Raw genomic sequence first — 56,979 nt, 5'->3', positions numbered from 1 at the left:
CCATGTCATAAGGCCTTTCCTTAAAATAAGCTGGCCAGGTATCGGGTTTGAGGGCCAGTTTTTTCAAAGCTTCGGCCGAGTAAGGGTCTATTTCAATAACAAGGGCTTTTGGTTTGAAATCGTCGGCTATTTTTCCTGTAAAGTAGGGGATCTCGGCCATTCCGTGTTGTTCTCCGACCATTACAAATTGTACTTTTTTGATTTCATCCCGAAGCATATCCCAGCCCGGGCCGTTAAAATTACCATTGGTCAAAAGAAAAGTTTTCTTTTTGACCAGGCTGTCGAGCAGGGAACTGTCACTGGGAAGGCCCGGTTTTGCGAAAAGATTAAAGGAGCTCAGAAGTAGGGAGATGATCAGGCTAGGTTTTAGCATTTAGATTTGGTTTTTCTTTTTGACGGTAATGGCTCAGGGTAGTTACAGGCCGGTTGGATATTATTTTTAAATGACCTGTATGTCGTTTTTTGGATATAGATTTATTACAGTAAGGATAATAGTTTAATTGGTATTTTAAATGCGACTATTTTTTAGTTGCATTTAGAGTGTTTTGAGTATATTTGTATGACTAAAATAAACAAATTATTAAAGCGCTTTTATTCAAAGCCAAGAGACTTTAGCTGGATGGAATTAACCAGGGTATTAAGTCATTTTGGGTACGAAGAAATAAGCAAGGGTAAAACAGGCGGGTCAAGAAGAAAATTTGCCAACAGGAATAAAAAGGTGATTAGTTTGCATGAGCCTCATCCCGGAAATATTTTGAAAGCATATCAAATTGATTTGGTGATACAACAGCTTAACTGTAAGGATTATGAAGAACTATTTTGAATATAAAGGTTACATCGGCTCGGTAGAATTCAGTGCCGATGACCGGGTATTCTTTGGTAAAATCCATGGAATAAATGATTTGATCACTTTTGAAGGTACATCTGTTACAGCGCTGGAGAACGCTTTTCAGGAAGCGATTACGGATTATCTGATGATGTGTGAAGAACTGGGTAAAGCTCCGGATAAGGCATACAAAGGATCCTTTAATGTAAGGGTCTCTGAGAAACTCCATTCAGATACTGCGTTGTTGGCCAGAAAGATGGGGGTCAATCTTAATGAAATTGTGAAAGCAGCATTAAGTTATGTTGTTCAGCATGAGGACCTTTTAACTAAAGAAGGTTTGCTGTCTCGGCCGTAAACTGAAGGAAAATGAACCAAATGTCTATTAAAATAAAACAATAATTATTGTTAATTTTAATAGACAAAAACAAAACACTATGAAAAAATTCATTTTCGCTATTGCCCTTGCTGCGGCAGTACTTCCGGCAGCAGCGCAAACCACTCCGGCAGCGCCGGCCAAACAGCAACATGCAGCTAAAACTGCTAAAACGACCAAAATGCAGCCGGCGGCCAGCACTGTTCCTGCAGAACAAAGGGCGGTAGCCTATAGTAAAGAATTGCAAAAAAAGCTTTCTCTGGACGATGGTCAGTACACCAAAGTACTGGCAGTGAATACCGAGTGCATTAAGCGTAAGGACGCCTTAAAGGCTGGCGGGCAAAAAGCAGGCTCTTCCAAAGACATTGCGCAGTACCGTATGCAGCAATACCAGACAATCCTTAAGCCAGATCAGATGACAAAACTAAAAGCAATGAACGGACAAAATCATATGAAAAAAGGCGCCGGCAAAACAGCCGCAACAGATGATATGATGAATTAACCTTCTGCTGATATTTTTTAAAGGGCATGGTTTATTTGAACCATGCTTTTTTATTTCTAAAGACTCATGTAAAGATCAAAATTTTATAATATCATTGTGTAAGCCTTGATAGACAATGGGTTTTGCGATTTATGATTAAATGTTTACTTAAGTTTTTGGTTGTTTTTGTTTTGTGCTGTAATGCTTTAAATGGCTTGGCGCAGAGCTCTGTTTCGGAAAATTATGATAAGAAACAGGAAAAAGGATCTTCTTTAAAAATTGGGGTCAACTACCTGAACAATTACGTATTTAAAGGACGTTCAGATAGTGTACGCACCGCAGTGATTAGCCCGAATGCCAAATATACTTTTGAATCGGGTTTTTTTCTTTCCGGAAGCGTAGATTTTGTTCCGGACAACAGATCAAAAAAGGTTTCAGGTGGGGATTTGTCTGTGGGCTATAGTTTCGATCTTACAGAACATTTGGATGGAGAAGCATCGATAACCAAGTTGTTTTACAATTCCAGCAGTCCGCAGGTGGCTTCTTCCCAGAGTGTGAATTTTAATGCCAGTTTGAGTTATGAAATAGAGCAATTGCTGAGCCCCTTTGTGAGTGTTGATTATGCTATCAATAAAAAGGGCTATGGGAGTGATGTGTTTATAACAGCAGGACTTGGGCATGAATTTACGGTGAAAAGTATTTTTGGAACAACGGACCTGTTTACGGTTTCTCCTTCGGTGAGCCTGAATACAGGTACACAAAACTTTTACGATGCTTTTTTACTACGCAGAAAGCAAGGCTTAACGACTTTACAGGCAAAAGAAATTGAAAGTCAAAAGCAGGAATTGAGCAAATTTAAATTGCTTAACTATGAATTTTCGGTGCCCGTTGTTTATAAAATTGATCATTTTATCGTCAGTTTTGTGCCAAGTTATTCCATCGTTCAGAATAAATTGCCGGCCGTTATCCGTTCTAAACTGTCCGATAAAGACGCGCTGTTCTATTTTGAAGCAGGAATTGCCTTTAAATTTTAGAAGACCAGGTTTCTTTTTCCGGATTAAAATTTTTGGGCTGCATTTTGGACGTTAAACTTCTATGTCTTTTTACTGTCCTACAGGAAATTGTTAATCTTTAAGACTATGAAAAGGATATTCAAAAGCATCGTTTTACTGGCAGCCTTCCTGATTCTGACCCCAGAATTATATGCTCAGGTAAGTATAGGTTTGTCAGTGCGTATTGCCCCTCCGGCACTACCTGTTTATGCGCAGCCTGCCTGCCCGGCCGACGGATACATCTGGACACCGGGTTATTGGGCCTATGGTGACAGTGGTTACTACTGGGTACCTGGTGTTTGGGTAAGGCCACCACGTGTAGGGGTACTCTGGACACCGGGCTATTGGGGTTTTGATAGTGGGATATATGTATTTCATGCAGGTTATTGGGGCCCACATGTTGGTTTTTATGGAGGAATTAATTATGGATTTGGTTATTCTGGTGTTGGTTTTGGCGGAGGCATCTGGGCTGGCAATGTATTCCGGTACAACACTGCAGTGACCAATGTAAACAGGACTGTGATCCGTAATACCTATGTAAACAACACTGTGATTAATAATACGACAATTAACAACCGGACCAGTTTTAATGGCAGGGGTGGTGTTGATGCAAGACCTTCAAGAGAAGAGCAGAGGATCATGAATGACAACAATCACCTGCAAGCTACCAGTCAGCAGTTAAGTCATCAAGATAGGGCCAGACAAGACAGAGGACAGCTGGCCTCAGCAAATAACGGAAGACCGGCAAATATGGCCATGGACAGGGTCAATAACCGCAGGTCCGATCAACAGGCACGTATTGCCAACGGGGCATCTTCAGGACAATTGACCGCTGGTGAAAGCAGGAATTTGGAAGGCCGGGAAGCCAACCTGAATAAAGAAGTCCGTGCAGACAGAATGAACAATGGTGGAAGATTAACTGGTCAGGAGCAACAAAAAATTAACCGTCAGCAAAACCGTATGAGCAATGCCATCAATGCCGACCGACATAATGCCAATATGAATCGCAGGATGCAGAATGTAGAAAGACATCCGCAAGGTGGTGGCAGGCCTCCACGTGAAGAGCGGGGACATGAAGGCCGTCAGCGCCGTTAAGTTGTTTTAACCCATACTACACAGGGAGCCTGTATCGTAAGCATTAGGATACAGGCTCCTTTTTTTATATTTGCATGGAAGTTTTTAGCAGCACCCAAAATGTATGATAAATTAAGGAAACATATAGAGCAGATCGTAACGCTTAGCGATGAAGAATTTGCATTCGTATGTACTCATTTTACCCTTAAAAAGTTTAAAAAGCATCAATTTCTGATTCAGGCAGGAGAGCCTGTGAAACATCACTTTTTTGTGCTTTCTGGACTATTGAAACTTGTTTATACCGAGGAAACAGGAAAACAGCATATTGTTTCTTTTGCTATGGAAGACTGGTGGGAAAGTGACTTCTATGCCTATTACACGGAAACTGAAGCAACAATGTCCCTGGAATGCGTTGAAGATACAATGGTATTGTGCTTGTTGCTTGAAGATTATAAAAAGTTGTGCAATGGTCTTCAAAAGATGGAACGGTTTTTTCTTGAAAAAGCAAACTTTGGCTTTATCGGGGCTCAACGGCGCATCATATCCTGGATGACTTCTAATGCAAAGGAACGTTACCTGCAGCTATTGAAAAAATATCCATCACTTATTCAGCGGGTACCAAAAAGTTTGCTTGCCACCTACCTGGGTGTATCCCGTGAAACATTAAGCCGTTTATCCCTTTAATGTGATGTACCTCACTTTATATTCGTGAGGTAGGTCAAGTACTGATTTCAGTTGTTATGCGCAGTTTTGCACTGTGAATTTTAAACTTTAATTATGGAAAAAAGAATCATCAATCCTTGGAAATGGCAGGATCAACGCAGTTATGTACAAGCCGTTGAGGTGAAAAATGTAGAAAGCACCTTGTATATTTCCGGGCAGACAGCAATAAATGCCGATGGGTTATCAAGTGCTGAAGATATGAAATCTCAACTTCTGGACGCATTGAGGAATTTGGAACAGGTAGTGACCCAGGCCGGATATAGGTGCGGGGACATCGTTCGGTTAAATATCTATACGACTTCAACTGCAGAGCTTTGGCCTCATTTTCCTGTTTTTCAGGATTGGATTGCTAAACACGGTATTAAACAAGCGCTTACTTTGCTGGAAGTAAAGAGTTTGTTTGAAACCTTAAAAGTTGAACTGGAAGCCACACTCGTGAAGTAAAGGATCAAAGTCGTTGGAGCTAAATGAATCGGGGAGTGATCCCCGGTTAATTTTTTTATATTGCTGGAGTTTTAATCTGTTTTTATGTGTAGACAAAATTTTAGCTGTGTGCTGCTGCTGTTCAGTACCGTTATATTAATTCTTATTTCCTGTAAACAGGCCAGTCCGGAGCAGGATGAACCGAAAGCGCTTGCGGAGGAAAGTTCTTCGATGAGTATAAAAAGAATGTACGACATAGATTTGACCGAAAATCTGTATGTAGAAATTGCCGAAAAAACACCTGAATTGAAACAACTCGAAGAGCAGATCGAAAAACTTAGAAAAGCTCAGGAGGATTCTACAAAGGTTTTTGCTGCCTATATTAAAAAAAATGAACTTTATTACAGCAGCGCCAGACAGCATATGGAAAGTATACGGGATTCCGTTCTGAAACAGAAAACAAGGAAACTGATTGAGTCGAGTCAGGAAAAATACCGGTTGAACATTTCCAGGCAACAGGAATTGTTAAAAACGGTGATGCAAAAAATGAATGCCTTAAATGACCTGAACGAATCACTAAAAATAAATAAAACGATCCCTTTGATTGAGAAGTACCAGAAGGAGAAAAAACCTTCTGTAAAAGCCATAGAAGGATTTTCAAAACAGCTAGATCAGGTCCTTAAATTACAGGACAGCCTGACTAAAAAACACGAAGCTGCAATGCCCAGGTAGCTGTGACTTAATGGTTGTTGGATCCTCAAAAAAATTACTCCTTACCGTCTTTTAAGAAGACTGTAAAAGAAATTCTCAAAAAAGTGCATTTTATTTTCAGACAATGCTTCTTTTGACCTTATTAAGGTATCAATATATAAGGTTTGATTTTTACCAGGATTAATTTTAGGCCAGCGCGGTAATTTTGCTTCATTGGGATTGCCCGTATTGACAAAATTTACCCAATAGGCCGACATCATTTCTGAAAGCCGTTTGTCTTCAGTTGTCCAGGGGCGGTTGAGCCGATCGAGATTGTGAAATACGTAGGGAATCTCTGAGGAATGAAATGCTCCATACTGCGGAAATTCCGGCCAGGGGATGGGATGACTAAAATAATAAGTATACACGGGGATTTGAGCTGTTTTTGAATAAGAAATGGCCCATAACCAGGTGGATGCCAAACCAAAATCCCTGGCGCTTTCAATTTGAGCTTTAGCAGCCTGGGTAATTGTTTCAGATGGATATAAACGGTTAAAGGCAAAATAAAACGCTTTGTAGCTGAGTTGTGACTGTTGCTGAAAGTCCTGGGCATGTAATTTACCATAACTGGATTTTGCACTGCCTTCATCGGCATTTATTCCAGTGAGTACAGGAACCCGGTTTTGCTTTCCCTGACGATATATTTCACTGACACTTTCCGGAAGAAACCAGCCATCTGCAACAGGGCGTAATATACCCGGCAATTTTTTGGTATAGGATAGCAATTCAGTGGCAGGCAAGGCCCTTAACTGCTGTAATGAATATATGCCTGCCGAAGCAAAGAAATCCTGGCAGGTTTTTTCTGCCTGGGACAGGTTAAGCATAGGCGTTCTTGGGATAAGGTCTGAACCGCTTTGGGCTATGCCAGCACTAATGAGCCCCTTACATAAAGGAGATGCGATCAGATTATGTACACAACCTGCGCCAGCCGATTGACCACACACAGTTACCCGTTTGGAATCCCCTCCAAAGGCAGAAATGTTTTCACGGATCCATTTTAAGGCTGCAAGCTGATCCATTAAACCATAATTTCCCGAAGCATGATGCTGCGATTCTGCAGTGAGTTCCGGGTGGGTAAAAAAACCGAAAATACCCAGACGATAATTTATGGAAACCACAATTATTCCCTTTTTGGCCAGATTTTCTCCATCTGCGATGCTTGTGGATCCGGAGCCTTCCACATAGCCTCCGCCATGAATGTAAACCAGTACTGCATATTTTTTTCCTTTGTGGTGCTTTGGTGCCCAGATGTTTAAGTAAAGACAGTCTTCAGCCACAGGCTGGTCGTTAATAAATTCGGGTGTCCAGGGGTTGCGGGCAGCAGTAAGCTGCATGGCGCTGTTTCCATATTCAAGGGCTAAGCGGACACCTTTCCAGTGTTGGGCCGGCTGGGGCTCTTTCCATCTTAAAATGCCCAGGGGAGGGCTTGCATAGGGAATGCCTTTATAAATACGGGTACGGCCATCAGTTGAAATACTTCCGGCTAGAAACCCTTGTTTTACCATTAGGGTATCCGCTACCCGGGCGGCATGGGATTGATGTACAGAAAAGAGGATAACAAGGTATAGATACGAGTATATTTTTCTTCGCATCAAGGAAGTTAAATATTAAAAAACAACAATCCTTTAGATTTAATTAAATATGCTCAATTCGCTGATGATGATGCTAATATATCATCATTGAAACTTCAGCTGTAAATTACGGCCAGGCCATACCGAAGTACAGAATTAGTGTAAAAAAGTACAGGAAAGCAGCATAAGTATCTGTATAAATTTGTGAGATAGAACACCTACTATGAATCTGTTTCCAATTAAGTTAAGCTTTATCATTTTGTTTTTTACGTGCATCATTTTCTCTGCTTATGCGCAGCAAAAAGGGCAATTGAGGGGCTGGGTAAAAGATGCGGTTACCAGGGATGGTATTCCCTTAACCAGTATCATTTTATCCAATCAGAAGACTGGTCTGCAGGTTAAAGGGCTCCAAACAGATTCGACCGGAAATTTTACAATAGACGAATTGCCCGATGGCACCTTCAAATGTAAAATCAGCTATATAGGCTACCAAACGGTCGTTAAAGACAGTGTATCTATTTACGAGGGCAACCGTAGCATCAATTTGGGAGAAATTTATTTGACAACAGGAAAGGGAAGCCTGCTGTCAGAAGTGGTAATTACGGCCCAACAAGTCAATACAAAGATAGGGCTGAGTAAAAAGAAATTTTCGGTCGACCAGAGCCTGGTGAGTAAAGGCGGCTCTGCTGCTGATTTGCTGCAAAATATTCCAACAGTATTGGTTGACGGAGCAGGAAATGTCAGTTTAAGAGGATCCTCAAATGTGAATGTTTTGATTGATGGCAAGCCCTCGTTGATTGGCGGGGGTAACATCACGCAGCTTCTTCAGTCTTTGCCTGCAAGTAGCATCGAAAGCATAGAGCTGGTCACCAATCCCTCAGCAAAGTACGATGCCGAAGGCGAATCGGGTATATTGAACATTGTGCTTAAGAAAAATAAAAAAGCAGGTTTTATTGGAACTGCAGAAGCTACTGCTGGTACACGTAATAATTACAATGCGAATGCAGGTTTAAGCTTTCAAAACAAAAAAGTAAATATTTATGGGAATTATAGCTACCGTTACAGTACAACAAGGAGTAATGGCCATCAAAATATAACCTTTCTGAACCCTACAGATTCCCTTACTTTTTCCAATGAGACCTTTCCTTCCCAAACCATTAATAAAGGACATACCTTAAAGGGCGGTATGGATTATTACCTGGCAGAAAAGACTGTACTGAGCTTTTCGGGCAGTTACAACAATTTAAAAACCAATCGGAACGAAGTTTTAAATATAGATCAGCTAAATGCTTCGGGTTTACCATTGCAGTTGAGCCTGAATAACAATCAAAGCACAGGCCAGGGCAACAATTACGATTTAAATTTAGATTTCAGCAAGACATTTAATCGGCCAGGAGAAGAACTGGTTTTGAGTACCGGCTATGCCCATGGCGTAAATGATAACCAGATGAGTTTAACATCCGGGGTTTACAATATAAACGGACGGGCCATTCAAAGTCCGCCAGAAACCCTTTACAATGAAAGTGATAATGGCAATCGCTATTACAACATCAAAGCCGATTTTACTTTACCCATTGGACCGACTGGAAAAATAGAAACGGGTTATCGGAGTCAGATCCGTTTGGATGACAGAAAACAGCAAGTTTATCATTTCAGTGATGCAAACGGATATAGACCGGATTACCCCTTTAACAACAGGTTTAATAGTAAAAACCAAATCCACGCACTTTATTTTAATTACTTTAATCAGATTAAAAATTTCAGTTATCAGATTGGTTTAAGGGCAGAAGCAGCCAGTCAAACCGCAATTATAGAAGGATACAATGCGGCTAATTTGCCCACTACGATACCTGTAAAAGTTGTAAACAATCGGATTTATCCCAGTATTACCCTGTCCCAGACATTTAAAAAAGAACAGCAATTGCAGTTTAGTTATTCCCGCAGGGTAACACGCCCTACTATGCGTAATTTAAATCCCATAGTAGATATTTCCGATCCGGTGAATTATGATACCGGGAATCCGGAGCTTAAGCCCGAAGATATACACTTGTTTGAACTGGCTTATAACAAACAATGGAAAAGCATTACATTGACTTCGGGATTGTACTACCGTCAAACCAACAATCTGATCAGGCATATAGAAAGCAGTCCGGTAAACGGGGTAATTACAACGATTTCAGAAAATATATCCCATGCCTATACCAGTGGACTGGAGCTTATTGGTCATTTCAGTTTGCTAAAGGGATGGGATTTTACAGCCAATACCAATATCTATCAGAATAAAACAGCAGCAGCCCCGGAATATGGAATAGCCCAAAGCAGCGGATGGAGCTGGAATACAAACATCACCAACAACCTGACCATTGGAAGAGATATTTCTTTGCAGGTTAGAGGAGATTATCATGCGCCGGATAAAATCGGGCCAGACCGCAACCTGGCCATTTATGGAATAGATGCGGGTGCGAAGTTAAATGTATGGCACAATAGTGGGACCATAACCCTCAATGGCAGAGATGTATTCAATACCCGAAAATGGAGTTTTTTAAGGGAAAGTAATGCCCTTTTGCTGGATTTTGAACGCCGAACCATTGGCGCAAGGGCCAGTTTGACTTTCAGTTACCGTTTTGGTACAAATACCTTCCGGTCTAAGAAAATTGAACATTCCACTGAGCTTAAAGAAGGTTAAGGGCTGGCCAGCTTTTCATTCCATTTCAGTAACTTTATTTTATGGTGAAAGAGAATTTGTATCAACCTTTTGAAATTGACTTTAAGGAACTTAAGGAGTTCCCCAAGGCGATGTATAAGAACAACTTTTTTAAACTGATTTACATTGTTGATGGTACCGGGCTCCAGTATATTAATCAGTATAGTTTTAATTATCGTAAAGGAAATCTGTTTTTAATTACCCCACAAGACAGTTATTCCTTTGTGATAGAGGATAAGACCAAATTCTTTTTTTTAAGTTTTAATGACATCTACATCCGGCCAAAAACCAATAAAGACAACGATTGGGTGCAACGGATGGAATATATTTTACAAAATGCCAGTCACCGGCCCGGCTGCATTTTAAAAAACAGGGTAGATAAACCACTGGTGTCGGTGCTGGTAGAAGCCATTTACAATGAAAACAATTTTTTACAGCTGTACCATGCTAAAATAGTGCAGCAAATTGTAAATACGCTTATTTTGGTTGTGGCGCGCAACATTGCCCTGAAATTGCCAAAAAATATAAAAGAAAATACCGGAGAACCTGTACTGGACATATTGCATTATATCCAACAGCATATTTTTGAGCAGGAAAAACTAAAGTCCGAATGTATAGGAGAGGCTTTTGGCATTTCACTGGCTTATCTGGGCCGTTATTTTAAAAAGCAGACCGGTGAAACCCTGCAGCAATACATTTTAAATTATAAGCTCAGGCTAATAGAAACAAGGCTTTTACATAGTGATATGCGAATTAATGAGATTGCCAACGAACTTAACTTTAGCGATGAAAGCCATTTGCATAGAATGTTTAAAAAGCATAAAGGGCTAAGCCCCTCACAGTACAGAAAAAGAAACCTGTAGCTTACTTTATTTAAAGATCTTTTTATACAGATTAAGTGTAAGATTGTACAATTTCTGTGCTTTCCCTACCTGTAATTTTGTTTACGCCAGTTTAGTTGGTGGTATTATAAAACATATTATGGGTATTTTAAAAAAGACAGCAACATTTCTTGTAATCAGTATCGTTTTGGCAAGTGCGTTTTCGGTTTCCGCGCAGAATAGAGCTAAGCAAAATCTGAACCCCACCGGGACCATTAGCGCAAATAACCTGAAAAAGAACCTGTACATACTTGCATCAAAAGATATGGAAGGCCGAGAAACGGCAACAAGGGGCCAGGCAAAAGCGGCCAGTTTTATTGCCGCTTATTACAAACAAATCGGATTGGCCCCTGGAAATAAGGGCCTTTATTTCCAGGATTATCCTTTAATCAAAGATACAGTAGAGCAGAGCAGCATTAAAATCGGTCGGCAGGAGTTTAAGTACCAAAAGGACTTTGCTTTTCCTTTAACCCTAAATAACCAAGAGCAGCTCGTGGCATCGGCGCTTGTCTGGGCTGGATATGGTATCACCGATTCCCTGTTTAACAATTTGGCAACTATACATGCAAAGGATAAGATTTTACTGGTCATGGGTGGAGAACCAGCTGTCAGGAAGCCATCAAGATGGGGTAATTTCAGCGCCGGGGCAAAATTGAGGGCCCAGGCAGCAGCTCAACTGGGGGCAAGGGCCGTGTTTATTATAGATACTACTTTTTCTGCTTCACCAAACAAATTTGCGGGGTCTGTTGCTATCCGGCCTACCGGGGAAGGTGCGGTGGGCGCTAAGGCTTCGGTAAATGTCTATTTTATTTCCAAATCAATGGCAAAGGCCATTATGGGCAATTGGTTTGAAACTTTAATAAAGTCGGCAGATCAGGTTGTTCCACTTCGTTTTGAAAAAACGATTTCTGTAGCTGTAAGGCAACAGATTCATCATGAAAAACTGCAATCGAGTAATGTAATGGCTTATTTGCCAGGGACAGATAAAAAGGATGAATTGTTAATTATATCGGCCCATTATGATCATTTGGGTGTAAGAGCTGACCAGACGTATTTTGGGGCGGATGATAATGCTTCGGGTACAGCCTCGGTAATGGAACTGGCGCGGCTGTTTAGCGAAGCGAAAGCAGCCGGAAAAGGGCCCAGACGTAGTATTCTTTTTTTAAATGTTTCGGGAGAAGAACAAGGACTTTGGGGGTCTGATTATTATACCTTACATCCGGTATACCCTTTAAACAACACCGTTGCAGATCTGAATACCGATATGATTGGCCGGGTGGATACTTTGCATACGCCTCTGGACAGCAATTACATTTATATTATAGGTGACAATAAACTGAGTTCTGCCTTGCGGCCAGTTAATGAAGGAAATAACCAGGCCATTACAAAGCTTACACTGGATTACAAATACAATGATCCGGCGGACCCTGAAAAGATTTATTACCGTTCAGATCATTATAACTTTGCCAAAAATAACATTCCTATTGTGTTCTTTTTTGATGGCATTAACAAAGACTACCATCAGGTGAGCGACACCCCAGACAAAATTAGCTACGGTCTAATGAGCAAAAGATTAACGCTTGTTTTTTATGATGCCTGGGAAATTGCCAACCGGGAAGATCGTTTACCTGTAGACCGGCATGAAAAATGAAGCGGCCATCCATATTTAACTTGAAAGATAAATAAGATAATGGTTGAATGCGCTGTTATTCTGAAGTGATTTTATAGAATATACCTCCTTTAGATGTTGATTATATTAACTTATTTGAGGTATTTGTTTTTTTAATGGAAATAACTCATTTAGATTTTGTTATGTGACCTTACTTATAGGAGGTAAGTTTTAAAAAAAAACAGGAACAACAACGGCCTAATGGAAAGCATGAAACTCGAGAGAATTGCTGCAGGACCACAGAAACGACGGTCGTTATTGATGTTCTGCTATTTTATTGTATTGCCACAATACATTGATAATTTTCCACTCTCCATTGACTTTTACGATGTGCATATAGTCAAACCAATCGTCTGCAAGGAGTTTAACGGATGCAGTCAGTGCGGATACATCCAGTAGTTTAACTTCCTTTTTAGGGCTTTTTGGAAATTTATCGCCATTTGTATTATAGGTCTGGGCCAGGATAACCAGGTTTTCGGCCGAATATTCTGAAACGTAGTCCTTATTGGCTTTTTTGTTTTTAAACACAGACCTTTTGACCACCCTGGGGTGTAAAGCATCCTCCATCTGTTTAGGATTTGGCTTGTGTTGAGACTCAATGTAAGCAAGGGCTACTTTTTTGATGTCGAGCGTGTCCTGGGCATTTTGGGCACAGACTTTTAACGCGCTGGTGAAAAGGAGCAGCATTAAAAAAGAAAAGAGTTTCATACTGGTTGTGGTTTATGGCTTGAATATACGATAATTAGCGAACTACTACCAAAGTGTTAACAGCTTTCCATTACAAAAAGGAGGGTGCTTAAATGTTAGGTGCTCCTCTGGTCACCAAACAAGCCTAAATGAAATATACCGACACAGCACTTGAAAATTACTTCTGGGAATTTGGGAATCATATTGTAACAAAGGAAGGGGTGGAAATTGTACTTCATGAAAGCGCGCTGGTAGAAATGTCCGTTTTGCTTAGAAATGAAGATGATTACCCCCAGCGGATCCAGTTGCAGGCCAATTTTTATTCACTTGCCGCTTTTATGAATTTTTTTGCTTTTGAAAGCTACGATTGTATTGCTAAAATTACGCTTCAGGATATGCTGGCTTTGTACAGAATCGGTTATGCTAAACTCGAAGCCCTGTAAAATAAAGGTCATATTGTTTTTTCTAATCTAATCGTCATTAAATTTTTTTGTTTTTCTGTTTTACAAAATTATTGGTACATTAAATTGAATTTTACGATTCATCATCCCAATATTTATATTACGTTCTATGTATAAACAGAACCAGTTTCCGGCACTGCCCTTCGGTTTGCGTCATCCTGATGATCATCCGGATTTTCTTTTTTTTCCTCATCGGGAAAACCCCCGCAATTTTACGTTCCATTTAAAAAAACTTAAATGGGTCATTAATTTGCCATAAATGCTTAGGGGCCTACCTCCATGACCTGAAAAAATACCGACTTTTAATAGGTATGGAAGACTTTTTAGGAAATAATCAGCTTGTAATTGTTTTTTGGACATTAATTCCCCACATGGGGTACTAATTACAGTTAGCTTTGTAACAAACAGGTGATGAAGGGTTAAAAAGTAGTTGTTAAGGGCGTTTTGAGTGCAAAAAATAACATAGACATAGGAAAACATATACATCTAATGAAAATCAATTTTGACAACGCAAGTTTTAAAGATTTTGAAAACATTCCGGGTTTGGACCCTTACCAGTGGGCCGAACTGTTTAATGATTATTCAGAACAGCTGCGTGAAAAAGGGCACATGAATTACAGGTTTGAAAGCCTGTCCGGTTGCGGACCGGAAATTGAATTAAAAGTTCCGGGTAAATTTGATCAGCGCTATGTGAGCCTGGTATCCAATGACTATCTGGGTTTTACCCAGCATCCCAAAATGAAGGCCGCTGCAATAAGAGGTATTGAACGTTTTGGGTCTGGCGCCGGTGCTTCTCCGGCAATTGGCGGACATTTTTCTTTTCATCAGGAGCTGGAGCAAAAAATTGCCGGCTTTTTTCAAAGAGAAAGTGCCATTATATATACGACCGGTTATACGGCCAATAGTGCAACTTTTCAGTGTCTGTTAAAAAAAGAAGACCTGGCCATACTGGATATGTCGGTGCATGCAAGTGTATATGAGGGTTGTCAGTTAACCAATGTGAAATCTTTTCCGCACAACAATATGGAAGCGCTGGAAAGGATATTGCAAAGCTCTAAAGACCGCTACAGGACCCGAATGGTGATTATTGACGGGGTATATTCACAGGATGGAGATTTGGCGCCCCTGGATAAAATTGTTGAACTGTGCAGACATTATGATGCATATTTGGCTATGGACGACGCACATGGTACGGGTGTGATTGGAAAAACAGGAAGGGGAGTTATTGAACTGTATGACCTTTATCAGCAGGTGGACATTATAACGGGAACCTTCAGTAAAGCCCTTGGCCATATAGGTGGTTATGTGGTGGCCAGTCCAAAACTGATTAATTTTTTAAAGTTTCAGGCACGCCAGCATTTGTTTTCTTCGACCTCTACGCCAGCCTCTATGTGCATTTTACAAGCCATAGACCTGATAGATGAGGAGCCGCACTGGATGGAAAAGCTTCGTGAAAATACGGCTTACCTGAAAAACGGGCTGCTTTCTTTAGGATTGGATATTGGTACCTCGGCCTCTGCCATTATACCGGTAAAAATAGGGGACATTACCAGAAACGCCGAAATTTGCCGTTTGCTAATGGATGCAGGGGTGTATACCAACCAGATCAATTACCCGGCAGTATCCCGTAAAGATGCGCGTATTCGTATGAGTTTAATGGCAACACACACACAGGAGCAGCTCGATACGGTATTGAATGCATGGGAGTGGGTAAAGGCTAAAGCGGGTTTACATGCCGAGGCTTAAAAAGAAAATAAGGGTCAGAGATAGTGAGGCGACCAAAAGGCTTCTTCTGGATGCCGTCGGTTCTATTTTACGAAAAAAAGGCTTTAGTAGTTTAAGAACCAATGAAATCGCCCGTTGGGTTGGTAAGGATAAAAAGTTGATCCGTTACCATTTTAATGGCCTGCTCGATTTGCAGAAGGCATACATTAAGGAAAAGGATTACTGGACTTCATTTTTTGAACGTTTTCATTTAGATGAACAGGCAAAACCCGAACTGGTACAACAGATGTTTACCGAGATGATGCAGGAAAACCTGATGCTTTTAAAACAGGACCAGGAGGTGCAGAAGATTATTTTATGGCAAATTTCTGAAGATAGTGCTCTAATGAGAGGGGTGACTGAACAAAGAGAGGTGGAAGGAGAAAAGCTGCTTAAGCTCACTGACCCTTCTTTTAAGGACCGGTCGGTGAATTTTAGGGCAGTAATGGCTTTGCTTTTGGGCGGTACTTATTATTTGGCACTGCATGCGGGGGTCAATAAGAGTACGGTCTGTAACCTGGACATCAATACACAAAAGGATTGCGATGAAGTTTTACGGACCATTGATCAGATTATTGGTTGGGCATGGAATAAGTAATTTTTCAAACAAAAATATACGCGTGGTTTGCGTTTGGTTAGGGCGGAATTTGTTGGATAACGATTCCGCCTTTTTTGGTAAAAAAAAGAAAATTTATCTTAACTTAAAACAGAATTTTCGTTTTCGATCGTTACTTAAGTAAGCACCACATATCTTTTTATGCCAGAATCCCTTATAGAAAAGCACAAGAGGCTGATCATTATTGTTTTCGCTTTTATTTTATTTTTTTCCGGCCTGTATTTTTTTATTACCAATAGGATCAACAACATTTGGGAGCTCCAGGAAGAAGAAATTGCCATTACCAATTCACTGGATAAAGACATTCAGCAAATGCTAAAAGGACCGGTTTTCGGTTCCGGGATATTGTCCTTTGATGATTATGTTAAGATGCCCGTACAGGAGCCCATGAAAAAGGCTTTTTTGAAATTTTTGTTTTTACATGATGGGATAAAAGGGGCTGCCAATATTCCATTTAATGCAATTTATGACATCAAAATCAATGAAAAACTGGGTACCAGTGGTTTTTTGAAAGAGAAAAAACTGGATGGGATTATTTTACAGCGTTCCGGGCAAATAGAATCGAAGTTTTATACCGATGAAAATAATAGGAACCGGCGGATCGGATACAGAGATTTTGTTGCCCTTATTTATGTGAAACTTCCGGAAAAAAAAGTAGTAAAAAGAGATACGGTCTGGGGAGGGGAACCTCCTGAATCTATTGGCAGCCGGGAAATTTTAGGGCATGGAGGTCCTGTGGTCTCCGAAGACATTGTTGCGGCGGTGAAAAAAAACTAGACAGATGTATTTATAGTTTTTGATAGGTACTTTGATATCCATCAGCTGCAATTTCGCCGACGTATAAGGTTAACTTTCCGTTTTCGAGGTTGAAAAATTCCTTAGTGCCCATGTCATTATTGTAAACAATGCTATAACTCACCTGTTCATTATTGATTTCTTTTTTTTCTTCCTGTACTGCGTATGTGCCTTTGGAACTTAATTTTCCATCATTGTACTTTTCAAAAGTCTTACCTGTAAATTTAATCAGGTTGCCATTTCCCGGCGCAAAATCGGGAGAAACATGAGCTACTTGTATGCCTTTAATGTGACGAAGTTCCCAGTTTCCACTAAGTTTATCATTAATCAGGGATTTGCTGCAACTGCTAAAGGAAATGATGATGGCGAAAAGAAACAGGCTTAAATAAGTTTTCATATGTCGCGTTTAATTTGGTTTATAGTTAAACGGAAAAAAACCTAAAAAGTTACAGTTTATTTTATGGAAGCATATTGGGTTTCGACAACAACCATTTTATCATAAAGTGGTCCTTCGGGATCCAACATCAGATCTGGACTTAGCAGGCTGGTGAGGTAATAACTTTCTTCTTTAAAATCTATTTTGTAATAATAAAGGTGGGTGCAAAGCAGCAATACGGCAGAAAGTCGGTAAGCAGATACTGTTGGTTTGTAAAACTGAACAGATTGTATTGCGGCAAAATCTTTAATAGTCTGATCATTTTTTGAGGAGATGATCATTTTTTGTTCTGCGTAGTCAATTTCAAGTTCTGTATAGGTTGTAACGCTAATGTATTGCATGATGATAAAAATTTGCGGTACGATAAGCAGTAACAATATAAAAAGAGTAGCCAGGACAATCTTGTTGCCAGGAGCCAATAAGCCGATAATGAAAAACGGTAGGGATAGTACAGCGATGAGGATAATCCATCTGCAAGACCGGGTAATTCCTTTAGGTGACAATTTGTAATTCATGCAGCAATTAATACTGCAATGATATTGATTTTGATGTACTTAAGTGGTGACAAGAAGAACGCAAACGTTTGATTTTTGATTTTATTATGTGAATATTATTATTTATATTCTGTTTGGAAAAAAAACTGCTTAATAGGCATCTTTTTTTGAGCGGTAAGCACTATTCTTGTATTGGCTTTTACTTATATTTTGATGATGCAGATCTATAGGCTAAAATCGTCTGGTGTTAAAAAAAAACGTTTTAGGTCGAGAACATGGTTAACATTTTTTTGATGATTGATTAAACGAATTGATAAAACTGACGTCAAAGTTTCAGATTTCAGTTGAAGGGATAGAGCTTATGCAACGTGAACATCTTTAAAATGAGATTTTAATATGAATGAGGAGTTATCTTATACTTTGAACAGGTTTGGCTCAATGCTGCATTTTATCGGTGGGCAACAGGGATCATTAATTGAAGAAACGGAACCTGAAATAGAGTCAGCTTACAAAGCCTTAACCGATTTAATTTTTCAGGGCATTCTGGAGGATGAAAAAAAATCCCTTAAAGTACATACCATTATTAAAAGGGATCTGCTTCGTTTGCTGGAAGAAGCCAACGAGGTCATGACCTTCTTTAAATTTACCAATCCGGAGCGTTATTTTATTGCAGATATCATTTTTTGCAAACTGCAAATGATATTTGACTTTCTGGACGACTTTGAGGGCGTCCCTTCTACAGAAACGCTCTGATCTTCTTTCGTATTCATTTAGGGGGAAATTCATTTTTTTGATCAAATTTATATTTTCGCATTGGAGATTTTTTTCCCTATAATGTAAAATGTAGTACATTTCCACTTTATAAATATCACCCTATATAATTAATTACCATGGATGAAAATTTAGAGAATGGGATTCAATTATTTGACTCATTGATTTATATACTCGGAGATAAAAATGCGCCCACATTTGAAAATGCGGATCTTGAAGTAGAACATGCTTATAGGTGCCTTTCCAATGAGGTTTTTGAATTGATCATTCATCCGAAGGAACTAAAGGAATCGCCAGGAGAAATGATGGCTGATCTTTTAAGAATGAGAACCAATGCCATAGTACTTGTGCAACAGATTCGTCAAAGAATTGCTTCTGAGCAAGAAGGGGACATGGCTTCTGACAATTACGATAGATACGGAATCGCCCTGCTTATTTTGAATAAGCTGGACGATTTGGTTCAGTTGCTTTACGATTCAAGAAAGCAATCAAAGGATCTGGGAATTTAATTTTGGATCAGATATAAGTTATTTTACCTTTATCAGCCAGGGCAAACCTTAAATAAAAAGTGGTGCCTTCAGACTCGGTACTTTTAAAATCTAACTCTATTCCATACTGTTCACAAATATTTTTGGTAATGTGCAAGCCCATGCCTGTAGTTTGTTCTCCTGATGTTCCGGCGCGTTTGGCGGTGGTATACCGCTGGAAAAGAAAAGGCTTAAATTTGTCAGGGATCCCAATGCCATTATCTGAAATACTGACCAGGCAATAACCGTCTTCAGGGCTTGCTTTGATGCAGATTTTTCCCTGTTCCCTGGTGAATTTTAAAGCATTGGTCAAAATATTGTCTATAGCCCTTCTAACGGTTTGAGCTTGTCCAAAAGAAAAGATTTCTTCTGAAGGAAGCAAGACCTCCATTTCAATGCTTTTATTCAGTACACTAATTTGTATGTCGGCAATGCATTCTTTTAATAAGGATACAATTTCTATGGTTTCACCCTGATCGGATTGTTCGGTACTTTGCCGGGGTTTAAGCAATTCATTGATCAGGTTGCTGGCATTTACATAAGCTGCTTTTGCTGAGGAAATCAGTTCCTGGTCATCGGATCCTTCCAGGCTGTCTTCCAGAATATTAATAATACCCATCATATTGGCAATGGGCGTCCTCAGGTCATGAGCCACATCCTGGATGTTTACATTGCTGAGTTCAATAGATTCGATCAGATGACTGGTCATGTCATTTTTATAGATCGTACCAATCAAAAGATCATCTTCATAAACTGCCAGAGTATCGCTTCCGCTGCGCTGCATCATTTGGAGTACCTGCGGAACGGTGTCCCGCGGGCTTACTTTTGGCTTTTCGGATAAACAATCAATAACCAGATTGTAGTTGTTGGTAATGATGTCGTTTGCGGTAATTAGCCCTATTGGGCGTTCGTCCATTAAAACGACTGCTCCACCGTGTGCAATGATTTTATGTTTTATTTGTTTAACGGCATTATAGGCATCCACTGTTGTATAGTTCCCGTTCACGAAAGGCTTTATGTTCATGTCAGATGCTGTTAACCTCGAGATTTTCGATAGAGATATTGATTTTAAAATCCACACGGATCAGTTCCCCTTCAGATACAAAAGGAAAAACGTTCTGGTTCAAAATATGCAAGACTTTATCTACAGGCATTTTTTTTAGTATGTGCTTGTTGACAAATACGGTTTCTACGCGTTCGTCTGTAATGTCCAGAATTTCAAAACCATTGGGTACCAGCATTTCAAAAGATTTGCTGAGTCCGATTTTTCCCTGTGAGCAGTTTTTTCCAACAATGAGGATGTCCTGAAAGGGGGGGAGTTTAATCTCTTCGAAATTAAGGTTAATAGAGTATTTAATGTTGCGTTCGATCATGAATGTTTTAGGTTGAATTTTAACCATGATATTAGGGATACTTGGTTCTTTTGAGATAATTAATTTTAGTAAATCAAATATAGGATTTTTTTGATTTAAAGATTAAAACTACAGCGGCTTGTTTAAAAAGTTGTTTTTCTATGTGGTTGAATTTCAGTGTTATTTGTAGGCTTATTGTCAATTTATTGCAATTTGACAACATACCGGGAGCCTTAAAGGGTACTTTCTGGTGACTTTATGACTTTTTGCATTTCAAAGGCTTTAATCTTTTTGTATTTACAGGGCAATTGGTAAATTGCCAGAGCCTGTAAAAAACAATCCTATGATGAATAAATTTATTTCTTTAATGCTGTTTGTTTTTTTTTACACAGCAGCTGCTTATGCTCAAACTGAGCTGAATAAAAACGATGTTGTTTACAATGAAAATTTTGATGCGATTGGTTTGGAACAGAAATTTCTAAAACCCGACAGTTCTAGGCTGGAACCAAACAGTTATGTGCTGCATACCATCAGAAAAAGAACGGACCTTGCCATATTTTTTACCATTAATGCAAATGGAAAAACGGAGGGTAAAATCAAAGTAATGACAGGAGAGAAGCTTTTGGTAAATTGTTTTGTACAGGACGGTCTTGTTGAACGTTATGAAAAGTACAATGGCAATACCGGAAAAAAGATAGAAGAAATTTATGGTCGGGGCGATACGGTGGTTTCCAGGTACTTTAGTAAGAATATGGAACTAAGAGGGGAGTATAAAAATTATAAAGGTAAAACTGTTTATGAGTATAATTGCTCTTATGACCAGGAAACAGACCGTTTACTTTCCTGTTCACTCCGGGATGAACAACAGGGATTGTATGAAGAGTATGATCATGGGATCTTAAAAAAGCGAAGCAGGACCAAGGGGCTCGGTACTGGCATTAAAGAACTGACAGAAGAGTTTTCATCTCCAGGAAAACTGTCCTCTAAAGAAATAGAATACAGTAATGGTAACGTGAAAAAAATACTGGCTGATGGAAGTTATACTTTTAAAAGTTTAGTTTCCGGCAGGGTGCTGATTAAAGAATTCAATAAAAACGGAAAATTGATCAGAGCTTACAACGAGGTTTACGTTTCTGCCCCAGCTAGCAATTAATTATCTTTTCATACCTTGAAGCAATAGAGAAGCGCCACTTCCCAGTACAGCGCCTGCAGCTACATCCGTAGGATAATGAACACCGAGGTACATTCTGGAGTAGCCCACTGAGCCCGCCCATAAAAAGGCAGGAGCAATTACATACCATTTTGGATAAGCCATAGACAGTGCTGTAGCGGAGGCAAAAGTTGTTGAAGTATGTCCAGAGGGGAAAGAAGTACTCGACGGCCGGGTTACAGGTACAATTCTGATGTTCTGGACAAACGGCCGGGGCCTTTTGACCAGGTGTTTGATCAGTTGAGTCAATCCAAAAGAAATGGCTGTGCTACTGGCTACATAGAGGGCATTTTCTCTCATCTGTTTGTCTTTGCTAATGATCCCCCCAATGAGTAAACCAGTAGGTATTCCAACTTCTACATATTGAAAGGTATTGGACAAAAACAGAAAAGTACCTGTTTGCTCCGGTGTACGGTGATCTGCCAAATGGAGCATAATCCGGTCATCAAAACGCGTTTTTTCAATTTGTTGCGCCTGAAGGTTTTTAGGAATCAGAATAAAAGCCTGGGCAGTGATCAGCATGCTAATAACTTGAATTTTTGCCTGTACTATTTTCATAAGTATAAATTTAGACGCTAACCAATTGATTTTTTACGGCATAGATCACTAATCCTGCAGTATTTCTTGAGTTTGTTTTTTGCAAAAGATTGATGCGGTGTCCATTGACTGTTTTGGTACTAATAAATAGTTTTTCTGCGATTTCTTCTGTAGTGTGCTGTAGACAAATGAGCTCTACAATTTGTTGCTCTCTTTTGGTCAATTTGGTATGCTGGGCATAGGGCTGGTTGGGTTTTATTTTTTTACCCATATTGTGTTGTATGGCACGAAGGGTTTTTTCATTAATATAAGAACCCTTTTCATGAACAGCATGAATTGCTTTTCGGACATCGTCGGGATCACTTTCTTTAACCAGATGTCCGTGGGCACCGTACTCAATTACCTTAGCTATAAAATTTTCATCATCATGAATAGAAAGCATTAATATTTTAATATCTGGAAAATGATTGGTTACCGCCTGGATCACGTCCAATCCATTAAATTCCTGCTCCCCTAAAGGTGGAAGTGAAAAATCGATCAAAAGGACATCGGGACGGAAGGAAGTCTGTTTTAGTTTTTCAATAACCGAATGACCGTCGCCGGATTCAAAGATTACTGACATGTTTGGCCAGTTTTGAATCAGGGATTTCATTCCTTCCCTGAAAATAAACTGGTCTTCTACCAGACCGATATGTATACCATTTTGAGCCACTTTATAAGAGTAATAGTTGTAAGATAAGAAAAAGCTTAAGAAGATAAAGGCAAAGGGATTTCAAATTTAACTGCCATCCCTTTGGAAAGGCTGGTATCGATATGATAACTTCCATTCATAACATTGATTCTGGCTTCTATATTTTGAAAACCTAATCCAGTTTTTGAAGGATCTTTTTTTATGGGCAGGCCTTTTCCATTATCCGAATATTCCACATGAAGCGATTGATTGATGTTGTTTATTTTGATACAAAGTAAGCTGGCTTCTGCATATTTTAAGGTGTTGTTGATCAGTTCCATCAGAATTCGGTACAGGTGCAATTCAATGAGTTTAGGATATCTTGCTTCTGAAGGCCCGAGTTCTAGTTCCAGGTTAATGTTCTCTTTGCCGCTAAATTGAGCCGCAGTACTTTTTAAACTTTCGAGTAACCCAAATGTTTCCAGGTGAACCGGCATAAGTTCATGGCAGATTCTGCGCAGGCTGCTCAGGGCATTCTCATCAATGGTTCTGATTCCTGCCAATGCGGTGGCAGGTATAACAGCCGATGGATGTTGGTTCTGTTGCTCCAGCTGCATCAGCTGCATTCTTATAATAGACAGCGCTGCACCGAGTTCGTCGTGCAGATCTGTTGCAATACGTTTTCTTTCTTTTTCCTGGACCTGAATGGTGGAAGAGAGCAATTCTTTTTGATGCATTAATTTTAAAGCTTCTTTGTCCAGCTGTTGCTGGTAAAAGTTACGTTGAAACCTTCTGACCAGAAAAATCACTGCCGTACAAATGATAAACAAGAGAATGGTTACTGGCAACAATATGCCTAGAAAACTTAATTCTTTGGTCTCTTCCATATGGCGATAAAAAAACAGGTGTACATGGTTACTGAAAAAAAAGTATGTCCAATCCAGGCGTAGCGGCTCATTAAAACAGAAAAGTGCGAAATGATATCTTCGTAATAAAAGATCAGTACACTTGAGGTATAGTAAACCAAAATTCCCGAATTGATCCAGTTTATACTCACAGCGTCTGAATTTTTTGTTGTGGTTTCTAGGCCGTTCATACTAAAAACAAACCAGCACAATGAAAAGATAATCAACAAAATAGATTCGGTGGTTAATGCATAGGTATTGAAAGTTAGGATCTTTTGAAAAAACAAAGTATTGATTAATGTGAACGCAGTGAACAGGAGTATAATCAGATTGAAAATTTTTGGTTTTATAAACGAACTAAGTGTTTTTTTATAAAACAGGCCCATTATTATAAATCCCCCTGCTACATAAATATGCAGCAGGGGTAAGTTGTTTTTTTTTAAAAACCATAATAATGTGGAGCCGATCTCAATAATGCAAGACAGGAACAGAAACCAATAAAATAGTTTTAATCTTTCATTGACTTGTTTGTAGGTCCTTAAAGCATACAAAGCGGCAATCAGAACTGGTATGCTACCAATAATTAAAATGATTTTCGTTAATTCTTTCATTAAGCCTGGTACAATACGCTGTCTGTATCACAAGTGTTTGGGCATGGTTTGGTAAAGTCATAGACGTATTCATCATCTTCTAAAATACGTCCATTACCTGCTGGTCCTTTTGGAATACAGTCCTGGCCTTGTTCATTTACAGGAACCAGGAAAAGTTTAAAGTCACTGTCCTGGTCTCCGTCTTTTTTTCCAATGTAAACGCGCACTTTAGGAAATTCGAAGCGAAGGTCAGTAGCGCTCACCCCCATAGCTTCCAGCAGTTCAATGGAATGCAGGGTAAAAGCTTTAAGAATGTTACTTTCCTTAACCTGAAATTGTGTTGTCATAAAATCTTTGTACAACCGGATGTCAGCCGTGGCTTCCTCTAAAGGAACCGCATAGAGCGTGTCTTCTTGTTTCATAATGTTTATTGAGTTAATTTTTGGTGTATTCAAAGATAGAAAACTCCTTATATATTCAAGAAAGTGATTCCCCTTAAAAATAGGGGTAAAGGAATAAAAAACCAGGTATAAGTACCCGGTTTTAAAAACAGGTAGTTATCATCTTATTTAAAAGTTTTATCCTTTCCATATTTGGATATTAAATTATTTCAGAATATAAAGAATCATGCTGGAATCAGATAAAAACACTACCGGAACCCTAAAGACTTATGTTAAAAGAACTTCTCTTCCCATAGGTGGGGGTGCAACAAGAGGAAATCGGGACACCGTCTTTTTGGGTGCCGGTAATTGTTTGGTTCCTTTTTATAAAGAAATCGGCATTAGTGCCGCTCTCATGGATCAGCAGCTCCCTTTTCCGGTACTCCCGGGTACCTTAGGGGGCTGTTTTTAATCGTAAACATTTTTATTTAATCATATAAACCAAAATCCTTTACCACGATGAACCTAATGGAAGATATTGACCCGGCAGTGCCCACAAGTGAATGGCTTGGACTATTTAAAAATGAAAAGGAACAAAGTAATGGAACAGCTGCATTACACAATGATTTGATCACCTTATTTGTAAATGATGCGATGTTAAGGTTGTCGGGTGACTACGAAGATGAAATTGAAGAAGAATTGGAAACCGATCAAGTACCTAAAGAAAATGTAGTTGCTTTGGAAACTGCAAAAAAAGCGACCGATGAACTGATGAAATGGCTTCAATCTAAATTTCCGACAAGATTGTGATCCTATAAAGAACTTAACAACGTCTCTCTCCAATGATTAAACCGGCATCCTGCAGCAATTGCAGGGTGCCATTTTTTTATCTCCTGTGGCATTTTCAGGAAATCAGGATTCTAGTGTTTTAGGCATTTTTTTGATTCTCCTGCGCACTTTCCAGGTAAACCAAAGGGTTTTTAATTTGACCACCAGGGGTTTTAAAAGATATTCTTCACCATCAAAAGTACTGCTGGCCATAGCCTCTGGCAGCAGTTCATATACCGATGTTCCAAGAAATGCAGCTATAGAATACAGATGACTTACTTTGACCTCAGTTTCCCCACGCTCAATCTTAGAATAAGCAGCCTGGGACATGCCTATAGCGTAAGCCACGGCATATTGAGAAATCTTTTTGTGTTCTCTTCTCTCACGTATCTTTTCACCAATCATCTTAACGGATTAAAATATTACCTGCAAATTAATTGTTTTTTTTTACAACTACAAGTTATACAATACAACTACTGGTTGTTGTCTGATTATTAGCTAGTTATGAGATTTGATTTAATTCTGAATGGGCAGAAGAAACAATCTAAAACTATATAAAATGAGAGAATTAACCGAAACAGAAGTTGTTGAAATTAACGGAGGAGAAACAGGAAAAGGAAGAGACAGCATGGATACCGCTGCCGAAATTATTGGCGGATTAATTGGAGGCGTTGCCGGGGCAATTGCAGGCTGGTTAGGCTGTGGAAAATAAAAATATAAATTATTTACCACCTGGATTTTAGGTGGTAAATAATTTCTGTGACTAAGACCGGCCTGAACAAAATCGCCAATGCCAAACCAATAAGGGCCCCTGTTAAATGAATTTTATGATTACTTTTTGATTTTTTTCTATAAATTAAAAACATTGCTATACAAATGACCAAAATGGCAAAAGTATAGTCGTAACCGTAGTAAAGCGGTAAAAACTTATATGGTTTGTTGGAATGGTCAAGCGGAAAATAAAGCATGGCAAAAATAGTAAAGGAAAAAGTAATCCCTGAAGCACCTACGCTTGTATAATTTATATTATCTTTTTGTAGCCATCCGGTAATGAGGTTACCCAAAACAGCAGAAAACAAAAATATAAACAACCAGATTATTTTTATTTGTACAGGGCTGTAACTTTCATTGAGAATTAAAGTTTCTACATCTTTAGCCATAATGTAAAAGATATACAGATTGATCAGTAAATGTTTCCATCCTTTGTGTACAAAAGCAGAGGTTAAAAGGGTATGGATTCTTTTTCCCCGGAAAACCTCATAAGGGTGAAAAAGAAGTGCATGATACAAAGGTTTATGATAGAACCCTATTATACTGACAATAAAAATGGAGATGGTGATCACGTAAGTGAAGGGCATCTGGAAAAATGATGGAAACATTGGGTTAAAATTACGAAACTTTTTTTCTAATTACCTTTTTGAAGGAAATGTAGCCATTTTCTTTTCTCTTCATTTGTATCTGTTAAATATTTTTCTATCCTTTGCCAACAAAATTGCTTAGAGCCAACCTACATCATATTCCTAATGGGAAATAAATCCAGTCTCAGAAAATTCTTTAGAAATACTTATTTCAAAATCACACCTTTTTTACCAGAAAATCCGCTGGTTAATATTTTTAATAAACATTTTGGACACCTCAGATCAGCGCAACTGCACAAACCGATGGACGCAGATGGAACCGAACTTCCTTGGTTTACCTATCCGGCTATTGAATATCTAAGTCAGCTTGATTTCTCAGACAAAACTTTTTTTGAGTGGGGTTCAGGTAATTCTTCTGTTTTTTTCTCTAAAAGAGTGAAATCGATTACTTCTATAGAAGCCAACGAAGAATGGTACAGTATAGGCCTTACCCGCCTAAGCAGCAATCAGAACCTGATTCTGGCCGCAAAAGATGAATATGCAAACCGTATTAAGGTTTCGGATAAAAAATATGATGTGATCATCATTGACGGAATTGTAAGAGAAGAATGTGCTGCGTTTGCCCCAGCCTATTTAAATGAGGGTGGAATGATTATTTATGACAATTCCGAAAGGGATCCTTTGGTGTGTAAAAGCCTTAGAGAACGGGGGTTTATACAAATTGATTTCCATGGAGTCGGGCCTGTAAATTTTTATTCCTGGACAACTTCTTTGTTTTTTAAAGATTTTAATTTTAAACCCAAAGAAAATCAGCCTGTTGTGCCAAGAGGGGGAATAAAATAAGACCTTAACCTATATACTTTACCTTGGCAGGTACGTTGAAGCCTGATTTTGTACGGGCTGTTTGTTGGCTATAAATTATTATTTGTAGCCAATTTTTTTTGTGCACCTCATCTTTCTGTACTTATGTACATTCACTTTACTAGCCGCATACTATTTTGAAATACAACCACAGGTTGTTGTGCATCCCCTTAAATCCTCACAGCTTTGTATAGAAAAATGCAGCTGATGATATGATAATGGTTAAAGTAAACCCCATAGTAACCTGGAATCATAACACGGTTGTGTTCGTTTGGTTGTTTGTTGTTATTGCTCTCGAGTCACTCCCTTTTATACCCGTACACCTAGGTGTACGGGGGAGTGGTGTCTTTTCTGTGCTTTTAAAAAATGACTCTACACTACCTGTAAGAAATAAGTATCTATTGGAAGCTTAATCACAAGGAACGGCAAACATGAAAACAAATGTTAAACAAAGGGACGTCACAGATTGCGGGGCAGCATGTCTTGCCAGTGTGGCCGCACATTATAACCTGAAATGGCCGGTCGCCAAAATCAGGCAATGTGCGGGTACAGATAAAAAGGGGACGAATATTCTTGGGCTCACCGAAGCTGCAAAGAAAATGGGTTTTCAGGCTAAGGGGGTTTATGCCAATTTTGATGATCTGCGTACGGTACCTATGCCTGCAATAGCTCATTTAATTGTAAAAGAGGTTTTGCATCATTATGTGGTTATTTATCAGGTACATGGAGCTTATGTAGAGCTAATGGATCCTGCTGAAGGAAAAATGATTAAAAAAGCTCATCAGGAGTTTAAAAAGGAATGGGATGGAGTGCTGGTCATTCTATCTCCGGACGACACCTTTAAACCTGAAGATACAACGACCAGCACGGTCAAACGTTTTGTAAAATTAATACATCCGCATAAATCTGTTATGCTGCAGGTTTTGCTGGCTGCAATTTTATATACGGTGCTTGGCCTCTCTACGGCCATTTATGTACAGAAAATAGTTGACCAGGTTTTAAAAGATCATAACCCCCAATTGTTGAATGTGCTTAGTCTGGGAATGTTTGCTTTATTGGGTTTACAGGTCCTTATTGGCTCATTGAGAACCGTTTTTACTTTACGTACCGGGCAAAAAATTGATAAAAGTCTTATTCTGGGGTACTATAAGCATTTGATGAAATTGCCCCAGCAGTTTTTTGATACCATGAGGATTGGGGAAATTGTTTCCAGGATTAACGACGCAGTAAAAATAAGGACCTTTATTAATGATATTTCTACCGGTGTGGCAGTGAATATATTGGTGGTGCTTTTTTCTTTTGGTTTGATGTTTAGTTATTACTGGAAACTGGCTGTTATGCTGATGGTTACGATTCCTTTGTATGTGCTGGTTTATTATGTGGTGAACTTAATGAACAAAAGGGTACAGCGCAAACTGATGGAGGACAGCGCCGAACTGGAATCGCAACTGGTAGAAAGCATCAGTTCTGCGGCAACGATTAAAAAGTTTGGTCTGGAGGATTTTGCCAATACCAAAACAGAGAAGCGTTTTATGGAATTAATGGGCAGCGTTTATCAGTCGGGCATGAACAGTGTTTTTTCTGCGGTTTCTACAGAAACCATTGCGAAGATATTTACAATAATTGTATTATGGGTTGGCGCAGGCTATGTGCTTAAAGGACAAATTACAGCCGGTGAACTACTTTCATTTTACACGCTCGTAGGCTATTTTACCGCTCCTGCTGCTTCGTTAGTTGGTGTTAACAAAGCAGTTCAGGATGCGGTAATTGCTGCCGACAGGCTTTTCGAAATTATGGACCTTGAAGCAGAGTCTGAAAATCAGAGGCTCAGTATCTGTCCTGATGAACTTGGTGACATTTCTTTTGAAGGCGTGAGTTTCCGTTATGGTACTAGGGTGAGTGTTTTTAATGATTTAAATCTGCGGATTGCAAAAGGTCAAACCACAGCAATTGTTGGCGACAGTGGCTCCGGAAAATCGACCTTAATGGCATTGCTTCAAAATATATACCCGATACAACAAGGTCATATTTTTATAGGTAAATATCCTGTAAAGGATATTCAGAATGTTGCATTGCGTAAACTTGTAGGGGTGGTTCCACAGCATATTGATCTGTTTAGTGGAAATGTAACAGAAAACATTGCATTAGGAGATCCATTCCCTAATGAAAAGGAAATTATGGAAATTTGCGAAGGTCTGGGTATTTTAAAGTTTATACATGAGCTTCCAGATGGTTTTAATACACAGTTGGGAGAACATGGGGTCTCTCTTTCCGGTGGACAAAAACAGCGTTTGGCCATTGCCCGTGCATTATACCGCAAACCTGAAATATTGCTTTTGGATGAAGCGACTTCTTCATTGGATTCCAGTGCAGAGGAGTATGTACAAAAAATGATTAATTATCTCTCAGAACGTGGAAAAACAATTGTTGTGATTGCTCACCGGTTAAGTACCATACAAAAAGCAGACAAAATTATTGTACTAAAACAGGGGCGTGTTTCAGAGCAGGGCACACATCTGGAACTGATGGAAAGACATCAGGATTATTATGGCTTTTGGAAAAAACAATGCCAGATGCCTGCCGGGCTGGAGCCGGTTGGCGGCTAGGTCAGATGTTTTTTTTGCATGGCAAAGAGTGGAGTTGGATGGGGTATTATGAAACAATTAACAGGAAACGAGATTTTAACGGCATTTTCAATAGGAGATTATTGTTTATCCGGGGCAGAGATAAAAAGAATTGACATTTATACAAAAGAGGAAGAACTTGAGTTGGATGTTTATATTGACCTGAGTTATTCAAGGTTCGAAAAACATGTTCAACTGAAGTTTTCTGAAGTATCTGCATATTCTCTTGTCGCTAACCCGGCAAATGGTTTTCGCCGCATAGAACAATATAAGTTCAATAAATGCAATGGCCTATATTACATTTGTTTTGATCCGGTAGCGTATAATCCTGGTATTTTAACACAAGACCAGGACTATATTTTATGTAAACAGGTCAAGGCCTTTTTAGCAGATTAAAAATAAAAACCACTTCGTTTGGAAGTGGTTTTTTGTTTTTCTTAGGTAGTGGAGGGCATCAATTGAATAAAAACGCACCTAAACTCATTAATGCCCGCCAGAGATTTTAAACGCCTGGTAAAAGCATAATAACAATAGTATCAGTGCTATTAATCGAAGGAAAAGAAGTAGATAGTTTTTCTTACCTGATTTCTTCATTCCAGTGTATTGCATTGTGTTTTGTGTTTTATATAATTTTTTAGTTATATTCTAAAGATTTTGATCTTTCTTTCGAAAATCAAACCTATTTTCTTTAAACTTGCCACAAAGTTAGAATGAAGTGGTATACGCATCAACTGTGTAAATACGCAGGTGGTCCAAACGACTTTTTCAAAAGAAAACGAAAATGGATTCCAAAAAAGATTACGGAGATTATTCGAAAAATTTTATTAGTGATGTGCCGGCTGATATAGAAAGTGCTGAGGCTTTGCATTTTAATCAGACTATACCGCGTTTCCCTGAAGAAGCCATTTATATTTATTCATTTAAGCTGAATAAAATGATTTACGCTTGTGGCTGGGAAGAGGTTGTCGGCTATAAGGACGATGAGATCAATATGCTGGCCATTGTAAATATGTCTGCACCGGAATTTGCTCCTTTTTCACATGATTTGAATGATAAGGCCTTAAAATTTATTCATCATAAAACAAAAGACCTTGAAAAATACAGTTTTACCATAGAATTAAAAAAAGTTCATAAAAATGGCTCCTTGGTGCCTATTTTGGCCAGGGTTGGTGTGTATAGTTCTGAAAACGGGAAAGTAACGGCAATTATAGGTCGTTTTCAAATTAACAGAAGTCTTATTTTTGGAAAAGTCATGCGCTATGCAGCTTATGGCCCCGAGAAGGAAAAGTTTGAAGAAGAGCTCAATAAGATTCTGTTTTCGCACCTTGCCATATCTGATAAGGAAAAAGAAGCCCTGGCGCTGGTCGCAAAGGGTTACTCTTTTAAAGAGATTGCGCATGAGCTCAAAGTTTCTCATTCTGCAATTGAGAAGCGGATTATTCCTTTGTACAAGCGATTTGATGTAAAAAGCCTCACACATTTGGTGAGTTTTGCTTATGACAATTCTATTTTACCTTAGTTCTCCCCATCTAGGTTTATGGTCACAATGTTGGATTTTTTTATTCCAATTTGCTGGAGCAGGCCCTGCCATTTTTCTTCCAGTAAATTTGTAGGATCGTCACTGCCCATTACCCATATAATGTTTTTTTCACGGATGTGTTTGAGGTTGTCCGGGCCGCAATCCACATTGTTGAGTAATTCGTAAAACAGGCTTGTACTGATGATGTCGCCTTTTACCGGTTTTCCCGGGTTAATGTCGTCAATGACCAACAGCCCGCAGTTTCTCCAGGTCCACAACTTATTGGGACTTTCGGCCGGATTATCTGTTCTTTCAAAAAACATGCTCAACAGCTTAACTGCCGTAATGTAGCTGCAGTAACCATTTTTTATGGATGCTTCGGTTGCAATACCAACCGAAAGGGTTGTTTTTCCACTTCCCCTGGAGCCAAAGATGAGCATATGTTTACCTTCTCCTTTATGGTCAAGATAATCCAGTACGGCTTTCTTGTGCTCGTCTTTTATTTTTTGGCTCCATTGACTTAAACGCAACTGGAAAGGGTATTCTGCATTTTGGATATACATTTTTGTCGTATACCAGTAGTATGCCGGATAGGCGATGACGATCAGTAAGGAAATTAAGGCCAGGAGCATCTGTGAATGGTAGCTGCAAACCAGACTGGCCGCAATAGCACCCATTCCAAAATAAGCCAGATCCGTTATCGTGTCAAAAGCAACATTTGCCCAGGCCGGACTAAAAGTATAGTCTGTATTTTTAAGGGCTTCTCTACGGGTAGAGGTTTTTAAAAGTAGTGGACCCAAAAAATTGTAAAGTTCAAATAAAATCCATGCGGACCATACGCCCAGTGATGCCCATAACTCCGGATAATGTAAAGCTGGTCTATCCTTGATCAGGGCATAGATTAAAATGGTGGGTATAAAACCCAGAGAAAAATGACCGAACTGATTGGCGAGCCAGGTATAAGTTAGGGTAACCCCCCGATAGGAATCTTTTCCAATCAGGTCTTTTTTTAATTGACCTATAACAGTTTTAGCGTTAATAAACTTCATGAAGGACTATCGAATTTTTGCTAAAAATAATTATTTTTCGTAAACTGAAAAACAGAGAAGTTTAATTATTAAAGTTTATTTCAGGTGGTTTGATTATAGACCTGGCTATAAAGAATTATCGAACTGCATGTCTTTTTTCTTTTTCATTCCCCCGAAATTGTAACTCATACCAAGGTAAAAAATACGGGAATTGTTTCTGGACAGTACATGCTGTACCAGGTATGGCCCTTGAAGATCTGTTTCCTGTTTGAGTGATTTAAAAACATCAGATAGTGTGAAGTAAACAGCCCCCTTTTTACTGAATATTTCTTGTCTGGCGCCCAAATTCATAATAAAAACCGGAAGATATTCTCCCTGTGGTGTTAAGCGTGCCGATTTGTAAATAGAATTGAGTTGCAGGAAAGTTCCTTTGCTCAGTGCATAGCTTGCATTTAGATTGGCCGACCAGGTGATTGTAGACTTTTTTGAACTGTAACCCAGATTAGAAGCGTCTATTTGATTGTAAAAGAGATTTGGGGTCAGGTTCACATTGAGTTTGTCATTAAGGTTACCTGAAATGACCAAATCTGCTCCGAATGCTTTATCATTCGCCAGGTTTTGTTGTTTGGTAACCAGCACGGAGTCATTTAAAGGAAGTGTTACAGCTGTAAACCGGTTGTAGGTATATCTGTAATAGATACCTGGGGTAATGCTGATTCCATTTTTTTTCCATTGGTAACCCAACTCCACCGAGTGAATGATTTCTGGAAGTAAATAGGGGTTCCCTACCTTTACATTTGTAGGGTCTGCATATTCCGGAAATGGATTGAGTTCGTCTCCTTCGGGTCTTCGCACCCTTCTGCTGTAATTAAGCTGAAGTTCCTTTTGTTCATTAATTCTATAGGTCAAATGGAGGGTGGGATAAATTTTAAAATAGGTATTTGGAATAACTTCCGAAGTGGTGATCAGTTTGGAATTCAGATCTGTATATTCTCCTCTTAAGCCCAGAAGAATGCCGAATTTTTTGAGCTGGCTGGTATAAGTCGTATAAAAAGCATGGATGTTTTCCTGATACATAAAACGGTTGGTTTTCTGTAAATCGGTTATAAATGCCTGTTTGGCCTGATCAAAAGCCGAAACATAAAAATCCTGGTCCTGGCTGTTGAATTGTCCGTCGTAGCCGGCCTCCAGTTTGTTGTTTTTGTTTAAAGGGTTTTCATAATTCAGGTTCACATGCTTGCTGTTTGCAGTTTGCCGTATCACAGTGTTGTCCATCTGGTTAGGGATAAGAGGATACCTGTAAGTATTTGTATAATGATTGTCTTCTACTTCGGGTTTGTGGTCTATATTAAATTCAAGTCTGATTCTGTGGTTTTCTTTTGTAAATTGATGCTCATAATAAACTGTGGCACTGCTGAGGGTTTCCCGTTCAAAATTTTCTCTTTTCCTGTCGTAGTCCTGATTGCCGTTTTTGATGCTTTCCACCTGTTTTAAAATGACATCATGTTTGTGCATTTCTCTCAGATAGTAGTTTCCGGACAGTCCGAAGCTGTTTTTGTCATCCAGGTTGTAATCAAGGCCAAGGGTGACAATATTTGAAAAAGGTCTGGATTTAGCGATGGTGTAATCGCTGTAATGATTTACAGCCAAAGTTTTTGGATCGGTTTGAACGCGGGTGTTTGAAATATTCCTCAGACGGTCATCCTGCTTTACACTGTAGGATCCAAATAGATTCAATTTTCCTGTGTTGTAATTAAGTGCAGTACTGGCATTATATCTTTCATTGTTGCCCGCGTTGGCTGTAACATTACCGTTTAAGCCTCTTTTTGTGTTTTTCTTAAGGATGATATTTATAATTCCGCCTGTGCCATCGGGCTTGTATTTAGCTGAAGGGTTGGTAATGACCTCGATTTTGTCTATACTGTTTGCTGGAAGCTGCTGTAGGGCTGCTGCTGCATTTTTCCCCATAAGAGGGGATTCTTTTCCGTTAATGAGTATCATTACCGATGAATTCCTGAGGCTTACATTTCCATCGATGTCTACCTGGACCAGAGGAACATTTTGGAGAACTTCGGTGGCTGAACCTGATTTTGAACTGATGTCCATGTCTACATTATATACTTTTCTGTCTATAGAATTGCTAAAAATGGCTTTTTTAGTACTGATCTCTACTTCCTTCAGGATTTTTTGATCTGCAGTCATAAAAATAAGGGGTTCGGTTCTGGTCTGGCCATTGCCTAGTGTAAATAATGGAGTTTGGTGATCATTGTATCCAACTAGGCTACAGGTAATGTGGTAGTTGCCCGGTGAGACGTTGATGAATTTAAATAAGCCTTTTGCATCGGATACCTCATGTCCAATGACCTTATTATGGCTGTCCCTAAGGACTACATTTACAAATTCCAAAGGTTTAGTTGATGTTTCACAAGTTTTTCCATTAATAATACCGCTTAATTGTGCTGATGCAGAATGGGTTATCGTAAATAAAAAGAAGCAAAGGCAAGTATAAATTTTAATCATGGATGTATTTTTCTGCATAATTAGTATTGAATTCTGTAGTATTTTTGAAGATTGGCAGCAGCAATTCTTATCTTCAAATTTTCTACAGCTTTGGGGCATTTATTTGCTTGATGATTTATAAGGGGTTAAAAAGGATGAAGTTATCTGCTAAATACAACAGGGTGAACCTGATTACTTCTTTTGTTGTACTGATCCTTACCGGTCTGCTTTATTATGGGGTCATTCATTTTATCCTTACCGATAAACTCGACCGGGACTTAAAAATCGAAGCAGATGAAATTATGGATTATGTGAAAACGTATCATAAACTTCCTCTGGCAGGAGATTTCAAAGATCAGAAGGTAGAGTACAGACTATTAAAGCCAGCTGAGCTTGTAGAAGAACATTTTTTATATACTGAATACAAGAATTTGCAGGAAAAAGAAATGGAACCCGGCAGGAGCCTGGTTTTACCAGTTGCACTTGGACCAGAAAAATATGAAGTCCGGATCACCAAGTCGAGGGTGGAGGCCGAGGACCTGATCCGGATTATTTTTTTAATTACTTTAGGTGTTACAGCCGTTCTACTGGTGAGTTTGTTGCTGATTAACCGTTTCGTGCTGAATAATTTATGGAAACCCTTTTATGGGATTTTGGATCAGTTAAAAGCCTTTAGCCTGGCTGACGATAAAGAGTTGAAACCCGAACAGACAAAAATAGAAGAGTTTATGGAATTAAATCGTTCCCTGGTGCTGATGTCTCAGCGGGTCAGGGCAGATTATAAGGACCTGAAAACTTTTACAGATAATGCTTCCCATGAAATGATGACGCCTTTGGCTGTGGTCAATACCAAATTGGATACGTTGTTACAAACAGATAGTTTCAGTGATCAGCAGGGTGAATTGATCCATGATATTTACAATGCGATGGGCAGATTGTCTAAGCTGAACCAAACCATGCTGCTTTTGGCAAAAATTGAAAATAACCTCATTCTGGATGAAGAACTGTTAAACTTTAAACAACTCCTGGAGCAAAAGTGTGTTCAGTTTCAAGAATTGTTCCAGCTCAATGAGATTAAATTACAGGCTGATCTTTCTGTCGTTGAATTGAAGATGAGCAGGTATCTTGCCGATGTTTTGCTGAATAATCTTTTTACCAATGCCATTCGGCATAACATGGCCGCAGGTGTGGTAGAGGTGTTCTTAGATCGTAAAGAACTTCGGATGAGCAATACCAGCAAACAAAAGGCCCTGAACGTGGATAAGATTTTTGAACGTTTTAATAAATCTGGTGATTCCGAAGGAATGGGGCTTGGTCTGGCCATATCCAGGCAGATTTGTAATCATTATAAATTTTCCCTGCAGTATGCATATCTCCGGGAAAAACACGTTTTTAGTATAATCTTTTAAAAAATCTATACGGTGCCTATGACCTGTTTCTTTAAAAAGTACGGCGTATTTATGCTGTTGTTTTCAACGCTGAGTCTTTCTTTTAGTGGTTTTGGCCAAACAAATGATTCGCTGGTAAAAGACAGTACGCAGCTGAAAAATCGCAGAAATCTAAAGAGCTTTATTCCCGGGGCAGCTGCCTTGGGTTATGGGCTGATCGCTTTAACAGGTGGTCCACTCAAAAATTTTGATCGGTATGTTGCCGATAAAAGAAATGAACACCACCCAAATTTTAACAGCAGTACAGATGACTATTTGCGGTATGCACCATTTGTTGCTTTATACGGACTGGAACTTATGGGAGTAAAAGGAAAGCATGGTTTTGCAGATAAAACGGCATTGATGCTTTTGTCCGGACTGGTGACTGTTGGTTCTGTTAATTTATTGAAAAAGGCAACCGATAAAGAGCGCCCGGACCATTCTAATTTTGTTTCTTTTCCTTCTGGTCATGCAGCAATTGCTTTTGCAGGTGCAGAATTATTAAACCAGGAATATGGTGATGCTTCTGTCTGGTACAGCATTGGCGGTTATACCATTGCTTCTGCAACGGCAGTTTTAAGAATATATAATAATGCACATTGGTTTAGCGATGTTGTGGCTGGTGCCGGACTGGGTATATTATCTGTTAAAGCGGTTTATTTGGTTTATCCCGCTGTACGCCGTCTGATGACTGGTCATAAAAAATTTAAATTTGCACTTTTACCATCTTATCAAAACCGTATGGCAGGGATTTCCCTTTCCGGAAAATTCTAATTTTTTTGCCACTGGCATCAACTACAGAATTTCTTCATAATTGGGATATAGCTTAGTTTAAAATTCTAAGTTATGAAGAAGATCGTCTTGCTGATTGCAGCTTTTGCAGGAACAATAAGTTTTGTTTCTGCACAAAAATTACCATCCTCAAAAGTTCCTGCGGAGGTTAAAAATGCTTTTGGAAAAGCCCATCCTGAAATTAAATCAGTAAACTGGGAAAAAGAGAAAGATTATTTTGAAGCAGGTTTTGAACTGCGTGGGCATAAGATTTCCGAGGTATATACTGCAAAAGGTGTCTTGCTGGAAACCGAAACAACAATTAAAGTTTCTGAATTACCTGTTGAGGTGACAACTTATGTTTCCGGGCACTATAAAGGAGCAGCGGTTAAGGAGGCAGCAAAAATTGTTAAAGCCGATGGAACAATTAGATATGAGGCCGAAGTAAAAGGCAAAGACCTGATCTTTGATGCTAAAGGAAATCTGGTTAAAAATTAAACCTATGAAGTTCCTTAGGATACTGGTGCTGGCTTGTTTGCCAGGATTATGCTTTTCGCAGCAAAATGCCGATACACTGGCCCTTAACAATATTAAACAACACAACTTAATTACACAGGGGAGCGACTATAAACCAAAGGTCGCTTCCTTTATTATTCCTGCTGTTTTTATAGGTTATGGACTGGCCTCTTTGTCAGATCATAACGTCATCAGACGTCTGGATCTAAGTACCAGAGATGAGTTGCAGGAGGACCATCCTTTATTCGCTGCGCACATTGATAATTACCTTCAGTTTGTCCCGGCAGCGGCTGTTTATGGTTTAAATCTTGCAGGCGTTAAAGGAAAGCATTCCCTGGTGGATGCAACTGGCCTGTATGTTCTCTCGGAGGCAATTATGGGGGTAAGCGTGAAAAGTCTGAAGAGTGCTACGCACAGAATGAGGCCTGATGACTCTGGTTTTGATTCCTTTCCCTCAGGCCATACTGCCAATGCTTTTGTGGCTGCAGAATTTTTAAATCAGGAATATAAGGATGTATCGCCCTGGTACGGTTATGCAGGTTACACGGTCGCCACAGCAACGGGGGTTTTAAGAATGTACAACAATAAACATTGGGTCAGCGATGTGGTTGCCGGGGCCGGATTTGGTATTCTCTCTGCAAAACTGGGTTATTTTATTTACCCTAAGTTAAAAAGACTTATATTAGGTAATCATTCTTCAAGTTATAATGTAATGCCCTCTTATCAACAACATCGTATTGGATTTTCTTTTAATGGAACGTTTTAAAAAAGGTTTACTACTACTGGTTTGCTTTCTGTGCTGTGGTGTTTGGGTACAGGGGCAATCTGTTTCCAAAGCACCGGTGGATCTTGATTTTTTTGTAGACAATGCCCTTCATCACAGCCCTTTGATGAAAGACTATCACAACCAGCTGTTGATGAATAAGATTGACAGCATGCGTTTAAAGGCCGGTTATAAACCACAGCTGAACGCGAGTTCAACCGGGCTGTATGCCCCGGTCATCAAAGGTTATGGTTATGATGAGGCGCTAACGAATTCACATACCCTTGATGCTTTACTTACCCTGAATTACGGAATTATAACTGCTGGTCAGAAAAACAACCAGATGGAGGCCATCAGGCTGCAGGGCGATTCTATTCGTTATGCCACCAGGCTATCTGAACTCGATCTGCGAAAAGCAATTACTGATCAGTACATTGTTGCTTATGCCAGCCAGCTTCAGCTGGAGTTTAACAGGGATATTTCTGTATTGCTTTCAAAAGAGGAGGGCCTGCTTAAAAAATTGACCCGGGTTAATGCGTATAAACAAACCGAATACCTTACTTTTTTGGTTACTTTTCAGCAACAACAGCTACAATGGAAACAAGCTGAACTGCAGTTTAAGACAGATTATGCATTATTGAATTACCTGGCCGGTATTAACGACACCACCACTACAGTATTAAAAGAGCCCTTCTTTAATCCGGTTAAAGAGGTGTTTTCCGGTAAAAGTTTTTTTACCAGACGTTTTGAAATAGACAGCCTTAAAGCGCTGAACGAAAAAAAAGCTGTTGATTTTAATTACAGGCCGAAAGCCAGCGTGTATGCAAATGGAGGTTACAATTCATCCTTTGTATTGCAACCCTACAGAAATTTTGGTACCAGTGTGGGCTTTACGGTTTCGATTCCTATATACGATGGTCACCAACGAAAAATGCAATACAATAAGGTAGAACTTCAGGCCCGTACCAGCAGTTATTACCGGAGTTTTTTTGTTCAACAGCAAAAGCAACAGATGGATATGCTCCATCAGCAAATAAAAGAAACAGATGGATTGTATAAACAAATCAATGAACAGATCCGCTTTACCAGAAGCCTGATTGAAGCAGATAGCAAGCTGCTGCACACAGGTGATGTGAAAATAGCTGATTTTGTAATTGCCATTAATAATTATATGGCTGCCCAAAACTTACTTAGACAGACAAATATAAACAGACTAAAACTGATCAATCAGTTGAATTACTGGAACAGATAATATGAAAAAGTTGATCATCTTAAAGCACCTGAACTTTATGGCCTTTTTGGCCTTGCTTTTGTCTGCCTGCCACTCAAAAGAGGCAGCGGTGACCGCTGAGGCAGCAGCCCCTGTAACCCCTGTGCAAGTCAGTGGGATAGGGAAAACCGCACTGTCGGATTACCTCGAAATAAATGCGGTATCGGCTTACCTTCAAAAGAGCTATGTAAAGGCGAACATTAACGGTTATATCCAGTCGGTGAATGCGGTCATCGGAAAACAGGTTTCAGGCCATGAAATATTGTTTAGTCTGGTCACCAAAGAAGCAAGAGCCATAGGAAATACGGTCAATCAGCTGGATCCTGCTTTTAAGTTTTCAGGTGTCTCCAGGATCAGGGCCGATCAAAGCGGTTTTATTTCGGAAGTAAGTCATCAAAAAGGGGACTATGTTCAGGATGGTGAAGCGCTGGCTGTTATTATCAATCAGAATAGCCTGGTTTTTCTTTTGGATTTACCTTATGAGTTTAGAAATCTTCTTTCTATCAATAAAACTATTGAACTGAGTTTACCCGATGGAGAGAAACTCAAAGGGACATTGGGTGGTTCATTGCCGGCAGTTGATTCAGCGGGTCAGACCCAAAGAATTATTATCCACGTTCAACCTGGTCACAATATACCAGAAAACCTGATTGCAAAAGTTAAACTGATCAAAACTTCCAGGCCTAATGCACAAATCCTTCCAAAATCGGCTGTACTTTCCAATGAAACGGAAGATCAGTTTTGGGTGATGAAAATAATCAATGATTCTACCGCCGTAAAAGTTCTGGTAAAAAAGGGGATTGAAAACGACAATTCAATCGAAATCCTCAGCCCGGTCTTTGGTACAGGGGACCGCTTTGTGATTACAGGAAACTATGGGATTGCCGATACCGCAAAGGTTAAAATACTAAAATAAGTATGAAGAATTTTTTCATCTCGCACCGCAATCCATTGATGGTTGTACTTTTCCTGATCCTTTCAGGGGGGATATTCTCTTATTTTCAATTGAAGACCTCTCTTTTTCCGGAAATTACCTTTCCAAAAATTAAAATTATAGCAGAGGCGGAGTTGCAACCGGTTGACAAAATGGTTGTTACTGTGACAAGGCCATTGGAAAATGCAGTTAAACAAGTACCTGATCTAAAGCTCATCAGAAGTACGACCAACCGTGGAAGCTGCGAAATTTCTGCCTATATGAACAGCGGGGCAAATATTGACCTTAGTCAGCAGCGGATTGAATCGCAGATACAGAAAATCACCAACAGCCTCCCTCCGGGGGTAAATGTATCTGTAGAAAAAATGAACCCTGCAATCCTGCCTGTAAGTGGATATAGTCTGGAAAGTCATACGAAATCTCCAATAGAGCTAAAGCAGATTGCAACTTACACCGTAAAACCCTTTCTTTCACAAGTCAGTGGGGTTTCGGAAATTAGGGTGATTGGTGGAAAAACCAAAGAGTACTGGCTGGAACTTGATCAGGCGAAGATGAGTGCACTTAATGTGACACCGGATCAGGTCAGCAATGCATTGTCGCAGACAAATTTTATCAAATCAAATGGTTATCTGTCGGATTACAACTATTTATACTTGTCCATTACCGATGCAACAGTGAAAACGAAATCCGATCTTGAAAATTTAACCATGAGCAGGATCGGCAACAGAATATTAAGGGTTAAAGATATTGCCAGTGTACATATAGAAGAAGGGGTGGAGTATACCCGGATCAATGCGAACGGAAAGGATGGGATATTGATTGCAGTGATTAAGCAACCCAATGCAAATTTGGTAGACCTTTCTGATGACATGGCCCTAAAAATTAAAGAGTTAAAAAGAATACTTCCTGCGGGAGTTTATATAAAACCTTATTATGTTCAGGCAGATTTTGTAAACGAATCTGTTAAAAGTGTAAGGGATAGTTTGCTGATCGGACTTGCCCTGGCCATCGTTGTTGCCATTTTATTTTTGCGGTCTTTTAAAGCGAGTGCCACCATATTAATTACCATTCCGGTTACTTTATGCTTAACCCTGATGGTCCTGTATTTTATTGGGTACTCCTTAAACATTATGACCCTGGGGGCCATTGCTGCGGCAATCGGTCTGATTATCGATGATGCGATTGTGGTTGTAGAACAAATACATCGAACCCATGAGGAGCACCCGGAAGAACCCACAGTAACGTTGCTAAAAAAAGCCATTGATTACCTTTTCCCGGCAATGTTGGGCTCTTCAATCAGTACAATTGTGATATTTGTCCCTTTTGTGCTGATGACCGGAGTTGCAGGTTCTTATTTTCAGGTCATGACCAATACCATGATTATTACGCTGATCTGTTCTTTTTTTGTCACTTGGATTGGTTTGCCGGTCATTTACCTGATCCTGACCAGAAACAGCCAATTGAACACCATTGGTAAACATGCAGAAGCACATTCGGTGAAAAATCAAAAGTGGATTGCTTATTTTATTCACAGGCCTTACATCAGCATAATGGTGATGCTCTTGCTGGCTGTTTCTATTGTATTGGTATTTCCAAGGCTGGAAACAGGGTTTTTACCTGAAATGGATGAAGGAAGTATTGTACTGGATTACAGTTCCCCTCCCGGAACTTCCCTTGCTGAAACCGACCGGATGCTTAGGGAGGTGGAAAAGGAATTGGTTAAAGTACCACAGGTGCAGGCTTATTCAAGGAGGACGGGAACACAAATGGGCTTTTTTATTACTGAGCCCAATACGGGTGATTACCTTATTCAGCTTAAGCCGGACCGGGACAAAAGTACCGAAGAGGTCATCGCTGCTATAAGGGCAAAAATAGAAAGTACCCAACCTGCCCTTAAAGTCGATTTTGGACAGGTAATAGGGGATATGCTTGGGGATCTGATGAGTTCAACGCAGCCTGTTGAGGTGAAAATATTTGGAAATGACCAGGAAAAGCTGCAGTTTTTATCCAAAAAGGTAACTGAACTGATCAAACACGTACAGGGGACCGCTGATGTTTTTAACGGGATTGTATTGTCGGGTCCGACCTTAAATATTCAGCCAAAATTTAGTGCCTTGGCCCAGTATGGAATTAGCCCGGCAAGTTTTCAATTCCAGGTTCAGACCGCCTTACAGGGAAATGTAATTGGTAATCTTTATGATAAACAACAACTTTCTCCTATTCGCATGGTATATCCTGGCAGCCGGAGTTTTGGGGTAAACGACATCAGCCGCTTAAAAATATTTACCCCTGCCGGTGTGGCGATACCTGTTCAAAGCCTTGCTGCAGTAGATGTAAAAACAGGAAGTGCAGAAGTAGCCCGTGAAGACCTTCAGTCTATAGGGGTGGTTACAGCAAGACTTGATGGAAGGGACCTGGGGAGTGTAATGAAAGATATCCAATCGGTGGTTGGATCAAAATTGTCTTTACCTGCTGGTTATCACATTACCTACGGAGGGGCTTACGCTGATCAGCAACAATCTTTTAAAGAGCTACTGACCATTTTGATTGCTTCCAGTTTACTCGTTTTCAGTGTCATTCTGTTTTTGTTTAAGGATTTTAAAATTGCTTTTCTCATTTTGGTGATTTCAGTACTTGGCATTTCAGGAAGTTACCTCGCTTTGTTCTTAACCCATACCCCGCTAAACGTGGGCAGCTATACCGGTTTGATTATGATTGTTGGGATTATAGGAGAAAATGCCATATTTACTTTCCTGCAGTTTAAAGAATCCAGGGTGGATAAGGATAAAGAGCAGGCCATTATCTACGCGATATCCACCAGGCTTCGCCCAAAACTGATGACGGCCCTAGGTGCAATTATCGCCTTGTTTCCCCTTGCCCTAGGCATAGGAGCAGGTGCCCAGTTGCACCAGCCACTGGCCATAGCTGTGATTGGGGGCTTTCTGGTTGCACTTCCTCTTTTGTTGATTGTTTTGCCAAGTATGATCAAAAAGCTCTTATAAAAGCCGAGGGGTCAGCCTGTGGTGCTGTTCTTTTTTGGGAAAGGACTTTGCAAAAGGTAGGAAAAATGGGAGGCATGTTTATTGTCAAAGACATCAAGGCCAAAATTGATGTCAGCGGCTTCCATTTCCTTATAGGTTCCAAAAAGACGGTCCCAGATGCTCAAAACATCTCCATAATTACAATCTGTATAAGGCATTTTGTCGTGATGGTGTACCTGGTGCAGGTTAGGGGTAATCAACAACAGACCCAGTATTTTATCTGTTTTGCTCGGCAGGCGGAAATGAGTATGTGCAATAATGTTGGAAAAGGTTTGTACAGTTTGTCTTAAAACCAGTAGTCCGATGGAAGCGCCTGAAAGAAATACCCATAAACCAAGGAAGCACACCCTTATAAAAGTTTCCCCGGGATGTTCCCGAACGGTTGTGGACACATCCAGTTGTGTATCGGTATGGTGAACCAGGTGGAATTTCCAAAGGCTTTTTACTTTATGCATGGTCACATGATAAACATATTCAAAAAAGTCAAGCAGGAAAAACCCTGCCACATATTTAACCCATATACTACTGGAATAGGGTAAAAGGAATAATATTCCCCAATGATTTGTAAATGCCCATTCTGAGATGACGATAACCATCAGAGTCAGGCTCAATTGTATAGGTAGGGCCGTAAAGATGAACAAAAAGTTTAGCCCACTGTGCCGGAGTTTGTCTTTCCAGGGATTTAGGGAAGAAAATACTTCCGCAAACCAAAGAATGGAAATTACACCTGCATAAAGGACCACCTGAATAAGGGTCAGGTGGTCCTTGAAAATGTTTTCTATAGTGACTGTAATGGGGCTCATTTATTTTCCGATTTCTAAAATTCTAAAGGTACCTGGTACCCTTTGTGGTCTTTTTCCTTTTTCCTGGGAAGGCGTAAAATCCGCGGTAGGAAGAAAAAGATGGTGTGTTTTCGTATTCAAGGCTATTGTTCTTGCCCCTTTTGCTGTTTTTATTGTTTCCAGGACCTCAAATTTTCCTGGCTGAAGTTCCTGGACGACTGTAATATTGCCTTCGCCATTAGAGCTGTAGGCCCTTTTAAGAATTGGATCGTAAACCACCCCGTCACTTCCTTCTCCAATTGGAAGCACAGCCAACTCCTGACCGGTTTTTATATCCAAAACAATCATTTGTTTATTGCTGCAAACGCTAAACAGGCGGCCTCTGGACTGGTCTATGGCAAGTCCGCTGGGTTCTTCTCCTGTTTGCAGCTTATATCTTTTTTTAACCTTATTGGTTTTGATATCGAAAGCAACAATTTCATTTTTGTCTTCAATATTTACATAAATTGTTCCTTTTCCATCTGACACACCTGCCTCAGGTTTTCCCCCCAACGGAATGGTTGCAACCACTTTATCACTTACAGGATTTATGATGCTGGCGCTTTGGCCGCGCCCGTTAAAAACGATGACATTTTTGGAATATTCATCATAAAACAGAGCATCTGGGTTTTCCCCGACAGTTATTTCCCTAATTATTTTGTAATTTTTCAGATCAAATACGGTACAGCTTGCTGATTTGCCATTACTGGTATATCCTTTGCCAAATGGGCCTGCTATGGCAATACCGTGAACACCTTTGGTACCTGGAATATAACCAACGGAATCACCGGTTATTTCGTTCAAAATATTCACCTGATTGCCATGTGATACATATATTCTCTGATGAGGAACATCTATGCTGAGATAATCCCAACCGCCATCGCTGTTGATTTTGAGCTTGTTAACAATGTGCATTCCGGTTTTACCCTGCGCGTAGGTAAAAGCACAGGGAAACAGCAGGACCAGAGTCAATAGATTTGCCTTTTTCATAAAAATTTCTTTTTATCTAAAGAACACATAAAATCTGTAGTAAAACTGAAGTTAAATTTAAGTTACGATATTAGTCATTTTTTTGGGTAAAATTTCAAAAAAAGTTGTCTGCAATAGGTAGGGGCTAAATTTTATTGAAATTTGCTATTGATTTTTTTTTGTTAAAAATTATATATTTGGCAATAAATTAAAAATCAAAACATGGAAAAATTCGCAAAAGTTAAAGAACTTATTGCTTCTGTAGAGGCTGACGTAGAGAAATTTTATAGTGCAGGTAACGGTGCTGCCGGAACCAGAGTACGTAAAGCAATGCAAGATTTAAAAGTTCTTGCTCAGGACATCCGTACTGAAGTTACAGAAAAGAAAAACAGCGCTAAATAGTATTTTGCATTTATTGCTATATAAACAGCCTGCTAGAAGCAGGCTGTTTTGTTTTATGACTTTTGTGTACCACAATTAAACGGTTTAATTTAAACAGCTTCTTATCTTTGGCCCACAGACATAAAGAAACCATATTTTAAAATGACAATAGAAGAAAGAATCAAAGCATCAGAAACCAGAATATTCAAAGCAGTTTTTCCCAATACGACAAACCATTATGACACTTTGTTCGGGGGAACAGCTATGCATATGATGGACGAGGTGGCTTTTATTACCGCAACACGTTTTAGCCGCCAGATTATGGTGACTGTGAGCAGTGACAGGATTGATTTTAAACAACCCATTCCAGCGGGAACCATCGTAGAACTGATCGGAGTAGTCAGCCATATAGGAAATACCAGTTTAAAGGTTAAAGTGGATATTTATGTAGAACAAATGTATTCTCAACTGAGGGAAAAAGCGGTTACCGGAGAATTTTCTTTTGTGGCTATAGATGAGCATAAAAAGCCTACTTCCATTCTGAAGTAAATAGATATTCCTGATAAAAAGAAAGGCCCTGTCACATGACAGGGCCTTTCTTTTTAAGGTTTAATGAATTTTATACACCGATTTTTTTGCGGACATCGGCTGGTATACCCGCTTTGTTTAATAAGAAAGCGGTTGTTTTATATTTTACATAGTTTTTGGTTACATACAGATAACCTTTGTAGTCATTTGTAACCCCCCAGGAATTTTTTACGATATAGTATTCTTTTCCATTTTGGTCTTTAGTCAAACCAATGATGTGCATTCCGTGATCGTCAGTAGTCTGATAATTATCAAATGCCTGTTGGCGGTTGGTTTCATTAATTTCCATTTCAGGTTTAGGGCCGTCAAACATAGTTGATTTTTCCTCTGCGGTCATGGCTTCATAAGCTTTTTCCGGAACATAAGCGACACCATTCTTGTAAGAGAATCCTTTTTCGCTCACATCAGTTGCCCAGGCAACCGTATAACCTTTCTTTAATGCATGATCAATAATGTCGGTGATTTCATTGACTTTAACATTATAGACCTGATCAAATGACCAGTTGTCAGGAACTAGCAGTGTAAATTTAGAATAATAAGGATAATCATTAAATGAAGAAAGTTCTACATAATCGTCTGGATTAATGCCAACAACTTCTTTTGCAAAGCTCATTGGGGTATATTTTTTTCCATTGTAGTCGAAATTTTTAGGAACTTCCCCTAAATAAGCATCAATCACCGCCGCATAAGCTTTTTGCCAGTTTGGGGTTAAGGTTTTATTGGCGTCTTTAACAACTCCGGCCAGAATACCGCTCATTAATTCGCCCATTTCTCCGAATTTATTAATAGTGGTGCCATAATTTAAACCTGTATAAACAGATTGCGGAACAGCTCCATATTTTCTGTACATATTGATGACATCATGTAGGGCTCCGCCATCTCCCAGGGTAACTGCACCATGCATCCGAACATAATTTTTTCCTTTTTCTATATAGGCATTTCTGGCAGAAAATATTTCGGAAAGGGCTACAGGTGTTTTGCCCGCCTTGATCATTTCTGATTCCAGAAAAGAGTTTGTAGAATAGCTCCAGCAGGTACCCGAAGAGCCCTGGTTTTTAACAGGGGTATTGGCCAGATTAATAACATCTGTAAATTTGAAACTTTCTTTGCTCTTTGCGCTTTGGTTATTTTTTAAAGAATTGACCAGATTGTCCTGTGCTTGCGCATAATTCAGGCTGAATAATAACGAGGCCGCTAAAATTAATGGTTTAATTGTGGTTTTATTCATATATGTGTTAGTTAAAATTCATTTGTTCTCCCATCATCGCTCATCTCTATGTATCCCTGCATCAAACATAATGATTTATTTGCAACTGAATTGCATTATTGCGTATCTTTAAGGGATCGCTATGCATTGTTGCGAATTGCTTATTGAGGGCTTAAATTTACAATTGATTGTATATACAGACAAGTATTTAATCTTATTTTTACATTACTGATGAGCATTATTAAAAAGGTATCCCTAATGACCGGATTTCTTGGGGCAGGAAAAACGACACTGCTAAATGAAATCATTTTGCAGAGAAAAGAGCTTCGATTTGCGGTACTGGAAAATGAGGTTGGTGCACAAAGTATTGACGCTGAACTGATCATAAAAGGAGAGGGGCCGGTTATCGAATTGAATGATGGTTGTTTGTGTTGTTCATTGAATGAAGACATATTTGAGGTTCTCAATCAGTTATGGGATAAGAGAAGCCTGTGGGACCATTTATTAATTGAAGCAACAGGTATTGCAGACCCTGCCAATATTGCGCACCCCTTTTTAACAAATCCAAACGTACAAAAGGGCTTTTCACTTCAACAGGTGATTTGTGTAGTAGATGTCCAGCTTATTGAAGACCAGCTTAAGGAAACCCAGGAAGCCATTCAGCAGATTTCATTTAGTGATGTAATTCTGTTAAATAAAGTGGAGCAGGTTTCTGTTCATTATGCAAATGAGATTGTGGATAAATTGAAATTAATTAATCCTTTTGCAGAAATACTGGTCCGTTCCCGTGAAAATTTTAACACCAGCCTGCTTTTTAAAAAGGAAAATACTTCATTTTTTAAGCCCAAAGTTAATTTTCTTCCGGTTAAAGGAGTCGTTAACCTTTCCTCTGTATCGGCCATGGGCCCTTTAAAAAACATTCATACCCGTCATCAGCACAGTGATATTGAAACGGTATTGCTCTGCTATGGGCAGGATTTTGACATTACATTGCTCCGGCAGCGTTTACTCGTTTTTCTGATCCTTCAATCCTCAAATGTGTATCGTATAAAGGGGATAGTCGCTTCAAAAGGAGCTTCTTCTAAAATGGTCGTTCAAACTGTTTCAAAGTCGGTTTCCATAACTGAAGGAGAAACCTGGGAAAAAGAAGCAAAAAGGGAGAGTAAAATTGTCATTATTGGTCGCAATCTCCAAAGTAAGGGATTGGATAAAATGTTCAGGGCTTGCCTGGCGGAGCAATCCATGGAAGGTGCATTTTAATTATACAATGGCCGTTTTCACTGTTCTTTAAATCAAACTCCACTTCATCTCCGTACAGCTGTTTGTAATTGACTCCATATTTTTCAAGATCCAGTAATAATTTTTCGTCAGCCGCTGCGCTGTAATCGAGGCCCATACCAATGGTCGTATCGCCTGCGGTTACCTCTATTTTTAAGCTAGCTGGTTTTTCAGGTGCTGTTTTGCAAAAAAACTCAAGAATATTGATCAAACATAATGGGGCTATGTTTTTTTCGGTTGTTTGACCATACACCTTAAGCTTTATGGCAAGGTTATTCCGCTCTTCTGATTCTATGAAACTGATAAAAGAATTCAAAGCAAGAAGTTCTTCTGTTAAGGGGCTAAATGCCTGACGGCCCCGATACAATCTGTAACGCATTAAATCGGAGAAGGTAATGATAGATTGTGAAGTTTCTTCTTTTTGCTCCCTGGCAGCTCTTTTCAATTGTTGCAGGGACCTCATTAAGAAATCAGGACTGATATTCGTTTTGAGCAGGTTTAGTTTAACCTGTTCGATTTCTTTTTGTTCATTTTCCAGTTCCTGTATGGTGTCATTTTCTTCATTTTTTTCCATGAAGAACAGAAGCGCCGAAAAAATCAAAAAGTTAAAAAAATAACCAAATAGCTGAATCAAATATTGTTTGATAAAACTTAGTTTTGCGACGTTTTCCAATTCGACGATTCTGGGAAATAACCTGTTGAAATAGATGTTAAGAGCAGGGAAAATAATCATGGAAAGCAAAACAAGCATCCAAAACAACATTTTTCTATTTCTTTTAAAAAAAATAGGGATCAGAACCAGACAATAGGTGTAAAAGAAAGCAGCAATTGGCAAGTTGACCAAAAAGAAGTTGTAAAATATAACCGAAGGCGTGATGGCTTCTTTGGATGTCAGGCTTGTGTTTAGAATTGTACCAATAACCAACACCCAGGTCCAGTACAGTACATGAGCGACCCACCGGTATTTGGTAAAATAAATCCAGCGGCTTTTTTCGTTAATTTCTAGCTGTACAAATTGGTTCATTGTTAAAAGGTAAGCTCCAGACAAACTTCAAAGTAGTCTTGGTTGTCATTAATGGTTAAAATATGTTTTTTAGGATAAAGTATTTCCAGACGTCGTTTTACGTTCTTTAACCCTATTCCTCCTTTGTATTCAGAAATGCCCTGGTAAAGTGCCGGTTGGCTTGGCTTGCTGTTTTTTAATACAAAATGCATCTTTTTAGGTTCTACATTGATATCCATGTATATCCAGGATTTACCAAAACTGGTTTTAGTACCGTGCTTAAACGCATTTTCCAGAAAATTGATCAGCAGGAGTGGGGCAATCATTTTCTTTTCAGCATCGCCGGTGATGTTAACTTTTACTTCGCAACGTTCCTCCCGGTGCCTTAACTTTTCCAGATCGATATAACTTTGTGTAAAAATAAATTCATTGGAAAGTGGCACCAGGTCTTCTTTACATTCGTACAACATGTAATGTAATAAAGACTCCAGCCGGTCGATAATAACCGAAGTTTGCCCCGATTTTTTGAGGCTCAAAGCATAAATATTATTTAAGGTGTTGAACAAAAAATGGGGATTAATCTGGGATTTTAAAAACCTGCTTTCCAGTGCAATTTTCTCTGTTTTAAAGTGCTGTAGTTTTTGTATTTCCTTTTGTCTGTCATAAATATCCACGAAATAATAAATGGCAATAAAAAAAGCAAACATGAAAATGTAAGGCAGCAGGTTTGGTCTCCATAATGCAGTTAATCTGTCCGTTGGAAAGGTTTTAAGCTCAGGGTGCAGGCTTACATTGACCCGAAACCCTACAATAAGAACAAGATACCAAAAGCTAAGAAGTACTATAAATGCAATCCAGAATTTTGACCTGTTTTTACCTTTGTTTAAGGGAACAACCAGGTACAGAAAACTATAACAGAGTACAAGTGACACTACATAACGCAGCAAGTAATGAACAGCGATATAGGAAGGAGGTAAATGACCTATTTTAGCGTCGACACTCGATTTATATAGAAAAAAAAATGCTACTGCGCAAATGATCCAATACAAAAGATGCAGGATCGCCCTGTAGTTTTTAAAATTGGCATAAAATTCAGTCTTGTACCCTGATAAGCGTTTTCCCATGCAGCCTCAGCCCTTGTTAGTTGTGTGATGGGATAAAGATATTGAAATATTGTTTTATTCAAATGCTCAGTGGAGCAACTTTACAAGGTTATCTTCAATTTCTATGTACTTACGCAGAAGCTGTATCTGATTTGCGGCCCGGTTAAAATTATGCTCCGGATATTTTTCTCCATAATAAATATCATTTTGAAGATAGTCGGCCAGGAAGCGTATGGCCTGCATATAGATGATAAATTTTCCGGCATACACAAAATATTTTTTTTCAGTTTCAGTAAGCACGCTGCCCATTTCTTCCATGTAACCATCATATATGGCTTTAAAAAAGTCTATCCTGACATTGATTTTATTTAAATCAGTTTCTTCTTCATTGGCAGCGGATAAATAGGTTCTCATCATGTCCCCAACATCACTGATAAAATAACCAGGCATAACTGTATCCAAATCTATAACACAAATGCCTTTGTTTTGGGGATCGAAAAGTACGTTGTTAATCTTAGTATCATGATGAATCACCCGAAGTGGGATTTCTTTATTATGAACGATACCATTGTAAATCTCCACCAGGTTTTTGTGTTCATTTATAAAAGAAATGAGTGCACTGGATTTTGTTTTTCTTTCTTCTGAGGCCTTCTGAACAGCCGATAAGAATTGTTCGTAGCGTAGGCTCAGGTTATGAAAATCAGACAAAGTAATGTGCAGTTGCGTCACATCAAAATCATTTAACAGCATGGAAAATTTGCCAAATTGTTTTGCAGCTTCGTAGGCTTCTTCTTTTCTATTTAATACGTTGAGTGAATGCGAATTTTCTACAAATGGAAAAAGTCTGAAAAACCCGGCTGGGGTTTCCATTAAAGATTTTCCGGAACGTCCGCAAAGCGGGGTCACAAACAGGTATTCCGGGTGTTTATCTTTTAAGAAAGCGTTTAAGAGCGTAATATTCTGGTCAATATCCTGAGGTTTTTTAAATACAGACTGGTTTACTTTTTGGAGGATGTAACCTGCAGATTCAGTTGTTATTTTCCAGGTATGATTGATTAAGCCATCGCCAAATAATTGTATGTCGCTTTTAACAGGTTGGATTCCGTACAATGGTAAAATTTGATCAAGCATAAAGCAAGTTTGGGTTTGTTGTTGTAAAATCAAACGTAATCAATTTGGCCAGGAGATAGATGCGCAAACGGTTGTGTATAATTATTTGCTTTGGTTGATGACCAATTCTGATTCTACAACAATATTGAAGTAGGCCTGCTCTGTGCCGGAGTCATTTCTAGGCTTGTTGATCAGATCGAGCAGGATGTTGGCGGCTTTTTTTCCTTGTTTATATGGGAATTGTTCAACAGAAGCAATAGGGGTATAGTCCATGTAGTTGATAATGGGAAGATTGGCATAACTTACAAAATCCAGGTCCTCATTGATTTTGATCTGAAGGGAGCGGGCATGCCGGATGGCAAACAAAGCGACGTAATCATTAAAGGTTACAATAGCTGTTGGTTTGCGTTTATGGTGTAGTAAAGTGTCCATGGCTTCTTTAGTGCCCTGATCACTCAGGTCACAGCCCACGATAAGAGAGGGGTCAAATTTCAGTCTCTGTGAGGTCATTGCCTTAATGTAACCATTTTTTCTTTCAGCACTTGCTACAAGTGTGGATGGTCCATTGATCATTCCTATAGTTCGGTGTCCTTTTTTTAGCAAAAAATTAACCGCTTCATAAGTGCCGGTTTCCAGGTTTGAGGCCACAAAATGGATATTTTTAATAGGAGGGATGCGGTCAAAAAAGACAATTGGGATGTTTAGTTTTTTAAGCGCTTCAAAATGCTCATATGTACTGGTGGTTTTGGAAACTGAAATCAGAAGGCCGTCAACCCTTTGGGTTTTCATTTTTTCGACCAATAGTTTTTCCCTGTCCTGGTCATCATGGGACTGTGCGAGCAGTACCGTATAATTTCTTTTATAAGCAATATCTTCTATTCCACTAATTGCCGCCGAAAAGAAGGATTCAGAAAGTTCAGGAAGAATTACGCCAATGGTGTGGGACTTTCCCTGCAAAAACTGTATAGCCCTTTGGTTTGGTTCATAATTGAGTTCTGCAGCAAGTTTTTTTACCCTCATTTTGGTAATCAGACCTATGCTGGAATGATCATTTAAAGCTCTCGAAACGGTAGAAACCGAGATGTTGAGCAGCTTTGCTATTTCTTTTATAGTTGTAGGTTTGTCAGACATCGGTATCAAAGATTGTAATTATCTTTTAAAATAAGGAATATTCGGCATTTATAAAAAAGCCCAGGCCAAAGGGCCCGGGCTTAACCAAACAAACCAAAGCGTATCGCTCTGTTTAAGGGTTTTGCACCAAATTAGGATTGGTGATAAATTCGTTTTGAGGAATGTAATAAATGACCCTGGGATCGGTATATTTTATTTCCTGAGTTGGAAATTGACTGGTTAGGTGGGTGCCAGGGTAATTTCTGTCCATAGTCAGTTTGTTTCTGAAAACATCGAATTTTCTTTGGGCTTCAAATGCGAGCTCCAGTCTTCTTTCATCCAAAACAATATTTAAAACACTTGTATAGCCCATCATATTCGAAGAAGAGAACAATGCATTTCCTGATAGGCCTGCCCGGCTTCGAATGGTATTTACATCGGTAAGAGCTTCATCCGGTCGCCCAAGTTGAACTGCACATTCTGCCCTGGTCAGGTACATTTCTGCCAATCGGAGAATAACAGGAGAACTTAAAGTTTCTATGCCACTTTGAAAAGAGTATTTGTTGATATAATATTTGGGATAACCATTTCTTTTTAAAAGAATAGGATTTCCGTTTACATCTTTTTTTATGGTGCCGTCGGGGTTTTTGTCATATTGTGGTTCAATAAAGGAATGACGTTTGTCTTCAGGAAATTTGTCCAAAAGATCCCGATAGGGCTGGGAGGCGTACATTTCACCATAGCCTATCCCGGCAGAATAATACATGGAACCAATGGCATCGTCAGAACGGTCATCTTTTAATTCGTGTTTAATGGCAAAAATCGTTTCGGAGTTGTTTTCCGGTGGCAAAGTGAAATACTTTGGCAAGTCAGATGTTGACACCAGCTTATATCGGTTGCTTTTTATAACCCTATCGGCATAGTCATAGGCATCTTTGTAATTTCCCATATACAGATATACCCGGCTCAATAAAGCCATACCTACTTCTTTAGAAGCAAAGTTGTTGTTTTTGTCGCTACTCATTAATTTAATGGATTTTAGCAGATCTGAAACCACCAGGGCGTAGACATCTTTTACTTTGGACCTGCCAGGCAGTTCATTAACATCGGTATTTGTCCTGATCATAACCCCTAAAGATTCTCCGTTATCATCGGTATACGGGCGTCCAAAAAAACGGACCAGGTCCCAGTGGATCATTGCCCTAAGGAAGTAGTTTTCACCCAGGAGCTGGTTTTTTGCCACATCCTGGCTTTCGGTTACTTTTTCTATAACGACATTGGTACCATAAACGGCTTGGTAGGCTTTACGCCAGAAATTGGCTGTATTGCCCATCTCTGGTCTGTGCCGGTAATTGTAGGCGTAAAACAGAGGGTCAGTCGTTGAGCCACTGAGCGATACATTGTCACTGGCATATTCGGAAAGCATATGGTAGTTGCGGGTATAATAAGGGTCTTTTATATAGTTATATGTACCAATTGTCGCCGCAGTAAGACCTTCAACAGTATTTACAATTTTGTCACTGGTTAATCCATTGTAAGGATCCAGAGCCAAGTCCTTTTTGCAGGAAGCCAGGCTTAAAGCAAATAAGGCTATGATGGCCATTTTATATTTTTTAATCATTTCAATTCTTTTTAATAGTTTATCCTTTAGAAACTCACGTTAACACCAAATAAAATTTTCTTGCTGATCGGATATTTGGTCCCGCTTACGCCATTTGATTCTGTAGAGCTGGAGCCCGAAACCACATTGGATACTTCCGGGTCCATACCTGAGAAACCGGTTAAGGTCACCAGGTTATCCCCGCTAACAAAAACGCGGATGTTAGATACTTTTAGTTTTTGATTGATACTTTCCGGTAAATTATATCCTAAGGTGACATTACGTAAACGGATGTAAGAACCGTTTTCCAGATATCTTGAGGATGTTTTGTTGGACCCATTGCCGTTTAATACAGGCAGGGGATGGGTTGCAATATCTCCGGGTTTTTCCCATCTGCTCCAGCCTTCTTTTAACACCATACTGTTGTATTGAGGGTAGGCACCATCGGCATCGAAAAGTTCCCTGCTGGAATTGTATATTTTGCTGCCATATACGAAATTCATAAAGGCACTTAAAGTGAAGTTTTTATAAGAGAAATCATTGGCAAATCCACCGGTGAATTTTGGGGTCGCAGTACCAACATAGGCTGGTTTTGCCAGGGCCTGGTTGTTTGTAATTGTTTTTACGTAATTGCCGGAAGCATCAAGGGTATTGGTATACCATTGAGGCGCGCCTGTATTTGGATCCACACCAGCCCATTCTGCCATATACCAGGAATTCAAGTCTTTTCCAACTGCAATTTGTTGCAAGCCTTTTGGAATCGGCTGGTCTTTGTACAGACTGATTACCCTGTTTTTATTAAAACCGATGTTAAAGGTACTGTTCCATTTAAATTCGCCTACAAGGTTCTTCGTATTTAATTCAATATCTATACCCTTGTTGCGAACACTTCCGATGTTCTGGGTCGAATAATAGAAACCGGTAGCCGAGTTAAGGGGTACATCGATAATCAGGTCTTTGTTTGTCCGCTGATAGACGTCTACACTTAAATCAATCCTGTTCCAGAAACCAATGTTAATACCTGCGTTTATGGTTGTAGGTGTTTCCCAGGTCAGGTTGGGGTTTGGCAAACTGCGGGGATAAGCTCCGGGAATGGTCGCATACTGTATGTTTGCCAGGTAAAGGTCCAGGTGAGAATAGTCACCAGAAGGCGTATTTCCGGTTATTCCGTAACTGCCCCTTAATTTAAGGTTTGTAATGGTTTTGGATTCAAAAAACTTTTCATTCGAAATGTTCCATCCTCCTGCAAATGAATAGAATAGTCCGCTTAAATGGTTGCGGCCAAATTTAGAAGAGGCATCGTTCCTTAAAGAAACTGTAGCGAAGTAACGGTTGTCATAGTTGTAATCTCCCATAAACAATTCCGATACATAACGGCTTTTTGAATTTGTTCCGTTCACCAGTTTCGGAGTTGCTGTAGCATCCAAAACATATAATCCCGGTAAAATACCGTCGGCTGTCGCATTCATGCCATCCAAATAATTCTGTTGGTATTCAAAACCTGCAATTCCGCTTAGGTTGTGTTTTCCAAAGCTGTGGTTTGCATTGAAAAGGTTGGAGGTGATAAAGGAATTGGTATAGCCATAGGCTGTATACACTTCTCCTCCCAATGACTTTCCGGATGGGGTACGGGGATCTGTCAGTTTTT

The 56,979-nt window shown here is 39.4% G+C and carries 60 protein-coding genes (2 of these 60 running past the window's edge); 35 read left to right on the top strand and 25 right to left on the bottom strand.

Translation table 11 applies throughout. The features are described 5' to 3' along the window. Positions 1–373 carry the beginning of a hypothetical protein gene (locus tag B0O44_RS03385; protein WP_110827269.1) on the bottom strand. It extends 845 nt beyond the left edge of the window, so only the first 373 of its 1,218 coding nucleotides appear in the window; the start codon lies at positions 371–373; its stop codon lies beyond the left edge, outside the window. A 186-nt stretch (positions 374–559) separates the two neighbouring features. Between B0O44_RS03385 and B0O44_RS03380 the strand changes: the two genes are divergently transcribed. The 8 genes from B0O44_RS03380 (at position 560) to B0O44_RS03345 (ending at position 5,684) form a co-directional block, all read left to right on the top strand. Continuing rightward, positions 560–823 carry a type II toxin-antitoxin system HicA family toxin gene (locus B0O44_RS03380; RefSeq protein WP_110827268.1) on the top strand — a complete coding sequence of 88 codons (264 nt, stop codon included), beginning with the start codon at positions 560–562 and terminating at the stop codon, positions 821–823. Then, positions 807–1,181: a type II toxin-antitoxin system HicB family antitoxin gene (locus B0O44_RS03375; RefSeq protein WP_110827267.1), complete on the top strand. Its 375-nt coding sequence runs from the start codon at positions 807–809 to the stop codon at positions 1,179–1,181. The genes B0O44_RS03380 and B0O44_RS03375 overlap by 17 nt, the downstream gene beginning before the upstream one ends. Positions 1,182–1,260: 79 nt before the next feature. Beyond that, positions 1,261–1,701, top strand: a complete 441-nt coding sequence (locus tag B0O44_RS03370) for a hypothetical protein (protein WP_110827266.1) — start codon at positions 1,261–1,263, stop codon at positions 1,699–1,701. Positions 1,702–1,895: 194 nt separating this feature from the next. Continuing rightward, on the top strand, positions 1,896–2,714 hold the full coding sequence (locus tag B0O44_RS03365; protein WP_146229761.1) for a hypothetical protein: 819 nt from the start codon (positions 1,896–1,898) through the stop codon (positions 2,712–2,714). 105 nt (positions 2,715–2,819) lie between these two features. Next, positions 2,820–3,827, top strand: coding sequence for a YXWGXW repeat-containing protein (locus B0O44_RS03360; RefSeq protein ID WP_110827264.1), 1,008 nt, complete (start codon positions 2,820–2,822; stop codon positions 3,825–3,827). Between the two features lie 99 nt (positions 3,828–3,926). Beyond that, positions 3,927–4,490, top strand: coding sequence for a Crp/Fnr family transcriptional regulator (locus B0O44_RS03355; protein ID WP_110827263.1), 564 nt, complete (start codon positions 3,927–3,929; stop codon positions 4,488–4,490). Between the two features lie 93 nt (positions 4,491–4,583). Then, positions 4,584–4,973 (top strand): RidA family protein, encoded by a 390-nt coding sequence (locus B0O44_RS03350; protein ID WP_110827262.1) that lies wholly within the window; start codon positions 4,584–4,586, stop codon positions 4,971–4,973. 84 nt (positions 4,974–5,057) lie between these two features. Continuing rightward, positions 5,058–5,684: a hypothetical protein gene (locus B0O44_RS03345; protein ID WP_110827261.1), complete on the top strand. Its 627-nt coding sequence runs from the start codon at positions 5,058–5,060 to the stop codon at positions 5,682–5,684. A gap of 41 nt (positions 5,685–5,725) precedes the next feature. On the opposite strand, the gene B0O44_RS03340 is transcribed toward B0O44_RS03345, so the two are convergent. Then, positions 5,726–7,294: a carboxylesterase/lipase family protein gene (locus B0O44_RS03340; RefSeq protein ID WP_110827260.1), complete on the bottom strand. Its 1,569-nt coding sequence runs from the start codon at positions 7,292–7,294 to the stop codon at positions 5,726–5,728. 202 nt (positions 7,295–7,496) lie between these two features. On the opposite strand from B0O44_RS03340, the gene B0O44_RS03335 reads away from it, so the two are divergent. The 3 genes from B0O44_RS03335 to B0O44_RS03325 all read left to right on the top strand — a co-directional run bounded on the left by B0O44_RS03335 (position 7,497) and on the right by B0O44_RS03325 (position 12,509). Then, entirely contained in the window at positions 7,497–9,959 is a 2,463-nt protein-coding gene (locus B0O44_RS03335; RefSeq protein ID WP_110827259.1) for an outer membrane beta-barrel family protein, read from the top strand. A 41-nt stretch (positions 9,960–10,000) separates the two neighbouring features. Next, positions 10,001–10,840 (top strand): AraC family transcriptional regulator, encoded by an 840-nt coding sequence (locus tag B0O44_RS03330; RefSeq protein WP_110827258.1) that lies wholly within the window; start codon positions 10,001–10,003, stop codon positions 10,838–10,840. A gap of 118 nt (positions 10,841–10,958) precedes the next feature. Beyond that, entirely contained in the window at positions 10,959–12,509 is a 1,551-nt protein-coding gene (locus B0O44_RS03325; protein ID WP_146229760.1) for a M28 family peptidase, read from the top strand. 273 nt (positions 12,510–12,782) lie between these two features. Here B0O44_RS03325 and B0O44_RS03320 read toward each other — a convergent pair whose 3' ends face one another. After that, the gene (locus B0O44_RS03320) at positions 12,783–13,235 is read right to left on the bottom strand and encodes a nuclear transport factor 2 family protein (RefSeq protein WP_110827256.1); all 453 of its coding nucleotides are present in this window, start codon (positions 13,233–13,235) and stop codon (positions 12,783–12,785) included. Positions 13,236–13,363: 128 nt separating this feature from the next. Between B0O44_RS03320 and B0O44_RS03315 the strand changes: the two genes are divergently transcribed. The 4 genes from B0O44_RS03315 (at position 13,364) to B0O44_RS03300 (ending at position 16,832) form a co-directional block, all read left to right on the top strand. Beyond that, positions 13,364–13,657: a hypothetical protein gene (locus tag B0O44_RS03315; protein ID WP_110827255.1), complete on the top strand. Its 294-nt coding sequence runs from the start codon at positions 13,364–13,366 to the stop codon at positions 13,655–13,657. A 507-nt stretch (positions 13,658–14,164) separates the two neighbouring features. Continuing rightward, complete coding sequence (locus tag B0O44_RS03310; protein ID WP_110827254.1) at positions 14,165–15,421, top strand: aminotransferase class I/II-fold pyridoxal phosphate-dependent enzyme; 1,257 nt, start codon at positions 14,165–14,167, stop codon at positions 15,419–15,421. Next, positions 15,408–16,037 carry a TetR/AcrR family transcriptional regulator gene (locus tag B0O44_RS03305; RefSeq protein WP_110827253.1) on the top strand — a complete coding sequence of 210 codons (630 nt, stop codon included), beginning with the start codon at positions 15,408–15,410 and terminating at the stop codon, positions 16,035–16,037. The genes B0O44_RS03310 and B0O44_RS03305 overlap by 14 nt, the downstream gene beginning before the upstream one ends. Before the next feature lie 159 nt (positions 16,038–16,196). Then, the gene (locus B0O44_RS03300) at positions 16,197–16,832 is read left to right on the top strand and encodes a hypothetical protein (RefSeq protein WP_110827252.1); all 636 of its coding nucleotides are present in this window, start codon (positions 16,197–16,199) and stop codon (positions 16,830–16,832) included. 10 nt (positions 16,833–16,842) lie between these two features. Here the strand turns inward: B0O44_RS03300 and B0O44_RS03295 are convergent, their stop codons facing one another. Next, positions 16,843–17,247, bottom strand: a complete 405-nt coding sequence (locus tag B0O44_RS03295; protein WP_110827251.1) for a hypothetical protein — start codon at positions 17,245–17,247, stop codon at positions 16,843–16,845. Between the two features lie 56 nt (positions 17,248–17,303). Beyond that, positions 17,304–17,801: a hypothetical protein gene (locus B0O44_RS03290; RefSeq protein WP_110827250.1), complete on the bottom strand. Its 498-nt coding sequence runs from the start codon at positions 17,799–17,801 to the stop codon at positions 17,304–17,306. Positions 17,802–18,176: 375 nt separating this feature from the next. On the opposite strand from B0O44_RS03290, the gene B0O44_RS03285 reads away from it, so the two are divergent. Both B0O44_RS03285 and B0O44_RS03280 read left to right on the top strand, forming a co-directional pair. Then, positions 18,177–18,533, top strand: a complete 357-nt coding sequence (locus B0O44_RS03285; protein WP_110827249.1) for a hypothetical protein — start codon at positions 18,177–18,179, stop codon at positions 18,531–18,533. A 137-nt stretch (positions 18,534–18,670) separates the two neighbouring features. Continuing rightward, complete coding sequence (locus tag B0O44_RS03280) at positions 18,671–19,060, top strand: hypothetical protein (RefSeq protein ID WP_110827248.1); 390 nt, start codon at positions 18,671–18,673, stop codon at positions 19,058–19,060. A 7-nt stretch (positions 19,061–19,067) separates the two neighbouring features. Here the strand turns inward: B0O44_RS03280 and B0O44_RS03275 are convergent, their stop codons facing one another. Both B0O44_RS03275 and B0O44_RS03270 read right to left on the bottom strand, forming a co-directional pair. Beyond that, entirely contained in the window at positions 19,068–20,102 is a 1,035-nt protein-coding gene (locus tag B0O44_RS03275) for an ATP-binding protein (RefSeq protein WP_110827247.1), read from the bottom strand. 1 nt (position 20,103) lies between these two features. Then, complete coding sequence (locus B0O44_RS03270; protein WP_245943549.1) at positions 20,104–20,478, bottom strand: hypothetical protein; 375 nt, start codon at positions 20,476–20,478, stop codon at positions 20,104–20,106. 295 nt (positions 20,479–20,773) lie between these two features. Between B0O44_RS03270 and B0O44_RS03265 the strand changes: the two genes are divergently transcribed. Further along, the gene (locus B0O44_RS03265; RefSeq protein ID WP_146229758.1) at positions 20,774–21,583 is read left to right on the top strand and encodes a hypothetical protein; all 810 of its coding nucleotides are present in this window, start codon (positions 20,774–20,776) and stop codon (positions 21,581–21,583) included. Here the strand turns inward: B0O44_RS03265 and B0O44_RS03260 are convergent, their stop codons facing one another. From B0O44_RS03260 to B0O44_RS03240, 5 genes are read right to left on the bottom strand one after another with little or no spacing between them, the layout of a single operon-like run. Next, on the bottom strand, positions 21,584–22,198 hold the full coding sequence (locus tag B0O44_RS03260; protein WP_245943547.1) for a phosphatase PAP2 family protein: 615 nt from the start codon (positions 22,196–22,198) through the stop codon (positions 21,584–21,586). It lies immediately after the preceding gene. Positions 22,199–22,208: 10 nt separating this feature from the next. After that, positions 22,209–22,889: a response regulator transcription factor gene (locus B0O44_RS03255; RefSeq protein WP_110827245.1), complete on the bottom strand. Its 681-nt coding sequence runs from the start codon at positions 22,887–22,889 to the stop codon at positions 22,209–22,211. Between the two features lie 35 nt (positions 22,890–22,924). Beyond that, positions 22,925–23,734, bottom strand: a complete 810-nt coding sequence (locus B0O44_RS03250; protein WP_110827244.1) for a sensor histidine kinase — start codon at positions 23,732–23,734, stop codon at positions 22,925–22,927. After that, positions 23,713–24,363 (bottom strand): hypothetical protein, encoded by a 651-nt coding sequence (locus B0O44_RS03245; RefSeq protein WP_110827243.1) that lies wholly within the window; start codon positions 24,361–24,363, stop codon positions 23,713–23,715. The genes B0O44_RS03250 and B0O44_RS03245 overlap by 22 nt, the downstream gene beginning before the upstream one ends. Then, complete coding sequence (locus B0O44_RS03240; protein WP_110827242.1) at positions 24,363–24,764, bottom strand: hypothetical protein; 402 nt, start codon at positions 24,762–24,764, stop codon at positions 24,363–24,365. The genes B0O44_RS03245 and B0O44_RS03240 overlap by 1 nt, the downstream gene beginning before the upstream one ends. Positions 24,765–24,969: 205 nt before the next feature. On the opposite strand from B0O44_RS03240, the gene B0O44_RS03235 reads away from it, so the two are divergent. Together B0O44_RS03235 and B0O44_RS03230 are read left to right on the top strand one after the other, a co-directional pair. Continuing rightward, positions 24,970–25,194 carry a hypothetical protein gene (locus B0O44_RS03235; protein WP_110827241.1) on the top strand — a complete coding sequence of 75 codons (225 nt, stop codon included), beginning with the start codon at positions 24,970–24,972 and terminating at the stop codon, positions 25,192–25,194. Between the two features lie 47 nt (positions 25,195–25,241). Next, entirely contained in the window at positions 25,242–25,532 is a 291-nt protein-coding gene (locus tag B0O44_RS03230; protein ID WP_110827240.1) for a hypothetical protein, read from the top strand. A 102-nt stretch (positions 25,533–25,634) separates the two neighbouring features. On the opposite strand, the gene B0O44_RS03225 is transcribed toward B0O44_RS03230, so the two are convergent. Beyond that, positions 25,635–25,955, bottom strand: coding sequence for a helix-turn-helix domain-containing protein (locus tag B0O44_RS03225; RefSeq protein ID WP_110827239.1), 321 nt, complete (start codon positions 25,953–25,955; stop codon positions 25,635–25,637). A 154-nt stretch (positions 25,956–26,109) separates the two neighbouring features. Between B0O44_RS03225 and B0O44_RS24915 the strand changes: the two genes are divergently transcribed. Then, positions 26,110–26,262, top strand: coding sequence for a hypothetical protein (locus B0O44_RS24915; protein ID WP_170123256.1), 153 nt, complete (start codon positions 26,110–26,112; stop codon positions 26,260–26,262). A gap of 13 nt (positions 26,263–26,275) precedes the next feature. On the opposite strand, the gene B0O44_RS03215 is transcribed toward B0O44_RS24915, so the two are convergent. Continuing rightward, the gene (locus B0O44_RS03215; RefSeq protein WP_110827237.1) at positions 26,276–26,929 is read right to left on the bottom strand and encodes a rhomboid family intramembrane serine protease; all 654 of its coding nucleotides are present in this window, start codon (positions 26,927–26,929) and stop codon (positions 26,276–26,278) included. A 144-nt stretch (positions 26,930–27,073) separates the two neighbouring features. Here B0O44_RS03215 and B0O44_RS03210 point away from each other — a divergent pair, with 144 nt between their 5' ends. From B0O44_RS03210 to B0O44_RS03190, 4 genes are all read left to right on the top strand, one after another. After that, positions 27,074–27,751 carry an O-methyltransferase gene (locus B0O44_RS03210; protein WP_110827236.1) on the top strand — a complete coding sequence of 226 codons (678 nt, stop codon included), beginning with the start codon at positions 27,074–27,076 and terminating at the stop codon, positions 27,749–27,751. A gap of 449 nt (positions 27,752–28,200) precedes the next feature. Next, entirely contained in the window at positions 28,201–30,375 is a 2,175-nt protein-coding gene (locus B0O44_RS03200; protein WP_110827234.1) for a peptidase domain-containing ABC transporter, read from the top strand. Between the two features lie 48 nt (positions 30,376–30,423). Continuing rightward, a complete protein-coding gene (locus tag B0O44_RS03195) occupies positions 30,424–30,789 on the top strand; it encodes a hypothetical protein (protein ID WP_110827233.1) in 366 nt (121 codons plus the stop codon). 385 nt (positions 30,790–31,174) lie between these two features. Then, positions 31,175–31,912 (top strand): LuxR C-terminal-related transcriptional regulator, encoded by a 738-nt coding sequence (locus B0O44_RS03190; RefSeq protein WP_110827232.1) that lies wholly within the window; start codon positions 31,175–31,177, stop codon positions 31,910–31,912. Here B0O44_RS03190 and B0O44_RS03185 read toward each other — a convergent pair. Next, on the bottom strand, positions 31,909–32,961 hold the full coding sequence (locus B0O44_RS03185) for a P-loop NTPase family protein (RefSeq protein WP_110827231.1): 1,053 nt from the start codon (positions 32,959–32,961) through the stop codon (positions 31,909–31,911). The genes B0O44_RS03190 and B0O44_RS03185 overlap by 4 nt on opposite strands. A 105-nt stretch (positions 32,962–33,066) precedes the next feature. Next, a complete protein-coding gene (locus B0O44_RS03180) occupies positions 33,067–35,460 on the bottom strand; it encodes a TonB-dependent receptor domain-containing protein (protein WP_262512041.1) in 2,394 nt (797 codons plus the stop codon). 134 nt (positions 35,461–35,594) lie between these two features. On the opposite strand from B0O44_RS03180, the gene B0O44_RS03175 reads away from it, so the two are divergent. From B0O44_RS03175 to B0O44_RS03145, 7 genes are all read left to right on the top strand, one after another. Further along, entirely contained in the window at positions 35,595–36,848 is a 1,254-nt protein-coding gene (locus tag B0O44_RS03175; protein WP_110827537.1) for a sensor histidine kinase, read from the top strand. A gap of 18 nt (positions 36,849–36,866) precedes the next feature. Next, positions 36,867–37,640 (top strand): phosphatase PAP2 family protein, encoded by a 774-nt coding sequence (locus tag B0O44_RS03170; RefSeq protein ID WP_110827229.1) that lies wholly within the window; start codon positions 36,867–36,869, stop codon positions 37,638–37,640. A 72-nt stretch (positions 37,641–37,712) separates the two neighbouring features. After that, positions 37,713–38,135 carry a PepSY-like domain-containing protein gene (locus B0O44_RS03165; protein WP_110827228.1) on the top strand — a complete coding sequence of 141 codons (423 nt, stop codon included), beginning with the start codon at positions 37,713–37,715 and terminating at the stop codon, positions 38,133–38,135. Between the two features lie 4 nt (positions 38,136–38,139). Then, positions 38,140–38,919, top strand: a complete 780-nt coding sequence (locus B0O44_RS03160; protein ID WP_110827227.1) for a phosphatase PAP2 family protein — start codon at positions 38,140–38,142, stop codon at positions 38,917–38,919. Next, a complete protein-coding gene (locus B0O44_RS03155; RefSeq protein WP_110827226.1) occupies positions 38,906–40,168 on the top strand; it encodes a TolC family protein in 1,263 nt (420 codons plus the stop codon). The genes B0O44_RS03160 and B0O44_RS03155 overlap by 14 nt, the downstream gene beginning before the upstream one ends. A 1-nt stretch (position 40,169) precedes the next feature. After that, positions 40,170–41,102 carry an efflux RND transporter periplasmic adaptor subunit gene (locus B0O44_RS03150; RefSeq protein ID WP_110827225.1) on the top strand — a complete coding sequence of 311 codons (933 nt, stop codon included), beginning with the start codon at positions 40,170–40,172 and terminating at the stop codon, positions 41,100–41,102. Positions 41,103–41,104: 2 nt separating this feature from the next. Then, positions 41,105–44,122: an efflux RND transporter permease subunit gene (locus B0O44_RS03145; protein WP_110827224.1), complete on the top strand. Its 3,018-nt coding sequence runs from the start codon at positions 41,105–41,107 to the stop codon at positions 44,120–44,122. Positions 44,123–44,133: 11 nt separating this feature from the next. Here the strand turns inward: B0O44_RS03145 and B0O44_RS03140 are convergent, their stop codons facing one another. Next, complete coding sequence (locus tag B0O44_RS03140) at positions 44,134–44,964, bottom strand: sterol desaturase family protein (protein WP_110827223.1); 831 nt, start codon at positions 44,962–44,964, stop codon at positions 44,134–44,136. Next, entirely contained in the window at positions 44,965–45,972 is a 1,008-nt protein-coding gene (locus B0O44_RS03135) for a YncE family protein (RefSeq protein WP_211321299.1), read from the bottom strand. 201 nt (positions 45,973–46,173) lie between these two features. Between B0O44_RS03135 and B0O44_RS03130 the strand changes: the two genes are divergently transcribed. Together B0O44_RS03130 and B0O44_RS03125 are read left to right on the top strand one after the other, a co-directional pair. Beyond that, a complete protein-coding gene (locus B0O44_RS03130) occupies positions 46,174–46,353 on the top strand; it encodes a histone H1 (protein WP_110827222.1) in 180 nt (59 codons plus the stop codon). A gap of 141 nt (positions 46,354–46,494) precedes the next feature. Further along, entirely contained in the window at positions 46,495–46,881 is a 387-nt protein-coding gene (locus B0O44_RS03125) for an acyl-CoA thioesterase (protein ID WP_110827221.1), read from the top strand. Between the two features lie 70 nt (positions 46,882–46,951). Here the strand turns inward: B0O44_RS03125 and B0O44_RS03120 are convergent, their stop codons facing one another. Next, positions 46,952–48,148 (bottom strand): C1 family peptidase, encoded by a 1,197-nt coding sequence (locus B0O44_RS03120; protein ID WP_110827220.1) that lies wholly within the window; start codon positions 48,146–48,148, stop codon positions 46,952–46,954. A gap of 210 nt (positions 48,149–48,358) precedes the next feature. Here B0O44_RS03120 and B0O44_RS03115 point away from each other — a divergent pair, with 210 nt between their 5' ends. Beyond that, positions 48,359–49,387: a CobW family GTP-binding protein gene (locus tag B0O44_RS03115; RefSeq protein WP_110827219.1), complete on the top strand. Its 1,029-nt coding sequence runs from the start codon at positions 48,359–48,361 to the stop codon at positions 49,385–49,387. On the opposite strand, the gene B0O44_RS03110 is transcribed toward B0O44_RS03115, so the two are convergent. The 6 genes from B0O44_RS03110 to B0O44_RS03085 form a co-directional block, all read right to left on the bottom strand. Continuing rightward, the gene (locus B0O44_RS03110) at positions 49,344–50,429 is read right to left on the bottom strand and encodes a histidine kinase (protein ID WP_110827218.1); all 1,086 of its coding nucleotides are present in this window, start codon (positions 50,427–50,429) and stop codon (positions 49,344–49,346) included. The genes B0O44_RS03115 and B0O44_RS03110 overlap by 44 nt on opposite strands. Positions 50,430–50,431: 2 nt before the next feature. Further along, positions 50,432–51,532 (bottom strand): sensor histidine kinase, encoded by a 1,101-nt coding sequence (locus B0O44_RS03105; RefSeq protein ID WP_110827217.1) that lies wholly within the window; start codon positions 51,530–51,532, stop codon positions 50,432–50,434. Positions 51,533–51,598: 66 nt separating this feature from the next. After that, complete coding sequence (locus B0O44_RS03100) at positions 51,599–52,642, bottom strand: phosphotransferase enzyme family protein (RefSeq protein ID WP_110827216.1); 1,044 nt, start codon at positions 52,640–52,642, stop codon at positions 51,599–51,601. A gap of 81 nt (positions 52,643–52,723) precedes the next feature. Next, positions 52,724–53,752 (bottom strand): LacI family DNA-binding transcriptional regulator, encoded by a 1,029-nt coding sequence (locus B0O44_RS03095; RefSeq protein WP_110827215.1) that lies wholly within the window; start codon positions 53,750–53,752, stop codon positions 52,724–52,726. 112 nt (positions 53,753–53,864) lie between these two features. Then, a complete protein-coding gene (locus tag B0O44_RS03090; protein ID WP_211321298.1) occupies positions 53,865–55,352 on the bottom strand; it encodes a RagB/SusD family nutrient uptake outer membrane protein in 1,488 nt (495 codons plus the stop codon). Between the two features lie 26 nt (positions 55,353–55,378). Then, positions 55,379–56,979, bottom strand: partial view of a SusC/RagA family TonB-linked outer membrane protein gene (locus B0O44_RS03085; RefSeq protein WP_110827214.1) — the 3' portion only. 1,534 nt of this gene lie beyond the right edge of the window; only the last 1,601 of its 3,135 coding nucleotides appear in the window; the start codon falls outside the window, past its right edge; the stop codon is at positions 55,379–55,381.

Origin of the sequence: Pedobacter nutrimenti, from assembly GCF_003208655.1 — a bacterium.
Taxonomy (GTDB): domain Bacteria; phylum Bacteroidota; class Bacteroidia; order Sphingobacteriales; family Sphingobacteriaceae; genus Pedobacter; species Pedobacter nutrimenti.
The sequence above is the reverse complement of the archived record's forward strand: the minus strand, read 5'-3'. Positions and strand labels throughout refer to the sequence as shown.

Coding starts and splice junctions, on each gene's coding strand:
- B0O44_RS03380 (WP_110827268.1), top strand. CDS start 560: ATGACTAAAATAAACAAATTATTAAAGCGCTTTTATTCAAAGCCAAGA.
- B0O44_RS03375 (WP_110827267.1), top strand. CDS start 807: ATGAAGAACTATTTTGAATATAAAGGTTACATCGGCTCGGTAGAATTC.
- B0O44_RS03370 (WP_110827266.1), top strand. CDS start 1,261: ATGAAAAAATTCATTTTCGCTATTGCCCTTGCTGCGGCAGTACTTCCG.
- B0O44_RS03360 (WP_110827264.1), top strand. CDS start 2,820: ATGAAAAGGATATTCAAAAGCATCGTTTTACTGGCAGCCTTCCTGATT.
- B0O44_RS03355 (WP_110827263.1), top strand. CDS start 3,927: ATGTATGATAAATTAAGGAAACATATAGAGCAGATCGTAACGCTTAGC.
- B0O44_RS03350 (WP_110827262.1), top strand. CDS start 4,584: ATGGAAAAAAGAATCATCAATCCTTGGAAATGGCAGGATCAACGCAGT.
- B0O44_RS03345 (WP_110827261.1), top strand. CDS start 5,058: ATGTGTAGACAAAATTTTAGCTGTGTGCTGCTGCTGTTCAGTACCGTT.
- B0O44_RS03340 (WP_110827260.1), bottom strand. CDS start 7,294: ATGCGAAGAAAAATATACTCGTATCTATACCTTGTTATCCTCTTTTCT.
- B0O44_RS03335 (WP_110827259.1), top strand. CDS start 7,497: ATGAATCTGTTTCCAATTAAGTTAAGCTTTATCATTTTGTTTTTTACG.
- B0O44_RS03330 (WP_110827258.1), top strand. CDS start 10,001: ATGGTGAAAGAGAATTTGTATCAACCTTTTGAAATTGACTTTAAGGAA.
- B0O44_RS03325 (WP_146229760.1), top strand. CDS start 10,959: ATGGGTATTTTAAAAAAGACAGCAACATTTCTTGTAATCAGTATCGTT.
- B0O44_RS03320 (WP_110827256.1), bottom strand. CDS start 13,235: ATGAAACTCTTTTCTTTTTTAATGCTGCTCCTTTTCACCAGCGCGTTA.
- B0O44_RS03315 (WP_110827255.1), top strand. CDS start 13,364: ATGAAATATACCGACACAGCACTTGAAAATTACTTCTGGGAATTTGGG.
- B0O44_RS03310 (WP_110827254.1), top strand. CDS start 14,165: ATGAAAATCAATTTTGACAACGCAAGTTTTAAAGATTTTGAAAACATT.
- B0O44_RS03305 (WP_110827253.1), top strand. CDS start 15,408: ATGCCGAGGCTTAAAAAGAAAATAAGGGTCAGAGATAGTGAGGCGACC.
- B0O44_RS03300 (WP_110827252.1), top strand. CDS start 16,197: ATGCCAGAATCCCTTATAGAAAAGCACAAGAGGCTGATCATTATTGTT.
- B0O44_RS03295 (WP_110827251.1), bottom strand. CDS start 17,247: ATGAAAACTTATTTAAGCCTGTTTCTTTTCGCCATCATCATTTCCTTT.
- B0O44_RS03290 (WP_110827250.1), bottom strand. CDS start 17,801: ATGAATTACAAATTGTCACCTAAAGGAATTACCCGGTCTTGCAGATGG.
- B0O44_RS03285 (WP_110827249.1), top strand. CDS start 18,177: ATGAATGAGGAGTTATCTTATACTTTGAACAGGTTTGGCTCAATGCTG.
- B0O44_RS03280 (WP_110827248.1), top strand. CDS start 18,671: ATGGATGAAAATTTAGAGAATGGGATTCAATTATTTGACTCATTGATT.
- B0O44_RS03275 (WP_110827247.1), bottom strand. CDS start 20,102: ATGAACATAAAGCCTTTCGTGAACGGGAACTATACAACAGTGGATGCC.
- B0O44_RS03270 (WP_245943549.1), bottom strand. CDS start 20,478: ATGGTTAAAATTCAACCTAAAACATTCATGATCGAACGCAACATTAAA.
- B0O44_RS03265 (WP_146229758.1), top strand. CDS start 20,774: ATGATGAATAAATTTATTTCTTTAATGCTGTTTGTTTTTTTTTACACA.
- B0O44_RS03260 (WP_245943547.1), bottom strand. CDS start 22,198: ATGAAAATAGTACAGGCAAAAATTCAAGTTATTAGCATGCTGATCACT.
- B0O44_RS03250 (WP_110827244.1), bottom strand. CDS start 23,734: ATGGAAGAGACCAAAGAATTAAGTTTTCTAGGCATATTGTTGCCAGTA.
- B0O44_RS03245 (WP_110827243.1), bottom strand. CDS start 24,363: ATGAAAGAATTAACGAAAATCATTTTAATTATTGGTAGCATACCAGTT.
- B0O44_RS03240 (WP_110827242.1), bottom strand. CDS start 24,764: ATGAAACAAGAAGACACGCTCTATGCGGTTCCTTTAGAGGAAGCCACG.
- B0O44_RS03235 (WP_110827241.1), top strand. CDS start 24,970: ATGCTGGAATCAGATAAAAACACTACCGGAACCCTAAAGACTTATGTT.
- B0O44_RS03230 (WP_110827240.1), top strand. CDS start 25,242: ATGAACCTAATGGAAGATATTGACCCGGCAGTGCCCACAAGTGAATGG.
- B0O44_RS03225 (WP_110827239.1), bottom strand. CDS start 25,955: ATGATTGGTGAAAAGATACGTGAGAGAAGAGAACACAAAAAGATTTCT.
- B0O44_RS24915 (WP_170123256.1), top strand. CDS start 26,110: ATGAGAGAATTAACCGAAACAGAAGTTGTTGAAATTAACGGAGGAGAA.
- B0O44_RS03215 (WP_110827237.1), bottom strand. CDS start 26,929: ATGTTTCCATCATTTTTCCAGATGCCCTTCACTTACGTGATCACCATC.
- B0O44_RS03210 (WP_110827236.1), top strand. CDS start 27,074: ATGGGAAATAAATCCAGTCTCAGAAAATTCTTTAGAAATACTTATTTC.
- B0O44_RS03200 (WP_110827234.1), top strand. CDS start 28,201: ATGAAAACAAATGTTAAACAAAGGGACGTCACAGATTGCGGGGCAGCA.
- B0O44_RS03195 (WP_110827233.1), top strand. CDS start 30,424: ATGAAACAATTAACAGGAAACGAGATTTTAACGGCATTTTCAATAGGA.
- B0O44_RS03190 (WP_110827232.1), top strand. CDS start 31,175: ATGGATTCCAAAAAAGATTACGGAGATTATTCGAAAAATTTTATTAGT.
- B0O44_RS03185 (WP_110827231.1), bottom strand. CDS start 32,961: ATGAAGTTTATTAACGCTAAAACTGTTATAGGTCAATTAAAAAAAGAC.
- B0O44_RS03180 (WP_262512041.1), bottom strand. CDS start 35,460: ATGATTAAAATTTATACTTGCCTTTGCTTCTTTTTATTTACGATAACC.
- B0O44_RS03175 (WP_110827537.1), top strand. CDS start 35,595: ATGAAGTTATCTGCTAAATACAACAGGGTGAACCTGATTACTTCTTTT.
- B0O44_RS03170 (WP_110827229.1), top strand. CDS start 36,867: ATGACCTGTTTCTTTAAAAAGTACGGCGTATTTATGCTGTTGTTTTCA.
- B0O44_RS03165 (WP_110827228.1), top strand. CDS start 37,713: ATGAAGAAGATCGTCTTGCTGATTGCAGCTTTTGCAGGAACAATAAGT.
- B0O44_RS03160 (WP_110827227.1), top strand. CDS start 38,140: ATGAAGTTCCTTAGGATACTGGTGCTGGCTTGTTTGCCAGGATTATGC.
- B0O44_RS03155 (WP_110827226.1), top strand. CDS start 38,906: ATGGAACGTTTTAAAAAAGGTTTACTACTACTGGTTTGCTTTCTGTGC.
- B0O44_RS03150 (WP_110827225.1), top strand. CDS start 40,170: ATGAAAAAGTTGATCATCTTAAAGCACCTGAACTTTATGGCCTTTTTG.
- B0O44_RS03145 (WP_110827224.1), top strand. CDS start 41,105: ATGAAGAATTTTTTCATCTCGCACCGCAATCCATTGATGGTTGTACTT.
- B0O44_RS03140 (WP_110827223.1), bottom strand. CDS start 44,964: ATGAGCCCCATTACAGTCACTATAGAAAACATTTTCAAGGACCACCTG.
- B0O44_RS03135 (WP_211321299.1), bottom strand. CDS start 45,972: ATGAAAAAGGCAAATCTATTGACTCTGGTCCTGCTGTTTCCCTGTGCT.
- B0O44_RS03130 (WP_110827222.1), top strand. CDS start 46,174: ATGGAAAAATTCGCAAAAGTTAAAGAACTTATTGCTTCTGTAGAGGCT.
- B0O44_RS03125 (WP_110827221.1), top strand. CDS start 46,495: ATGACAATAGAAGAAAGAATCAAAGCATCAGAAACCAGAATATTCAAA.
- B0O44_RS03120 (WP_110827220.1), bottom strand. CDS start 48,148: ATGAATAAAACCACAATTAAACCATTAATTTTAGCGGCCTCGTTATTA.
- B0O44_RS03115 (WP_110827219.1), top strand. CDS start 48,359: ATGAGCATTATTAAAAAGGTATCCCTAATGACCGGATTTCTTGGGGCA.
- B0O44_RS03110 (WP_110827218.1), bottom strand. CDS start 50,429: ATGAACCAATTTGTACAGCTAGAAATTAACGAAAAAAGCCGCTGGATT.
- B0O44_RS03105 (WP_110827217.1), bottom strand. CDS start 51,532: ATGGGAAAACGCTTATCAGGGTACAAGACTGAATTTTATGCCAATTTT.
- B0O44_RS03100 (WP_110827216.1), bottom strand. CDS start 52,642: ATGCTTGATCAAATTTTACCATTGTACGGAATCCAACCTGTTAAAAGC.
- B0O44_RS03095 (WP_110827215.1), bottom strand. CDS start 53,752: ATGTCTGACAAACCTACAACTATAAAAGAAATAGCAAAGCTGCTCAAC.
- B0O44_RS03090 (WP_211321298.1), bottom strand. CDS start 55,352: ATGATTAAAAAATATAAAATGGCCATCATAGCCTTATTTGCTTTAAGC.